The following is a 50629-nucleotide window of genomic DNA, read 5'->3' as shown; positions in this document are numbered from 1 at the left end:
TTACGTGCTTTAGCACGAGCGATAGCGGCCGCAACGGCGGCTTTCTTCGCATCGCCAGCATCAGCAGATTCATCTTGCGCAGGTTTGTCAGCTTCGCCATTGTCTTGCTGCGCCTTACGTGCTTTAGCACGAGCGATAGCGGCCGCAACGGCATCCTTTTTATCTTCTGATGCGCCCTCGACGTGTTGCGATTTCTCGGCTTTGCGTTCGCGGGCTTGACGTTTACGCTCTTCACGCAGTTTTGCCATTTCGCTGTTGTCTGGCTCAGATTTACCTTGTTGTTGGGCGGCAGCTTGCTTAGCTTTCGCTTTGGCAATGGCAGCGGCAACAGCAGGTTTGACCGCTTGACCTTCTTCAGCGTCAGCAGATTTCTGAGCTTTTACGCGAGCAATGGCCGCCGCAATGGCATCATCTTCGCCGCTGTTTTTCATCTCTTTACGACGATCTTCAGCCGCTTTCTTGAAGCGATTTTCACGTTGAGCTTTGTCTCTTTCAAGACGAGCCTTCTTCTCTTCAAAGCGAATTCTGGCGCGTTCGGCCGCTTCAGATTCTTCTTTGCGAGTACGAATTTCGGCTTTAGCTTGGCGGTAATATTGAACCAGAGGTATTTCACTTGGGCAGACAAAAGCACAAGCACCACATTCAATACAATCCTTAATATTTTGCTCTTCACACTTGTCGTACTCTTCCGCCTTGGCGTGCCAGACCAATTGCTGAGGAAGAAGTGAGGCAGGACAAGCTTCCGCACACTGACCACAACGAATACACGCCATCTCATATTGATTTGGTGAAATTTCTTTGCGCGTTGGTGCCAGAATACAGTTCGATGTCTTAGTGATAGGAACCTGTGCATGAGGCAAGGTAAAGCCCATCATCGGTCCACCCATGATCAAGCGTGGCAGCTTCTTATCAGCTTTGTAGCCAAATTCATCTAACAAAGCCTGAACTGGCGTTCCAATCAAAGCCCAGACGTTTCTAGGCTGCTTGAAGGTATCACCAGTTAACGTCACTACACGCTCAACCAATGCATCACCATCACAAACGGCTCGTTTGATAGCCTGAAGTGAACCTACGTTTTGTACCAAGATACCGATATCTGCTGGGATACCACCATTAGGAACTTCTTTATTGGTCAGAATCTTGATTAACTGTTTCTCACCACCAGAAGGGTATTTGGTCGGAATAACACGGATGACAATATCTTTATCTTCGGCGGCTTGCTGAAGGGCCTCAACCGCTTGAGGTTTATTATCCTCAATCCCGATCACGGTCAGTGTTGGCTTTAGAATATGTTCAACAATTTCAATGCCTTTGATGATTTCATCTGCATGCTCACGCATCAGTACATCATCGGCGGTAATGTAAGGTTCACATTCAGCGGCATTGATGATTAAGATTTCAGTACGAGCAAGTCCAGATTGAATTTTCTTAGCCGTTGGGAAACCTGCGCCACCCATGCCGGAAACACCCGCCTGACGGATCTTTTCAATCAGTTCATCTGGCGTTCGCTGAGCGAAATCAGGCCAAGCCTCGCGTTCGTGCCATTGGTCTGTGAAGTCCGGTTCGATAACGATACAAACTTCGCTTAAACCCGACGGATGCGCGGTGGTTCGTGGTTCAATCGCCACCACAGTACCTGAGGTTGGCGCGTGAACAGGTAACATAAAGCTGGAGTCATACTTGGTGAGTGGCTGCCCTTTGAGAACCTTAGCTCCAACCTCAACTGCAAGGTTGCCCGGCTTACCGATATGCTGTTTGATAGGCAGGATAATTTGTGCCGGAACAGATGCGCGACTCAGCGGCAGCGAGACCGATTGAGCTTTGTTTTCCGCTGGGTGCACACCACCAGGGAAGCTCCAAAGTGCACCTGATTTTATTTTTTCGATTAGTGACAACATGCCAGTCCTTAATTCACACTTTTCTGCGCTGGCGCAGAATCGGTAATATCAACAACAGGAATGGCGTCCATCTGCCACTTCCAGCTCGCTGTAGTCGTTTCTACTGGGATCATTTCAATACAGTCAGTTGGGCACGGTGCGACACAAAGGTCACAGCCAGTGCATTCATCCTTAATGACTGTGTGCAGCGCTTTTGTACCGCCGACAATCGCGTCAACAGGGCACGCCTGAATACACTTAGTACAGCCGATACACATATCTTCATGGATAAAGGCGACGGTTTTTACCGCGTTCTCAAGGTCATGAGCAGAGTCTGTCGCTTCCACCCCCATTAAATCAGCCAGTTTTTCTATTGTCGCTTGGCCGCCTGGAGGACATTTGTTGATGTCATCACCATTGGCGATGGCTTCCGCGTAAGGGCGACAGCCAGGGTAACCACACTGACCACACTGGGTTTGAGGAAGAATGCTATCGATTTGATCGACAATAGGATCGGCTTCTACTTTGAAGCGAATCGAAGCAAAACCAAGCACGGCACCAAATACCGCCGCCAGCACAGCAATGGCTATAATCGCGATTAATATTGAGCTCATTACAACTTCACCAAACCTGTAAAGCCCATGAAGGCAAGCGACATCAGTCCTGCGGTAATCATTGCGATCGAGGCACCTTTGAAAGGCATAGGTACATCGGCCGCTGCAATTCGCTCACGCATAGAGGCAAACAAAATCAGAACCAGTGAGAAACCAACCGCAGCACCAAAGCCGTAAATGATCGATTCAATAAAGTTGTGGTTTTCATTGATGTTTAACAGAGCGACACCTAACACTGCACAGTTGGTGGTGATTAGGGGTAAAAAGATACCAAGCAGGCGATAAAGTGTTGGGCTGGTTTTGTGCACCACCATCTCTGTGAACTGCACAACGACTGCAATAACCAGAATGAAACTCATGGTTCTTAGGTATTGAAGATTGAGCGGATCAAGGATGTAGCTCTCCACGAGATACGCACACACTGACGCTAAGGTTAAAACGAACGTAGTCGCTAACCCCATTCCAATTGCTGTTTCTAGCTTTTTCGACACGCCCATGAATGGACATAAACCCAGAAACTTCACCAGTACAAAGTTGTTGACCAGCACAGTGCCAACCAACAACAAAAGATATTCGGTCATAATTATATAGTGTTGAAATTCCGATCCCGACATTATCCTGCTTTGCTCGTCCAATAACAACCAACGAAAGATAAGGTTTTCTATTGTTGAGTAAAAATTATACGGGATATTGAATCATTTGTGGGTAAATTGCTGGCGTAAAGGCAAAAAATCGAGTTTACAGAGTGATTAGGGGAAGGGGGGCCTCTAAGTCGAAACGTTGGTCGTTTTGTTGACTGACTTCTAGCCCAATAATGTGCACCGCCACACGCTTCGAGTCAACGACATGAATACTGAAATGGTTTTTAGCTAAATCATCGATAATGGCAAAATAAGAATAATCAGACATGGTGTCTCCAGCGCGAATAAGTACCACGTAAGCGTGGCAGATCCTCGGGAGGGGGAGTCCATGTCATTCGTTATATTTATCTTCAATTCCATCTTTCGTTTCGGGCTGAATTGGTTATGATAAATCTCAACTCAGTTGTTAGAAGTACGAGGCTAATGTGTTAGAAGAAAAATGGTTAGATATCGATGGTGACCAGCTTTATTGTTTGTCTACAGAACTCAAAGAGTCTCAAGAAACGCTTGTGTTGATTCACGGTTTAGGAGAATCGCATCTCTGTTTTGCGGATGCGTTCGACTGGCTGCCGAATTACAACCTGATAATGTTTGATCTATGTGGTTACGGTTATTCTCCTGCTTCAGTTACCTCCCACTCTACGGAAACTCAAGCAAAGCGCATATTAAAAGCGCTTGAGCAATTAAAGATTCATGATTGTTTTCTTCTTGGACACTCTTGGGGAGGCGATACGTCTACCTTGGTTTGCAAATATGATACGAAAGGTATTGTACGTGGTTTTATTAATGCCGAAGGTGGGGTACACGAAGAAAATATAATTTTGTCCCAGATTATTGCTGAACAATACGCTGAGTTGAGCAGTGATGAGTTTGTTAGGTGGGTGAAAGGTGCAGGCTTTTCACAACGTTTTTCTATGTCTTGGAGTCACGGAGCGGGTATTAAGTATCTGTCATCTGTTAGGCGTTGTGACCCAGTCACCCTAGGTAATACAGCTAGCGAAATTTATGCTCAGCACGCAACACAAGATATGCGTGGGGTCGTTAGTTGGGGGCAAATTTATGAAAACTTGTCGATACCAAAAGTTTATTTTTGGGGGACACAGAGTCTAAGTGGGTGTGAACGCGCTACAAAATTCATATCTACATTAAATAATGTTTCATTCGAAGGGGCTAATCACTGGGTTCAAAATGAACCAGCTAAGTTTTACGAAGAAGTGGATAAATTTATAACTAACGCTCTCAAAATATAATGATCAGTTTAAGAGGGATTCATTTTATGTACATTAAAGCAACGCATTGAATCGAGAGTACCTAACCTGCGGCTCTTGGTCTACTTTGTGATTGTAAAACACGTTAACACCAAGGAGAGTTCGTTGTGTAAGGGCGAAATAGGTCAGGTTGGAGGTTGATAAGCGTTATACCGCCGTGTGAGGGCGGTATTAGCAATCTAAGCGCAGCACTTCTTGTATTTTTTGCCACTACCACAACTACAAGGGTCGTTTCTGTTTGGTTTTTTTTCAAAAACCGTTGTTTTTGCCTTGTTCAGGAGCGTATCTAGCTCGATCGTATTTTCCTCTTGGTTTTCATCTACAGTGATGTTAGCGACAATCGAATGCTCCTGAGTGATGGTCTCGATTTCTTGTTTGCGTAACTCTGTCGGAACAACGATATTGATCGGTGCTTCTTCAGTACCTGCTTTGATGGCACGATTAACGTTGTAGCCTGACAGTACGTGATTTTGTCGAGTTTCGATTCGACCTTTAAAAAACAGCTTAGACATGCAGATACTCTTTACTTGGTATGTAAGAAATTGAGCAGGGATTATACGTATCGTATTAAAATGATAAAGCTGAAATTGGTGAAAATTTAGTGTCGTAGAAAAGCGGTATAGCAATAAACTTGGCACAGTATCGGAGCTATGCTTGCCAATAGGCGACAAGTTTAAATCTGATATTAAGCGGATTTCATAATACTGGAATCGAGTCAACGAATTTGCCCTTCCAATCTGATTTAGAGGAATTAGATTGCTAGAATTGCCAGCCTTGAGAACAAATGAATGTAACCCCTTGTATTTTTGACGTTATGAAATCCAGTAATTTTACAGTGGCGGTCTCTAGTGTAACGGGAACTCAATTCCTAAACCTATCGCCGCAAACTATTCGTCGCATCAAACTCAGCCTATTATTCGCTGCGCTGGTGTTTGGCGCTCTGGTCACTGTACTGGTGATACAACTAACTAATGCTGCAGACTCTCAATATCAAGCGCAGCAGTTGGCAGATAAAACCCAGCGGCTTGAGCAGCAATTGGTTGCTAAAGAGCAACAATTGAAACAACAGCTTCAAGATGCTGAGTCGCTCAAGAAAGAGCTGGTGTATGTCGAGCAGAAACTGAGTGGAATAGAGAAAGCGATGTCACTGCCGGATGAAGAGTTAGAATTACGTGAGCGCGCGGATCTCGCCGCACTCAGCACCGCTGCTCGTCACCAGATATTGCAATTAATTCCCAGCGGTAAGCCAGTCAAAACTGGTTACCTGTCGTCTAAATTTGGCACGCGTACTCATCCAGTGAAAAAGACGCGTTCTATGCACCGTGGTATAGATTATGCCGTCAACATTGGTACGCCAATTTACGCACCTGCTGATGGTGTTGTTGAGTTGACACGCAAGAGTAATCAGGGCTCAGGTAACTTTCTGCGCATCATTCACTCATTTGGTTTTACGTCATCGTATTCCCACTTAAAAGCTTTCAAAGTGAAGCCTGGAGAATACGTTAAAAAAGGCGACCTGATTGGTTTGTCTGGAAATACTGGCCTGTCGACTGGCTACCATCTCCATTATGAGATCCGTATGGTAGGACGCGCCCTTGACCCACTGCCATTTACTCAATGGGATATGAATAACTTTGCCGCGATTTTTGAATCGAATAAGGACATAGAATGGGATTATTTAGTAAACAAAATAGAGAATCGAATCGCCACCTCACACAGACTGTCATCGCTGACGGAGCCGACATCAGCGGAGAACTCAAACTTACTTGTAATATCCAAATAGATGGCCGAGTCACAGGCAGTATTGAGACAGACCAAACCGTGACTATCAGCGCAACTGGTTCGGTTGAAGGTTCAGTGAAAGCGGATCGTTTGGTCGTTAATGGCCATTTTCGTGGCAAAGTGTACACCAAGAGTGTTGAGATACTGGGTGACGGTCGCCTAGAAGGTGAGGTTTCTGCGGGAGAGTTTACGATTCAAAAAGGCGGTGTATTCCTAGGTAACTCGAAAAACGTTACCGCAGAAGAAGTGGTCACCATTGATTCGGTAAAAAAGATTAACACCAGCCAAGCTAGTAAAGACAAACGCAACGATAACAAAGAAGCTGTCGGCCAGTGTGCTTGATTGCGCCAAAAGCAAAAGTTGTTATGGCGCATACCAATACCCCGCAGCGATAATCATGAGTTCATGATATAGATAACGACAAAACAAATAGGTGATGTACTAAGAGGGATGAGTATGTTGGAAAAGGTAATTTCTTGGTTGGAAATGACACTTTTTACCTTTAACGATCAACCCGTGACACTATGGGCTATTCTGGCGGTACCCACTTGGGTTGTGGTCAGCTTATGGGTCTCTAAGTTACTCATAAAAGGCGTTCGCGTAAAACTAACATCATCGGGTAAGGACCCAAATATAGTGCACTTAATCGAGCGAGTGCTCTTTGTTTTCGCACTTGGTGTTATTTTCCTTACCACGTTATCAATGCTGAACATTCCTATCACCGCATTTGCCTTTCTTTCCGGTGCTATAGCGATTGGATTTGGTTTTGGTGCGCAGAATATCATTAACAACTTTATCAGTGGCTGGATATTGATAGGTGAAAAACCGATTCGTATTGGTGACTTTCTGGAGGTTGAAGGGGCAAAAGGAACAGTGGAACAAATTAACACTCGCTCGACACGAATTCGACGTGTTGATGGGGTTCATATGCTGATTCCTAATAGTAAACTGCTTGAAAATACGGTGATTAACTGGACTCTTAGGGATAAATTGGTAAGAGGTTCAGTCATTGTTGGAGTGGCGTACGGAAGTGATGTTCGGTTAGTTGAGAAGTTAATGCGTGATATTACCATCAACCACCCCAAAGTACTTTCAACCCCTGAAGTTGCGGTTTTTTTCCAGGATTTTGGAGACAACGCATTAGTCTTTGAAACGTTTTTCTGGATTAACTCGCAGGTAGAAGGCGGGGTTCGGGCAGTAACCAGCGATATTCGTTTTGAAATTGACGCTATGTTCAAACAGCACGACATAACAATCGCTTACCCACAACGTGATATACATCTAGATGGTGCCCTCACCATCGTTAGAGAGTCGAAAAAAGCCTAAACGGAGTTGACGCCAAAAGAGTTACCATGCTCTTTTGGCGTTTTTTAATCGTATTGATAGCAATGATCGCTATGGTTAATCCGTAGGCTTTGCCATCGTGCTTTAGGTTGTCTACTTGGTGATAAGCAATAAATCACATGGCGGGTTGGCTATCAAAACATCCACGGTGCTACCAGACCAATAGCGAGACAACGCGGTCCGTTTACACGCCCCCATTGCCAAAATAGAAGCGTCGAGTGAGTTTACCGCATTAGGCAAACCTTCTTCTGGGTTCGCTTCAATCAGTCGTAAAGGAAGCTGATAAAACTTATTGAGATTGAGAAATTCTTGTATCGCTAGCTTTTGGTTGGAGAGAATCTCTTTTGAGTAACGATATAGATAAGGTGCGACATACTGACAATAGACGAGGGTGGTACTGGCGTTGAGTCTAGAGCTAATGTCTATACTGCGGTTGATAATCGCTTTATCAATTTCGGCGTTTTTGTCCCCACGATGAAGTGGGTCAATAGCGGTGGCGAGCTTCAATTTCTGTGACCATTTTTTTTCGGTCAGCAGTAGTATGTCGTTACTTTGACTAGAGAGCTTTCTAAGTATCTGTGGTGCCAGTACGCCTTTGGCGTAATCAATAAGAAACAGATCGTTGTATCCCTGACATTGGTGAGTGAGTTGCTTCTCCCAGTTACTGCCCGAAAGTAGTTCGAAATTTACTTCGAGTGAGGCCAGTTCATACTCTGCTCGAATCTCTTCGATTTGCTCTAAGACAGAATCACACCACTGCATAAAGTAATCATCGTAACGAACAGAACTTTCTTCAGAGTGAAGGAGAAAGTCTAGAAAGGTGTGCTCCTCACTGCGCCTGTAGTCTTCAGCGTAGATACGCAAGGACTTGTTGGATGCCAGAGCAAAAAGAACCGCTTTCTTTAACACCCGACGTGATGGTTTGGCACTGACCTTGGTCAATAGGTAGACTGCATTCATTTCAATATCCATTTGCGATTAAATGCGACAATAAGTCTTTGTATAGAAGGGATTTAATCCTGTAACCAAGCTTAGTCAAGTTTTAATTGGCACACCAATAGAAATATTGGTGACCAGCCGATTGATATCATACTTCACCTAGCCTCATGACCTCGACCAATAGCAAAGCATGTTTTCCGCTAACGATAGGGGAAGATATAGAAACGTTTAATATTGGCTTTGATGTGTAAATCGCGGGAACTAAATTAAAAGCTTACGATCTGATCGACTACATTCATTCAAGTTTGTGGTCTCATGTCGAAACCTCGTTACAAAACAACTAACTGGAAACACTACAACAAAGCCCTAATTAATCGTGGTTCACTCACTTTCTGGATTGATGAAGAAGCTATAAGCGAATGGAAGCAAAGCAAACAGAACAAGCGCGGCAGGCCTCGTCAATTCAGCGACCTAACCATTACTACCGCACTGATGGTAAAACGCGTTTTCTCTCTGTCATTGAGAGCGCTGCAAGGTTTTCTAGACTTCGTATTTAAGCTGGCCAATATCCCGCTTGCTTGCCCACACTACACCTGTATAAGCCGTCGAGCTTAAATACCAGAGGCGTGATACAGCATCTGGCCATCGATGTCGAATTGTAGTGGGTAGCTACCAAACGTCATGTTGGCACGTTTACCGTTATGTAGACGTGTATAGTTGAATAGCCATGTCTTTGTACCGTTTGGTTTTACACGTAGACGAAGACCGTTACAATCGAAGAGTGTGTACTCTTTATTTTGTGGTTTAGCGTTAGAGATTTGTTTATCTGTTAAAGATTTAGTCGTTCTTGCCATGATTGGTACACCGTAAATTGGAACATACGGACAATGTACCTATTTGTGTACCTAAACTTCTAAGCCAGTACGAGTCAGGAAAAGACGTTAAGAGAACGCAATCCCTTGAAATAGCTAGGTTTAGATACAAAAAAAGACGTCCTAGGACGTCTTCCTTCTTGAATTTGGCTCCCCCTGCGGGACTCGAACCTGCGACATACGGATTAACAGTCCGCCGTTCTACCAACTGAACTAAGGGGGAATTGCATTTCGCGCTGCGAATGTTAGCGAGCACCTATTCAGGTGTCAACTATCAAACGGCAAAATAAGTGAATTAAAATGTAGAAAAAAGTCTTTACTTTTCTGTAGCCCTTATCCACCAAGGGCTATATTTACTTATCCACCAAAATTGTGGATAAGTGTGTGTGTTAAATTTGAGTAAGTCAGATTTATGCAAGCTTGATGGAATTGATGCTCAGAGAGTATTGGATCTAATGGCTTACTAAATAAGGATTTTTAGAATTTATTCACTTAGATTACCGACGTGAAAATCTCGGCCGTGATTGTGGATTGAATGCAAAAATGACGAAAAATGTGAATAAGCTGTGAGTATTTATTCGGGATTTTAAGAGGGAGATCTCTAGCAGGGCGAAGAATAATATCAGGATTGAAGTGAATGATCTAGCCATAAGGTACGACTTTAAGCAAAACAGCGATTAATTTTATAATCGGCTCTTGAGTCTGTATATATATACAGACACAATAGAAGCCTTCCCTCAGCCAAGGACAGAGATGCGTCATGAGTAAAGTATTTGATTTAGTGTCTGATTATCAGCCTTCTGGTGATCAGCCGACTGCGATCAGCCAGTTGCTAGATGGGCTAGATGCGGGTTTAGCTCACCAAACTTTGCTGGGTGTGACAGGGTCGGGTAAGACATTTACGTTAGCTAATGTTATTGCGACGGCGCAACGTCCCGCTATTTTACTTGCTCCGAATAAAACGTTGGCCGCCCAGTTGTATGGCGAAATGAAATCCTTTTTCCCTAACAATGCTGTTGAGTTCTTTGTCTCTTACTACGATTATTACCAGCCAGAGGCTTACGTTCCAACGACAGATACGTTTATTGAAAAAGATGCTTCCGTCAATGCTCATATTGAGCAGATGCGTCTCTCAGCAACAAAAGCGCTGTTAGAGCGTAAAGATGCCATTATTGTAGCATCAGTCTCTGCGATCTATGGTTTGGGTGATCCTGAGTCTTATCTAAAGATGATGCTTCACATTCGTCGTGGAGACATGATGGATCAGAGGGATATCCTGCGTCGTTTAGCGGAGCTTCAGTACAGTCGTAATGATGTCGCATTTGAGCGAGGTCAGTTTCGAGTCCGTGGGGAAGTGATTGATATTTTTCCGGCAGAATCGGATCAGGACGCAGTGCGTATCGAGATGTTTGATGACGAGATTGACTGTATCAGTGTCTTCGACCCGCTTACTGGGGCGATCAAGCAACGTGACTTAGCGCGATATACCATCTATCCCAAAACCCACTATGTTACGCCGAGAGATCGAATTCTTGATGCCATCGAAGAGATTAAGGTCGAGCTGGAAGGGCGCAAAAAATATTTACTAGAAAATAATAAATTGCTAGAAGAGCAGCGTATTTCCCAGCGTACCCAGTTTGACATTGAGATGATGAATGAGCTTGGATTTTGCTCAGGTATCGAAAACTATTCCCGTTATCTTAGTGGCCGCAAAGAAGGCGAGCCGCCTCCGACGCTCTTTGACTACTTACCTCACGATGGCCTGCTCATCATTGATGAGTCCCATGTGACTGTGCCGCAAATAGGCGCAATGTTTAAAGGTGATCGCTCTAGAAAAGAAACGCTGGTGGAATTTGGCTTTCGTTTACCTTCCGCACTGGACAACCGCCCACTGAAGTTCGAAGAGTTTGAATCTTTGGCTCCCCAAACTATCTTTGTTTCTGCGACTCCTGGTAACTATGAGCTGGAGAAGTCGGATGGCGAAGTGGCCGATCAGGTAGTGCGTCCAACGGGTTTGCTTGATCCCGAGTTGGAGGTTCGTCCGGTTGCAACTCAGGTTGATGATCTTCTCTCAGAAATTCGTATTCGTTCAGCCAAGGATGAACGAGTACTTGTGACGACGTTAACTAAACGTATGGCTGAGGATCTCACAGAGTACCTCACTGAGCATGATGTAAAGGTTCGCTACCTTCACTCAGATATTGATACTGTAGAACGGGTAGAAATCATTCGTGATTTACGTCTTGGTGAGTTTGATGTGCTTGTCGGTATCAACTTATTGCGAGAAGGTCTTGATATGCCTGAAGTCTCTTTAGTGGCGATTTTAGATGCGGATAAAGAAGGCTTCTTACGCTCCGAGCGCTCACTGATTCAGACCATAGGTCGTGCAGCGCGAAATGTTGCTGGCAAAGCGATTTTGTATGCGGATCGGATCACTAAATCGATGGAAAAGGCGATGGATGAGACCAACCGTCGTCGAGAGAAGCAGCAAGAGTACAACCAGAAAATGGGTATTGAGCCTCAAGCGCTTAAGCGTAATGTCAAAGACATTATGGAACTGGGTGATATTGCTAAGAGCAAGAAGCAGCGAGTGAGCAAAACCGTGCCGTTGTCTAAAGTGGCTGAGTCCTCACAAAGCTACGATGTAATGACACCTCAGCAGCTTGATAAAGAGATCGCGAAGCTTGAAGCACAGATGTATCAACATGCTCAAGATCTGGAGTTTGAACTGGCGGCGGAGAAGCGTGATCAGATAGATCGGTTAAGACAAAAGTTTATTACTAACAGCTAATTGGTTGGTGCAGGACTAAAAAAAATAGCCAATAGAAATCGTTAATCTATTGGCTGTAATTTGTGAATATAAAATTCACTAACAACGTCAGTTGGCTAGGTGACCCGTTAGGGTCATTGAAATTGATAGCATATAGTGTGCCAAAATTTTTGCGGTCATAATGAGCCATATTTCACTCAAATAGGTCATTTTTGGGTATTTGAATTGCAAATTGCAAAGCGCAATGCAATGATTGTACAAGATGCAAACAAACCATGGCTAGGTTATGCAACATAATACTCAAACACAAAAATCAAAATATCTGCTTATGGTAGAGGATACGGCTTCCGTCGCCGCACTCTACCGCTCATATCTTACTCCACTTCAGATCGACATCAACATCGTCGGCACTGGGCGTGATGCTATCGAAAGTCTCAACTTTCGAACCCCTGATTTGATCCTTCTTGACCTACGTTTGCCTGATATGACGGGCATGGATGTACTTCATGCGGTCAAAGAGAAGAACCCAGATGTTCCAGTTATCTTTATGACTGCACACGGTTCAATTGATACTGCGGTTGAAGCAATGCGCCATGGCGCTCAGGATTTTTTGATTAAGCCCTGTGAAGCGGACCGTTTGCGTGTCACCGTGAACAATGCTTTACGTAAAGCGAATAAGTTAAAGAACGAAGGTGACAGTCTTTCAAGCCAAGGTTATCAAGGTTTTATTGGCAGTAGCCAAACCATGCAAGCGGTCTATCGAACCATAGATTCCGCAGCGGCGAGTAAGGCGAGCATCTTTATTACTGGCGAAAGTGGCACCGGTAAAGAAGTGTGTGCAGAAGCGATTCACGCGACAAGCAAACGTGGGGATAAACCTTTTATAGCGATTAACTGTGCTGCAATTCCGAAAGATCTGATTGAAAGTGAGTTGTTTGGTCATGTTAAAGGGGCATTTACTGGTGCTGCGACTGACCGACAAGGTGCGGCTGAGTTGGCAGATGGAGGTACGCTATTCCTCGATGAGTTGTGTGAGATGGATCTAGAGTTGCAAACGAAACTGTTGAGATTCATCCAGACAGGTACCTTCCAAAAGGTCGGATCTTCTAAGATGAAAAGTGTCGATGTACGTTTTGTATGCGCAACGAACCGCGACCCTTGGAAAGAGGTGGAGGAAGGGCGTTTTCGCGAAGACTTGTACTACCGCCTCTACGTTATCCCACTTCATCTACCTCCTTTGAGAGAACGTGGTGATGATATCATTGAGATTGCGTACTCTCTATTGGGCTTTATGTCTAAGGAAGAGGGGAAAGATTTTGTCCGGTTAGCACCGGATGTTGTTGAACGTTTTGCTCGCTACGAATGGCCTGGTAACGTGCGTCAGTTACAGAACGTATTGCGCAACGTTGTAGTGCTCAACAACGGCAGGGAAATATTGTTAGAGATGTTGCCACCACCGTTGAATAAGCCTGCGACCAATGAGATTAGAGTCCCATTAGCGCAAAGCGAAACGGTCTCGGTACAAGATATCTTCCCTCTATGGTTAACCGAGAAAAATGCGATAGAGCAAGCCATTAAAGCGTGTGATGGCAATATTCCCAAAGCCGCTGGTTATTTAGATGTCAGTCCGTCGACTATCTACCGTAAGCTACAGGCTTGGAACGCGAAGGAAGTGCAATAGTGGATATTTTGAACCAAAGTAAGATTGACAGGCTGGCGAGTGAGATTGGCCCTGAAAACGTGCCAGTGTTGCTAGAGATATTTTTGAACGAGCTTGCTATGTATATTGAGACCTTATCTCAACAAGAAGGAGAAGGGCAGCAGGCGTATCTCAAGGAAATCAGCCACGCTTTAAAGAGCAGCGCCGCAAGTTTTGGGGCAGAAGCGTTGTGTGCTTACTCGATTGAACTTGATGCGCGAGGAAAGACGGGCGCGACGCTTGAGCTTGCTGATCACAAAGACAAAATGCTATCTCTGCTCAATCAAACTGAGCAGAGATACCAACAATTACTCACACAGTAAGTACTCTATTGCTTGCTGGAGTTTGCTTCGATCATGGCGCCAATCACGGTTTGGTGATGCTAACGGCGTCGTGACGCAGTTCCACTCTTCAAGTTCTGGATGAGGCTCTTCACCCAGCACTACGTCAATTCGTCGACCTTGGCATGAGCGCTCACACCATTCGAGCTTCTCTTGAAGTGTCATTTTTCCTGCAGGGCCGTGTTCGGCAGAGAGGTTTTCTACGAAGACCAATTTTGCCTTACGGTTATTGGCAATAGCACGACCAATCTCCGGCAGCAGTAATGGCGGCATGATACTGGTCAAAAAGCTACCTGGGCCGAGAATAATAGCATCGGCCTGTTCTAGTGCGATAACACCTTCTTTTGTGGCGGGCACTTCGGGTTCCAAATCCAGCCTGAGAAGTTTATCCGGCATCTCGTCAACACTGGTTTCTCCGGTCACCCAGCGACCGTTCGGTGCCAATGCCTTTAGATCTGAAGGATGTTCCGACATAGGAATGATATTCACATCGACTTTCAGCATATTGCGTATAAGATTTGTGGCGTCTAATGGACGAACGGAAAGGTTGTCAAGTGCCGTTAGCATCAGGTTGCCGAGATTATGGCCATCGAGTTCGCCCGCGCCTTTAAATCGATATTCAAACATCATTGAACTGATGGAAGGATCGGTAATCAACTGGTTGATACAGTTACGTGTATCTCCCCAAGCTATTCCTCCCTGACAATGGCGGATCCGTCCTGTCGAACCACCATTATCTGTGGTTGCAACGATACCCGTGGCGTTGCTGCCAAAATCTTTTAGCGCCGCAAGCATGCGACCAAGGCCATGGCCTCCACCGACTGCGACGACTTTCTTGCTAGCGTAAACTGTCATGCTGAGCTTCTATTTTATTCATAACCAACTACAATTTAGATTATTGCATTAACATCAAATACTCAATAATAGGTAATTTGGGCTCTAAGCATGATTTTTTCGTTTAGAGGGTAGAATCACGTACAATTATTAAGTATTTTAATGTAAAGCTACTACCCAATATAGGGGTAGTTGCCATAACTCCGAGCTCACAAAGCTAAGTTCATACTGAATAAGCGTTTTGAGCCAGTGACGCGTTGTCACAAGGGCATAATTGGAAATGATTATGCCTCCCGTGTTTGGAAAGGTGTTCCGTGGCGCAACAATTCGAAGATAGATTTCATCGCAAGTTTTACTACTTGCGTCTTTCTGTTACAGATGTCTGTAACTTTAAATGCACATACTGCCTGCCTGATGGTTATCAACCTTCCGGGCAAAAAAACTCGTCTTTTCTAGCCTTACCAGAGATTAAGCGTGTCGTACGCGCGTTTGCTGATTGTGGCACGTCAAAAGTTCGTATCACTGGTGGTGAGCCGAGCTTACGCAAAGATTTCACCGACATAATTCATACCATCGCCTCGACTGACGGTATTCAAAAAGTTGCAACTACGACCAATGGCTATCGTATGGAGAAGCAGGTCGCTGAGTGGAAGCAAGCTGGTCTTACTCACGTCAATGTGAGTGTTGATAGCTTAGATCCTCGCATGTTTCATCAGATCACCGGTGAGAACAAGTTCACTCAGGTTATGGCAGGAATTGATCGTGCGTTTGAAGTGGGCTACGAGCAGGTCAAAGTAAATGTTGTGTTGATGAAAGATCTCAATGCTCACGAGTTACCTGCCTTTCTAAACTGGATTAAAGACAGACCGATTCAATTACGTTTTATCGAATTAATGAAAACCGGTGAAATGGATGAATTATTTAAGCGCCACCATGTTTCAGGCGTTGCGATTCGTAATCAACTGATTGCAAATGGTTGGTTACTTAAAGTCCGTGATAAAAACGACGGTCCGGCGCAAGTCTTTGTCCACCCTGATTACCAAGGCGAAATCGGCTTGATTATGCCGTATGAAAAAGACTTCTGTGAAAGCTGTAATCGTTTGCGAGTATCGGCAACGGGTAAGCTTCACTTGTGCCTATTTGGTGATCATGGCATCGAGTTACGCGACTTACTTCAGCAAGATACGCAAGAAACCGAGCTAATTGAACGAATCCAAGCACAGCTGCAAACCAAGTCGGTCAGCCACTTCCTTCACGATGGAAATTCAGGTATGACCCCGCACTTGGCCTCAATTGGCGGCTAATACACGTCAACAAACATATAACGCACTTCAGTGACAGCAGGGTGCGAACATTACTTTGAAAAATAAAGGTGAACAAATGGGTCACGCAGAAAGCAAATTCCAACCAGCAAACATCGCAGTTTTAACCGTTTCGGATACTCGTACTGAAGAAAACGATACGTCAGGCGGCTTCTTAGTTGAAAACGCTAAAGAAGCAGGTCATAACGTGGTTGATAAGCAGATTGTTATCGATGATATGTACAAAATCCGCGCTATCGTTTCACAGTGGATTGCGGATGAAAATGTTCAAGCGATTATGATTACTGGTGGTACAGGCTTTACTTCTCGTGACAGTACGCCAGAAGCACTGAAGCCATTATTCGACAAAGAAGTTGAAGGTTTTGGTGAATTGTTCCGTATGGTTTCATACGAAGAGATTGGCACGTCAACCATTCAATCACGCGCGATCGCCGGTTTTGCTAACCACACGGTTATTTTTGCGATGCCTGGTTCGACAGGCGCTTGCCGCACGGGTTGGACTAAGATCATCAAGCAGCAGCTAGACGCTAGCCACCGTCCTTGTAACTTTATGCCTCACCTATCGGTATAATTTTTGGAGCGAACAATGAGCGAGTTGACTCATATTAACGCTTCCGGTGAAGCAAACATGGTTGATGTATCGGCTAAGGCAGAAACAGTGCGTGAAGCTCGTGCAGAAGCTTTTGTCCACATGGCCGCTGAAACTCTAGAGCTGATTGTCTCTGGTCAGCATCATAAAGGTGATGTATTTGCTACGGCGCGAATCGCAGGGATTCAAGCCGCGAAGAAAACGTGGGATCTGATTCCACTGTGCCACCCTCTATTGCTTTCTAAGGTTGAAGTACAGCTAGAAGCGATTGAAGCAGAAAATATGGTACGAATTGAATCTGTATGTAAGTTGTCAGGCAAAACTGGCGTTGAGATGGAAGCGTTGACTGCTGCATCGGTCGCGGCACTGACTATTTACGACATGTGTAAAGCGGTACAGAAAGACATGGTCATTGGACAGGTTCGCTTGCTGGAAAAAACAGGTGGCAAATCGGGTCACTTTAAGGTGGAACAATGATTAAAGTTCTTTTTTTTGCACAGACGCGTGAACTTGTTGGCAAGGATGAACTCGAGCTAGAGGGTGACTTTGCTACTGTTGAAGCTATTCGCGCGCATCTCGTTCAGCAAGAAGGTAAGTGGGACTTAGCTCTGGAGCCGGGTAAACTGCTGGCCGCGGTTAATCAATCGATTGTACCTTTGGATCATCCGATTCAATCTGGTGACGAAGTGGCGTTCTTCCCGCCAGTTACTGGGGGATAAACATGGACAGTCGTGTATCGGTTCAGTTTGAAGATTTTTCTCTCAGTGATGAATATCAGGCGTTATCGGATGGTACTTCAGCAGGTGCTGTGGTGACGTTTGTTGGTAAGGTTCGTGATATAAACCTTGGCGATAATGTTACTGGCTTATCGCTCGAGCATTATCCTGGTATGACTGAAAAGGCACTAGGTGAAATCTGTGATGAAGCAGAGCGACGTTGGCCACTTTTAAATATCCGAGTCATTCACCGTGTTGGAGATTTGGATATCGGTGATCAAATCGTGTTTGTTGGTGTGTCGAGCGCGCACCGTGGCGCGGCCTTCGATGCGTGTGAGTTTGTGATGGATTATCTTAAAACCAAAGCCCCCTTTTGGAAAAAAGAACGCACCACAGATACCACGCGTTGGGTCGAGTCAAGAGACTCTGACGCCAAAGCTGCTGAACGCTGGCAGCAGAAATAGTGACAGAGCGAGTTGCGAGAATGAAAGCTTCCTTAGGGAAGCTTTTTTATTGTTTATTACAACAGCGAAAGAGTCTCTCTGGCAAGATCTGAAACTGTGGTTGTTGGATTAAATATTTTCTAGTCATAGCATGTCATTTGCAGGGCATTTGATAGGCGGATGGCGAGCGAATACGGATGTTCAGAAGCATTGTAAGTGGTGGCGTGAGGTTTAATAGACGTAGCCTATTGCAAAAATTGTTGATTTCCATTTAGTAAAATCAAGAAATTAGACAACAATTACAATATACAGCAAAGCTTGCACGCAAGGAGACACAGATGGAATCATTAAAAGTAAAAGACTACATGACCCTGCAAGCGGTAACCTTTACCCCAGAGATGTCATTGACGGCCGCTCTCGACAAGGTAATGAATTCACGCTATCTAGGTGGTCCAGTTATTAACGAGCAGAAAGAGGTCATCGGTTTTCTTTCTGGGCAAGATCTACTCGATAAACTCATTAATGTGAGTTACTACTGTCAGGACAGTCACATTGTTGCAGATTGTATGCATCGCGAAGTGCTATCCGTTACGTCTGATACATCGATTATTGAGTTGGCAGAGATGATGAAGGTAGGGCGTCCGAAAGTCTATCCTGTCATTGACGCGGGTAAACTGGTCGGCATCATTACGCGACGAGATGTGCTCAGAGCGATAGGCAAAAATATTGAGGATTGCTTTAAACATCCTGTATAACAGTTAGAACATGAAAATAATAAGAGGTGCCACGAGCACCTCTTATTATTTTCATCAAGCTCAAAAGGGAAGCGTATGTCCGATCAGAGTGCTAAGTTTGTTCAGGGGTCAACCATGCGTCACATACTCGTGATGTCGGGGCCGGCGCAGGCGTCCGTTTTCGCTCAATTTACTGTGCTGTTTTTCTCAATCTTGGTAAAGCAACGTTGGGGACGCTGCCCTTTGTCCACTTAGGGGCAATGTGGTTTGGCGCGCTGGGCGTGTCTTGAACATGCGACCTCTGATCCCGCTATTACCAGTGTGAACAGTCAACCTTTCTGTAGTCATGATGCTGTGCTCATTGATGATGTTGCCGCAACCACAGATGTTACACAACAAAATCGAGAAAAAGGTTGACCTTGGAGCTAGCTCTAAGGTTTACACTTCGAGTGTACAGTGAACGGAGATAAACATATGTGCACAAAACACAAAGCATGCCAATCAACCAAAATGGCACCAGTTCCAAGCCAATCTGGTTCTTGCGCTAGCCCAAATATTTCGTCAATTAAAATGGCCGGTGTCGAAACTACAGAAGCGGGCTGTTGCAGCTCGAACAGTTGTAGCAGCGGCTCAGACCCTAGTGAAGATGAGGGTGAGCCCAGTCTTTCGACACGTTTTACTCAAAGCTGGATAATTGAAGGGATGGACTGTCCATCTTGCGCAAGAAAAATTGAGACCGCAGTAAACCGAGTAAGTGGTGTTGCTGAAGCCAAGGTACTGTTTGCGACCGAAAAGCTCATCATTAAAACCGATAGCGCTAGTGTCATTCAGTTAGTTGAGCAAGCCGTCATTGATAGCGGATTTACATTTTCTAGCGCTAGCACGCGTGAAGACAAAAAACGTTCACAGGGCTGGAAGTCGGTATTTATTCAGAACAGTCAAATCATTGCGATAGCCTCTGCTATGGCGGTCGCAGCACTCATCAGCCCCTCATTTCCGCTCATCAGTGAGTGGATGTTTATCTTCACCTGTCTTGCAGGTCTTTATCCAATCAGTAAAAAGGCGATCGCCCTTGCTCGTTCGGGTACCCCTTTCGCTATTGAAACCCTGATGAGCGTTGCGGCACTTGGTGCTCTCTATTTGGGGGAGACTATCGAAGCGGCGATGGTATTACTCTTGTTTCTCATTGGCGAGCGGTTAGAAGCGTTTGCTGCCTCAAGGGCACGAAGTGGTGTGCAGGCATTGATGGAGCTAGTTCCTGAAAATGCAATCCAAATCATCGATGGTAAACGTGTTGAGGTATCAGCAAGTCAGTTGCTTCCTGGCGATGTGATTGAAGTGTCACCCGGTTCCCGTCTTCCTGCTGATGGCAAGTTACTGGCAGAGGTCGCTAGCTTCGATGAAAGTGCTTTAACAGGCGAATCTGTGCCTGTTGAACGATACCAAGATGAATCTGTCATGGCTGGCGCGGTTGTCGTGGATAAAGTTGTTCGACTGACCATTACCTCCAAACAGGGTGAAAACGCTATTGATCGTATTCTCCACCTCATCGAAGAGGCGGAATCGCGTAAAGCACCATTAGAACGTTTCTTGGATAAGTTCAGTCGTTGGTATACCCCTTTGATGATGTTGGTGTCACTACTTGTCATCATCACGCCTCCGCTTCTGTTTGCTCAACCTTGGGAAACTTGGGTCTATCGAGGTTTGGCATTACTGCTTATTGCCTGTCCCTGTGCTTTGGTTATATCTACACCGGCAGCGATTACGTCTGGGCTTGCGGCGGCAGCAAGGCGTGGGGCGTTGATCAAAGGTGGGGCAGCCTTAGAGCAGCTTGGAAAAATCGACACAGTCGCCTTCGATAAAACGGGTACCTTAACCAAAGGTAAACCAGAAGTGACCGATCTTATTGCCTTTGGTGAATGGACCGAAATGACCTTAATGGAGAAAATTGCTGCTATTGAAGTCGGCTCAAGTCATCCATTGGCGGTGTCTCTAGTGAACAAAGCCAAACTCATGGGCATTGACATTCCTGAAGCCAAAGATAAGCAAGCTTTGGTTGGCAGTGGTGTTCGAGGTGTCGTTGATAATGTTGAATATCAGGTTACAGCACCAAGTAAAGTGACTCTTCCACTTAGTGAAAATTGGCTGACGCAGATTGAAGGGTTAGAGCAGCAAGGTAAAACCGTTGTGGTCGCGATTGAAAATCAAGCAAGAGTAATGGGGGTAATTGCGTGGCAAGATACCTTGCGAGATGATTCGGCACAAGCGGTTAAAGCGTTACAAAAATTGGGTGTTCGCTCTATCATGTTGACGGGTGACAACCCTCGCAGTGCACGGGCTATTAGCTCAATGATCGGTATTGACTACCAGGCTGGTCTGCTGCCACAAGATAAGGTGAGTTACGTTGAACAGCTATCGGCGGTCGATAATGTCGCTATGGTTGGAGACGGTATTAACGATGCTCCTGCGATGAAAGCGTCAAGTATTGGTATTGCCATGGGGGGTGGTACTGATGTAGCACTAGAAACGGCCGATGCAGCTTTGACTCATAACCGCTTGACTGAGCTTGCTGGAATGATTGAGTTATCGAGATCAACGTTAGGCATAATTCGTCAAAATATCGCTTTGGCACTCGGTTTGAAAGGTGTCTTCCTTATTACCAGCTTGCTCGGCTTAACGGGTTTGTGGGTGGCGGTACTGGCTGATAGTGGCGCGACAGCGATAGTGACACTCAATGCGTTGCGACTGTTAAAGTTTAAGTCCCAACTCGATTAGTGGATAGAACAATAAATAGCCCTTACATTTATGATGTAAGGGCTATTTTTTATGCAACTGACAAATTGGATTTGCTAAAAATTGTGATCGAAAACGATTTTGTTTGCAATGTTCATTTTTGTTGCGATCATTGTTGTGATCGGTGTCACTATAAAGCTCTTGGTAGTTGGTTACAGTATGTTCTGTACCCGATGAATTTATAGAGCGAATGGTAAAATTTAATCAACCAAATTTCGCCACAATAAGGAGTCCCCTATGTCTCAAGCTGTATTCCACCTTGGTGTTACTGAATCTGATCTCGCTGGCGCAACATTAGCGATCATTCCTGGTGACCCAGCACGCGTTCAAAAAATTGCAGAAGAAATGGAGAACCCAGTTTTCCTTGCTAGCCACCGTGAATACACACTTTACCGTGCTGAGCTTGATGGCAAGCCTGTTGTCGTATGTTCAACTGGTATTGGTGGCCCTTCTACTTCTATTGCAGTTGAAGAATTAGCGCAACTTGGCGTTCGTACCTTCCTACGCGTAGGCACGACTGGTGCAATTCAACCACACGTTAACGTGGGTGACATGATTGTCTCTACAGGTTCTGTTCGTCTTGATGGTGCAAGTTTGCACTTTGCTCCAATGGAATTTCCAGCGGTAGCAGACTTTGAAGTTGCGACAGCAATGAAAGCAGCGGTTGAAGAAAGTGGCGCTACGGTTCATATGGGCGTAACGGCATCAAGCGACACATTCTACCCAGGCCAAGAGCGTTACGATACTTTCTCTGGTCGTGTTGTTAAGCGCTTCCAAGGCTCTATGAAAGAGTGGCAAGAGATGGGCGTTCTCAACTTTGAAATGGAATCTGCAACACTTCTTACTATGTGTGCAAGTTCTGGTCTTAAAGCTGGCTGTGTAGCGGGTGTAATCATCAACCGTACTCAGAAAGAAATCCCGGATCATTCAACTCTAAAAGAGACAGAAGCTCGTTCAATCAAAGTGGTAGTTGAAGCTGCACGTAAGATGCTGTAAAGATTACAGTGACTGAATAGATAAGGCCCTGCGTTGATACGCAGGGCCTTTTTATTTATTTCGGATTATCGGTTACGCGCCGGATTTGTTTGTTTTTAACCAAGCAAGCGAGCTTGCTCGGTTGCTTCTTCATTGAGCAGAATGGTTTGTGCACGCTTGAAGAAGTTAAAGTCAGTTGCTGTGGCACTCGTGTAAGCGCCCATCATGCGGCTGACAATTAAGTCACCATTGCTCAGTTTTGGCAGCATGATGTTTTCCGCAATCACATCAATGCTATCGCATGTAGGGCCAGCAAGAATACTCGGTAGCCACTCTCCATCCTGTTTTATCGTCGTGAGAGGGTATTTAGCATCATCAAACATCAAACCACTGAATGAACCGTAGATACCATCATCTAGGTAGTACCAAATCTGTCCATCACGCTCTGCTTGTCCCATCACTGATGCAACACCCGTCATCGCTTGAGCAACAATAAAGCGCCCTGGTTCGGCAATAACCTGAACCGTTTCTGGTAGCTGGTTTAAAGCCGCATTGATCGGCTGGCAAAACAGTTCAATCGGCATTACCTGAGTGTTATAACTCACAGGGAATCCGCCACCGATGTCAAGAGTACTTAACGCAGGTAAACCATGCTCAACAACTTGCTCCATGAGGTGCTTACAGGTGTCGATTGCGTCAACGTATTTCTGTGGATTCATGGTTTGTGACCCAACGTGGAACGAGAGCCCCTTAATACGAATATTCCACTCTTGAGCTTGCGCAATTAGCTCTAGCGCTTGTTGAGGAGTACAGCCAAACTTCTTCGAAAGATCCGCGAATGCTTCTGAGTTACGAAAGCTCAGGCGCACGAGCAATTCCACTTCGTCACGGTAGGCGATGAATTTTTCTAACTCGTTAATGTTGTCGACAACAAAAACACGGCAACCATACGCCAGTGCGTCACGAATATCACGGTCACGCTTGATTGGGTGAGTATGGATAGTACGCTCTGCTGGTACACCTTGCTCTGCCACTAGGTCAACTTCACCACTGGTTGCTAAGTCAAAACTGGCTCCTTCAGCCAATAGTGTCTGTACAACAGCTGGGTGTGGCAGTGGCTTAAGCGCAAAATGCAAAGTGACATTAGGTAGTGCGTTGCTTAGGGCACGATATTGTTGGCGAACAATATCACAATCTAGCAGCAGCAGTGGTGCGCCAAATTGCTCTACCGAGGATTGAATAAGTTGAGATTCTGGTGCAGATAGAGCACCAGCAGAATAAGATTGAAAATCTAAAACAGAGTGAGCAGCAGCCATAGCCAGTCTCCAACAAGTTATAGGCATGTTTCAATGTGATGACAAAGAAACATGGAGCGTCAAAAAATGCGCAAAGCGCAGTCAAAGTCACTCTTGGATAGTTGCTCTATCGCCTTGCCACAAATCTGCTGTGATGTACTCGGATTGGCTATCATCAAGAAGCAAAGTGATAGTAAAAGCATCAATCTTTGCAATCAATAGCTGGATGAACAAAAGAAAGTGAATAATTTTTGTTGTTACGACAGGGAATGTTTGTTTTGCAAGCAACTCTTCTCCACAAATGCTCTCCAAAAAGGGTACTCCCTCCACTAATGGGCACTAATGGCGATAAGTTCGATGTGGTCCATAAGACGATATGGGATACCATTAATCTGTTTATTGGCCTTACGACAAGTCTTGAGGCGTCTGTCCTCTCAAGAAATACTCAAGAAATAGAAATGGGTAGCGTGCTTGCTACCCATTGTTGAGTGTCGTGTTGACGGCTTAGCACTTGGCGTTAACTAAATGCGATTTTAGGTAACGGCAGATAGAGACTTTCAGTCATGTCAGACAACATTTGGTCATACACTTGCGAGATAACCAAGGATATGTCAGTGGTTAGTTGGTACAGCTCGTCACTGGTCATCTCTAGTGCATCATTGGCATTGAGTTCTGTCAGTGTGTGCATTGCCTTGGAGCTCAACGGTGACGCAACAGAAAGTGGGCTAATCAATGAAAGTTGGCTCAGTTTGCGTCGAGTTTTATCGCAGTAGTATTTCACTCGCATCATACCTTCAGGGTGGTCAAGATCCTGAATTGATATTCTTAGTTGGGTGAGCGTCTCCATACTATCGAGTACCTGCTGCCAGTTCATATGATATTCGTCACTAATGTCTTCTCGGCCAGATTCAATCAGCCATGCAATCGCGATTTCATCCATTAAAAACATACAGTGGCGAATGGTTTTGCCGTGAATAATCTGATTCCGTGCCACTGTTCGGTGTTGCCACTCTTGGTGCAGAGATTTGAGCTTTAATTGCAGAATTCGATACATTGGCTTGTTTTCGAACTGGGCTGTAGCGATAAGTGTATTGGAGTGGTCCATCATCGAATCGAAAATGCCCGCCAGTGTGTTTTGTTGGCGCTCAAAATCTTGGCTAGTCAATGCTTGATGTGTGATGGCTCTATGTTGTCGGCTAAGCAGCAACAGTTGGCGCAGCAGAACTAAAATCTCGAATTTTCGTTCAAGACCGGAATGACGTTTCTTTGAATGGTGAAATAGGGTTGCAAGAATCGCCAGGGACAAGATTAGTGAAAAAAGCACAAACATAACTTACTCCTTGTTAATGTTTACCTACAAAGTGGTAGAGCAGATATGGTGCCAATTCTAATTTTCTTAAAATTCAATCACTTAAATTTTGTTGTTGAATTATTTTGAACCGATTTGGTGCATAAAGCACTGATAATGTGAGGGACATAAAAAAGCCCCACTCGATGAGTAGGGCTCTGAGTTAGACGATTTATTCAGTTTACATGACGCGCATGCCAGGCTGAGCGCCTTCGTGTGGTTCAAGGATCCACAATTCGCTGCCACCAGGGCCAGCGGCTAGGATCATACCTTCAGACATACCAAACTTCATTTTGCGAGGTTTTAGGTTTGCTACCATTACGGTTAGCTTACCTTCCAGTTCTTCAGGTTTGTAAGCCGATTTAATGCCCGAGAAAACCTGACGAGTTTCACCGCCGATATCAAGCTGGAACTTGAGTAGCTTGTCTGCTTTTGGCACTTCTTCACATGAGATAATACGTGCGATACGCATATCCACTGCAGCGAAAGCGTCAAATTCAATCTCGTCAGCGATTGGATCTTTGTCGAGTTCTGTTTGGCTAGCTTGGTTCTTTTCAGCTTCTGCTTTCTCTTTCGCTGCTACTTCAGCGGCAGCATCTTGCTTAGACGCTTCAACCATATCTTCAACTTTTTTAGGATCGATGCGGTTGAATAGTGCCTTGAACTTCGTGATTTCATGAGCGGTCAGTGGCGTCGCAATGCCATCCCAAGTCAGTTCTTCGTTCAGGAATGCTTCAGTGCGCGCAGCAAGTTCTGGCATCACTGGCTTGAGGTATGTCATCAGTACGCGGAATAGGTTAATACCGACAGAACAGATGTCTTGTAGCTCTTGGTCTTTACCTTCTTCTTTCGCCACTACCCACGGTGCTTTCTCGTCAACATACTGGTTCGCTTTATCTGCTAGTGCGGTGATTTCACGAATAGCACGACCAAACTCACGAGTTTCGTAAAGTTCTGCGATACGATCTGCCGCCGCCGCAAACTCGTTGTATAGCTCAGGTTCAGCGAAGTTTGCCGATAGCTTGCCTTCAAAACGTTTAGAAATGAAGCCAGCGTTACGAGAAGCAAGGTTCACAATCTTATTAACTACGTCAGCATTAACGCGTTGAGTGAAGTCTTCAAGGTTAAGATCCAGATCGTCGATACGGCTGTTGAGTTTCGCTGCATAGTAGTAACGCAGACATTCAGGATCTAGGTGCTCTAGGTAAGTCGCTGCCTTGATGAATGTGCCTTTCGACTTAGACATTTTTGCACCGTTAACCGTTACGTAGCCGTGTACGAATACGTTATTTGGTTTACGGAAACCACTGCCTTCTAGCATTGCTGGCCAGAATAGAGAGTGGAAATACACGATGTCTTTACCGATGAAGTGGTATAGCTCGGTCGTGCTGTCTTTTTTCCAGTACTCATCGAAGTCTAGGTCGTCACGTTTGTTACATAGATTCTTGAATGAAGCCATGTAGCCAACAGGCGCGTCTAGCCAAACATAGAAGAATTTGTCTTTCTCACCTGGGATCTCGAAGCCAAAGTAAGGCGCATCACGCGAGATATCCCATTGTTGAAGACCAGATTCGAACCACTCTTGCATCTTGTTTGCAGTTTCAGCTTGTAGCGAACCAGAGCGAGTCCACTCTTGTAGCATGCTTTCAAACTGAGGTAGGTCGAAGAAGAAGTGTTCAGAATCTTTCATTACAGGTGTTGCACCAGATACTGCTGATTTAGGATCAATCAGTTCAGTAGGGCTGTATGTCTCACCACAGTTGTCACAGTTGTCGCCGTATTGATCTTCTGATTTACACTTAGGGCAAGTACCTTTCACGAAACGGTCTGGAAGGAACATCTCTTTTTCAGGATCGAAAAGCTGAGAGATAGTACGGCTAGAGATAAAGCCATTTTTTTTCAGTTCCAGATAGATGTGAGATGCAAGCTCACGGTTCTCTTCTGAATGAGTGCTGTGGTAGTTATCAAAGCTAATATCGAAGCCAGCGAAGTCTTTTTGGTGCTCTTCACTTACTGCAGCGATCATCTCTTCTGGCGTCATACCCATCTGTTGTGCTTTTAGCATGATTGGCGTGCCGTGAGCATCGTCAGCACAGATGAAGTTTACAGTGTTGCCGCGTAGGCGTTGGTAGCGAACCCAGATGTCAGCTTGAATGTGCTCAAGCATGTGACCTAGGTGAATCGAACCGTTAGCGTACGGAAGGGCACAAGTGACCAGCAGTTTCCTTGGATCAAGAGTTCTTGGATCGTTTGCCATACTTAATATTCGCTTCTTAGGATGTATAAAAAAATAGAGAGTAATACTACCTTATCCAACCAGTGACTCCAAGGTACCAGTTACAGGAATACCCTAGTTTTTTCATGGTTCAGTCTAGGCTGACAGAGTGTTACGATTAGATGCATAAGGAGGACCTATGCGTCAATTCAGTTCAAAGCAAGATTTTTGTGATTGGTTAAACCAATTTGAGCATTCAAGCTTAGCGCCACAGTGGGCGTCAGTAGCCAAGATCGTTAGTGTCGAAGCGGCGGGCTTTAAGATAGAAATTCCTTTTGCAGCTAACGGTTTAGTTGAGGAGCTGACTGACTGGATAGCGGCTGCTCAATCGAAAGGTGAGGTGGCGTCGTTTTCGTATGACATTCTTGTTGCACCAAAAGCCCTTGAAACACACGTGGCCTCACAGGTGAAAGGGGTAAAAAATGTTATTGCTGTTACGTCAGCAAAAGGTGGAGTAGGTAAATCGACGACATCGGTAAACCTTGCACTTGCGCTGTCAAAATCTGGTGCAAAGGTCGGATTGCTTGATGCAGACATCTATGGCCCATCGGTTCCTCTTATGCTAGGGCAGACAGAGGCTCAGCCAGAAGTTAGAGATGGCAAGTGGATGCAGCCGATTGTTGCCCATGGTATTTACACACATTCAATCGGTTACTTGGTTTCAAAAGATGAAGCGGCTATTTGGCGTGGCCCTATGGCGGCGAAAGCGTTGGCTCAACTTCTCAATGAAACCGAATGGCCTGAGCTAGATTACTTAGTTATCGATATGCCGCCAGGTACGGGGGATATCCAGTTAACGCTTGCCCAGCAAGTCCCAGTCACGGGGGCGGTTATCGTCACGACACCGCAAGACCTAGCGTTGGCCGATGCGCGTAAAGGTGCAGCCATGTTTCAAAAAGTAGACGTTCCTGTGGTTGGCATTGTCGAAAACATGAGTTACCACATCTGTAGTCACTGTGGCGAAAAAGAGCACATCTTTGGTGCTGGTGGTGCAGAAAAAATGTCCAATGAGTATGGCTTAGACTTGTTAGCTCAAATCCCTCTACACATTCAAATGCGAGAAGATATCGACCGAGGCGAGCCGACAGTCGCTGCTCGACCTGAGTCTGAGCATGGAAGACAATATCTCACTTTGGCGGAAGCAGTAAGCTCGAGATTGTACTGGCAGGGCAAAGCAAAACCCGATTCAATACTGTTTACCATGGTCGAATAATCGGTAGTGTGGTCAAAAAAAGAGCGTTCATTTAGCGCTCTTTTTAATTCTTATTCCGTGTAATCGATTGCGCTGAAAACTTTTATTCCATTTACGTAAATCGGCTTAATAGCGACTGGCAACTCACCTCTTAACTCCCTATAATCAGGCGGTTTATCTAAATTTGTCCTAATACACAGAGCTCGGTTCGATGAGCACTGCTAGTATTAGCATATGACACCAATCTAATTCATCGGGTGCAAGAATAATGTCTGATAATAATCAATGCGTCATCGTCGGTATTGCTGGCGCGTCTGCTTCTGGAAAAAGTTTAATCGCTAGCACTATCTACAACGAATTACGTGCGAAAGTGGGCGATCATCAAATTGGTGTGATTACGGAAGATTGCTATTACAACGACCAAGGCCATCTGAGTATGGATGAGCGTGTAAAAACCAACTATGACCACCCAAGCGCACTCGATCATGATCTGCTGTGCCAACACCTAGAGCAGTTAGTTAAGGGACAAGCAGTAGAAGTACCTGAGTACAGCTACACTAAGCACACCCGTACAGAAAACACCACAACAATGACGCCTAAGAAAGTCATTATCCTTGAAGGTATCCTTCTTCTGACCGATCCTCGTCTACGTGACCTGATGCACGCGACGGTATTTATGGATACGCCGTTGGATATCTGTCTGCTACGTCGTGTAAAACGTGATGTAGAAGAGCGCGGCCGCACAATGGATTCAGTGCTTAAACAGTACCAAGAAACCGTTCGTCCAATGTTTATGCAGTTTATCGAGCCATCAAAGCAATATGCAGACATTATTGTACCTCGTGGCGGTAAAAACCGTATCGCGATTGATGTGCTAAAAGCTCACATTGCAAAACTTTTGAAAGCTTAATACCGAATAAACGCTTAAGACTTTATTTTTTATGAGATAAGTGGCACTTTTAGTGCCACTTTCTTTTTATGGTCGTCTGATATTCTGCCACGATCATTTATACTTGGAGCTTGCCTCTTTTTTTTGGTGTGCTCACCAAGCAAGGATACTGCTGATGAAGAAACTATTACTAATAATAGCCATCCCTGTAATTGCTATTCTTGGTGCGATTATCGCGTTGGTTACCCTCGTTAACCCCAACCAATTTAAACCACTAATTGTCGAACAAGCCAAAACTCAAACTGGGTTAGATCTGGTCATCGACGGTGACATTAGCTGGCAGTTTTTCCCATCGATTGGCTTTGAGCTAGGTCAGACTGAATTGCGTAACCCGCAAGGTTTTGAGCAGCTGAATATGTTTAAAGTCGATACGGTAGGGATTGATGTCTCTGTCATGCCTTTGTTTAACAAACAGCTCGAAATTGGCAACATCACACTGGATGGTGCTGCGTTCTCATTAGAAACGCTAAAAGATGGTACGCGAAATATTGATGCTCTTACTCAGGCACAAAACGCTCAGGCAGATACCGCCACTTCAGCGCCGACAACTGATGTTGCTTCTGAACCAGCCGAGCAGAGCTCAGAAACCCCAAGTTCCGCGCCGGCTTGGAGTATCAATGTAGCGGGTGTCACAATCTCTAACGCTTCGGTTGATGTTCAGGATAAACAGGCAGGCTCGTTTACTAAACTTTACGATGTATCACTAAATCTGTCTGAATTTGCCGCAGAAAAATGGACCACAGTCGAGTTTGCTGCCAAAGGTGAAAACAATCAGCAGAAGTTCAGTGCTAAAGGTGATGCTGAATTCAAACTGGCTACAGGTTTCACGCAATACGCTCTGCGCAATATAAATCTCGAGGCAAGCATGAGTGATCCTGCCACTCGCATTGATAGTGTTAAGCTCGGCCTAGAGACGTTCGAGTTTGATAAAGCCAATGCGTTAACCTACTCAGTCATAGGTAATGCGGCTGGCCTTGATATTGATATGAAAGGTTCTGCTTCGTTAACTGTTGATCAGGCGATTACCAAAGTATTAATGAACAAATTGATACTAGATGCACAATTCAAAGGCGAGACTTTGCCACAATCGCCGATGAAAGTGGATATGGCATCAGACCTATCGTTTGACCTAGTTAAAAGTCACCTAAGCTTTGTACTAGAGAAATTAACTGCCAACGCACTGCAATTTGACGGCAAAGCGGATGTGACGCTCGTGGAGATTCCAAAAATTCGTTTTGCGTTGCACAGCCCTAATATTGATTTAGATGAGTTTTTAGGCCTTCATCAGCCAGCTGAAGAGCAGAAACAAGCTTCTTCTCCAGCACAAAAATCTGAACAGAAACCATCTGAAATATCGCCTAAGAAACCTGTTGAAGAGGTTGAACCTGATTTAACGGCATTAAAAACGTTGGATATAGAAGGTGATATTAGTATCGACAAATTCAAAGCGAGTAATGCCAAAATGCAGAATGTTAAAGCAAGCTTCTCTGTGAATCGTGGTGTTGCTGAACTGACTTCGTTTACGTCCAATTTGTATGAGGGCTCAATTAGTGCAACTGCACGTTTAGATGCACGTAAATCACCAGCCAGCTATACGGCTATAAAACGCATCAAAGGTGTTAAAGTGCTGCCTTTACTGAAGGATGTAGCTAACAATGAGACCTTAGAAGGGACGGGTAACATTGATGTTGACGTAAAAGGTACTAGCCTGACGCCAACTGGCATTAAGAAGAACTTAGTCGGCAATGTGGTGATTAACTTCGAAGATGGTGCAGTTAATGGTATTAACGTCGCTCAGTTAATTCGTGAGAACTATGCAAAGATCAAAGGCGAAAAAGTTGAGTCCGTTGATCAAGTGCAAAAAACTGACTTCAGTGCGATGAAAGCAACACTTAAGCTTAACAAGGGCAATGTGTCGACTAACGATTTGACCATGCAATCACCATTGCTGCGCATTCGTGGTACAGGCAGTGCCAATTACCTCAATGAAACGGTTGATTTTACCGTCAGTACATCGATTGTTGGCTCTTTAGAAGGGCAAGGTGGCAAGGACATTGATGAACTCAAAGACGTTACCATTCCTATCAATATATCTGGTCACTGGTCTGAGCCTAAGTTCAAGCTCGTGTTCGATGATGTGCTGAAACAGAAAGCGGAAAAAGAAATTGATCGTGGTCTGAAAAAGCTCGATGAGAAATTAGGTGACAAAATCAAAGATGAAAAAACCAAGGAAGCGGTTAACAGCTTAATTAAAGGCTTGTTTAACTAACACCTGGCATTTTGTTATATAAAAAAAGGGCTTCTAATTTATTAGAAGCCCTTTTTTACAATTGTAAGGTTATTCTGGTCAGGTTGTTGGCTTGGTGTTCTAACCTAAGTCAATTAAATTAGAATGCCACGCATATCTCATCAATGTTATCTTTATCATAAAGTTGTCCTCGCAACAGTACCCGTGATATTACAACGAAGACATGAGTACATTCATCCTCGTATCTATTGAGAGTGCCATTACTTGTCGTGAATAAACTTAAATAATAACAATCTAATAGAGCTATTTTTGCTTGTGGTCGCATTGTTTGGAATAAATCTCTGTGGGAATGAAATCCTTTTGGGATAGGTTCTAAGTGATAGTTCCTACATTGATTTCGGTATTATCCTACAGATTCGTTCGTTTATTGTTGTTATCATGTTAAGTAATTCAACCGTGTTTAATAAGGCGTACATGTGTACGAATATTTGGTGTAATAAATGAGAAGTTTCTTTCGTGGATTAGGTATAAAAAGTAAGTTAAATATTTCTTTTGTCGCTATATTAATTTCATTTTCTTCATTATATATCCTTAAGCAAGGACAAATGAACGACGAGATAGTCACTTTGTCTGAGATTTCTCACTCAGCACTCACCTCCATAAATGCAATTAATGACAACGAAATACAGCCAACCTATGAGATCTGGTTATTATTTCTTAAAGCATCAACGCGTAAGGAGCTTGAGAGTGAGTTTTTAAAGTCATTGGCTGAATGGCACCAAAACCTTGAAAAGGGCTTCATTGATGATGGTAAGGCAACCACCGCTGCTCGAAAAAACAAGTTTAATAATTACTATGAACATGTAAAAGAGCTGGTAAACTATAAGAGGAAATACTCGACGGATAGTGACGAGCTTGACTTGTACTTGCAAAAATCTGATATGTTGGCATTGGAACTGATTACATCACTTGCAGATTTTTCTGATGAGATGAATGCCAGTATTAGAAATGAATTTAAACAATCAAAGCAAGATGTAAAGGAACTTACCATTGATAGCTATATAGAAATATCTATCATATTTATTGTCGCTTTGATTTTCTCTTGGTATATTTCAAATGGTCTGTCCAAATCTATTAATAACATTGTTTTAGCTTTGCAAAAAATGGCAAGTGGAGATTTTACTGTTGTTAGTTTGTATGAAGGTAACAATGAAATAGGCCTTTTGTCGAAGTCTATTAATCAGCTATCAGAATCCGTTTCTAAAATTATCAAAACGATGAATTCGAATGGTCTTAATGTGGCTTCATCTGCGACTGAGCTATCATCGGTGATGCAACAATCAAAAGATAATGCGATACAAGAGCGAGAGCAGTTTAATCAAATTAGCGTTTCAATTACGGAGTTGTCTTGTACCGCTAAAGAGGTAAATAGCAACGCATCTCTTGCAGAGGAAGCATCGAAAAAAGCGCAGCAACATATTTCACTGGGTCGAAGCCGAGTTGATTGCTCTCAAGAAATTGGATTGAAGATCTCAGGTTCTATTCATGGCTCTGCCCAAGTGATGATGGCGCTGAAGGAACATTCGAGCAATATTGGTCAAGTAGTAGAAGTCATCAATGGTATTTCAGAACAAACGAACTTGCTGGCTCTCAATGCAGCGATAGAGGCAGCTCGAGCCGGAGAGCAAGGAAGAGGTTTTGCTGTTGTAGCAGATGAAGTGAGAAGCTTAGCGGTTAGAACACAAGAATCAACATCAGAGATTCAGAGTGTTATTGGGGCGCTTCAAGATCAAGCTGAAACGGTCTATAGACAGATTCAAGATAATTTAGAGTTGCTAAAAGAGAGTGAAGACATTTCCCAGCAAGTTTTGAATGCTTTTATGGATATCGACTCCTCTGTGCAAAAAATTTCTGAACAAAATACGCTAGTCTCGGCGGCTTCGTCAGAGCAGGTGCAGGTGACGGAATCTATTTCAGAGAACATTACGCTTCTATCTGGGCTCGTAACAGATAACAGCGAAAGCATTGAACATTGTTTTGAAGCTTCTGACGAACTTGCTCGTTTATCTGAGGATCAAAAGGAGCTATTAGGTCGTTTCATTGTCGAGTAGCTTTGTATTTCAAGCACCTAGAGTCTTACATCTAGGTGCTTGTCTAGGTTACCAGTCGACGCCTTTGAGGGCTTTTACACCTGACTCAAAAGCATGTTTGACGTTTTTCACTTCGGATACCGTATCTGCAAGCTCGATCAATGTACGATGAGCGGCGCGTCCTGTGATCACTACAGATTGCATCTTAGGACGGTTAGTCAGTGCGTCGACAACCTCATCTAAGTCTATGTAGCCGTAACTAACCATGTAGGTCAGTTCGTCAAACAGGATAACGTTGATCGACTCATCTTTAAGCATTCGTTTACACTCCTGCCAGACGATTTGCGCTGCTTCTGTATCGGCTGCTTTATTCTGTGTTTCCCATGTAAAGCCAGTAGCCATTACTTGGAACTCAACGCCGAGCTTTTCAAGAAGATTACGCTCACCATTGTCCCATGTCCCTTTAATAAACTGAGCAACGGAACATTTGAGGCCATGGCCTACTGCTCGTGCAATCGTACCAAATCCAGAAGTGGATTTTCCTTTGCCATTGCCAGTAATCACCAACAACAAGCCTTTCTCTTCCTGAGCTGCCGCGACTTTCGCATCGACCTCTTGTTTTACTTTTTGTTGCCTTGCTTTGTGACGTGCTTCTTTGTTGCTCTCAGAGACCATGGTTATTCCTTTTTTATTAAGTCACTTTGTGGATATGATAACCGATTCAAGTTGATGCAAACACCTACCAGTTTTATGGACAACTAATAGCTAGCGAGGAGGCTAGGTCGATGGCGAAGAGAATACTCGTCGTATGTATGGGAAACATATGTCGTTCACCAACTGGTGAAGCTATATTGAGAGCTAAGGCAAGCCAGCGAGGTATTGACGTTGAAGTTGATTCCGCAGGTACAATTGGTTATCACCAAGGCAATCCACCAGATGCGCGTTCCAAAGAGGCGGGAGAGAAACGCGGCTATTCATTTAAAGGCATTCGCTCAAGGAAAATTGTTAGCAGTGATTTTGAAGCTTTTGACCTCATTCTTGCTGCAGATAGAGACAATAAAGCGGATCTTATTTCCCAGTGTCCGGCCCATTTTCAGTACAAGATTCGACTATTTTTAAGCTATACCAATTCAAGCTACGATGAAATTCCCGATCCATACTATGGCGGTGATAGCGGATTTGAGTTGGTGTTAGATCTCATTGAAGAAGCGTCTGAGAAAATTCTAGATTCTCTATAAACAACTGTCGCTCACCATTTTCAATACTTAGTGGTGAGCACTCTAAGCAGCCATCACACGACCACTAAAGTAGTCATTAGAGACAATATATTCTGTGTTCCGAATCAACTCATCTTGTACTTCCGCCCAATGGGTATCGTCATGCTCAAGAGCAGGTACAACACCAGCAACTCGAATATTAAATGGCGTTAGTTCACGAGCCCAGCTTTGGGTGAAGCCAACGACCATCGAGGTGGCATTGTCAAAACCTGATAAATCCTGATATTCCGGATGTGCAATGACATTAACAATCACGCCATTTTTCTTCTCTTGTCGCATGCGTTCTGCGGTTGCTTGACCAAAACTGAACATGGTTGCTGCCATTAGGGAGAGCTTTTGGGTAAACAATGCACTGGCTTGTTGATCAAAAATGTGTGGCATGGCTTCTGCCGTCAATGCATTAATTAACACATCTGGTGAGCGTTTGACGGAGCTATCCATAAAACCGAACAGGTCTTGAATTGAGCTTAGTGAATGATCTTGAATCGTGAACTGGAATACATTGTCGGAGATCTCACTGCACAGACGATAGGTCTGTTTTAATTGTGGATTGTTTACATCACACAAAACCACGGTCGCCCCAAGCGAGGTGAAGTGATACGCAAGAGTACTCCCGATCTGAGAACCTGCTGATGTGATTAAAACGACAGCTTTTTTTATATCCATTGGCTTCCCCCCATAAGCAATGTACGCGCAAAAAGGTGTCCACATATCATGGTAGATTAACTGTGACTTAGTTGTGAATAAGGTCAAATAACCTTAGTGAGATGGAAGGTTATTTACGATTCTTTGGCACTATTCACACATTGGTGGGATCTTGCTAGTGGAGTAGCACATTTAAGACAAAAAACTGTGAAGTAGAATGATGGTGCTAAGCTTGTGCTTGAATTTGGAAAGTACGCTGAGCTTTGATTAATTGGTTATAAAGATCGATAGGCATCAAAGACTTAGGTTCTTTTTCACTGAGCAGCCTTCGCTGATGACCCGACAGGTTATGGTAGACCTCTTCTGGCAAGTCATGAGTCTCTTCTGGCAGATAGGTCAGAGCGTCAGGTTTTAAGTAATGACACAGTTTTGCACTCGGTAAACCGGAGCTATGAAAGAGAGATGCTTGCTGGGCAGAAAGTTCATAGGAGCTTTGATCTGAACGCAATTGTTGTGGGCCTTGCAACTCGAAGCGTTTGCGTAACGCTTGCTCACTGGTGTCCACTTGGTCAATTTTTTCCGTCGGCGTGTTGTCGCGAACGTCATCAGAGAACATTGACAGAATTAGCGCAAAGTCTGCACGACGACCTTCGTGTACGGCATGGTTGATCCCATTACCGAACTGAAGTTCGTTGATAATTGCTGCTTTGTCTAAAGTATGAATCTGCATAATGCCTCTCGAGTGTTGCTTTTATAGCGACTTAGCTTCGAAAAACTTTAGGAAAATCATAGTGAGAAAAGCAAAAAAGCCAGCGAAATGCTGGCTTTTAATATGACTAAATTTTAATCCTAGGGAAGATGGATTATTTTGCTAGGTTCTCTGCAACGAAGTCCCAGTTAACCAGTGCCCAGAAACCGTTCATGTAGTCTGGACGTAGGTTACGGTAATCGATGTAGTAAGCGTGTTCCCATAGGTCAACAGTTAGAAGTGGTGTTGTGCCTTCTTCTGTTAGAGGAGTCGCTGCATTAGATGTGTTTACGATCTCTAGAGAGCCGTCTGCTTTCTTAACAAGCCAAGTCCAAGAAGAACCGAAGTTGTTGATAGCAGAATCTGTGAATTTTGCTTTGAACTCTTCGAAAGAACCGAATGCAGCGTTGATTGCATCTGCAACTGCACCTGTTGGTTCACCACCTGCGTTAGGCGCTAGACAGTGCCAGTAGAAAGTGTGGTTCCAGATTTGAGCTGCGTTGTTGAAAACACCGCCAGTAGAAGTCTTAACGATTTCTTCTAGAGTTTTGCCTTCAAACTCAGTGCCTGGGATTAGGCCGTTAAGCTTTACAACGTAAGTGTTGTGGTGCTTACCGTGGTGGAAATCTAGAGTTTCTGCTGAGATGTGTGGTTCTAGTGCGTCTTTCGCGTAAGGAAGAGCTGGTAGTTCAAATGCCATTGCTCAATTCTCCATTGATGAGAAAGGGTTGCCCCTCTCGATTGCTTCCAGTGTTATTTATTAGTCATGGTCAGTGAATCACCAACCATGATCAATTTGCTGACTTGCGCTCTAGTTTAGCAAGTTTTTACTTTATTAAAAGCGCAGGGTGACATTTTCTATATGAAATTTCTTTATTAGTTAAGCTCAGCAAGTCTCAAAAGCATAACCTTGTAAATAACCATAGATAATATAGGCTTTTTATTCTGCGCTAATGGTTTAGAATGTCCAGAATATTTGCAGTAACTCCATTAAGAGGAAGCAATGGAAACTATCGATAAAATTAAACAGCAAATCGCAGAAAACTCTATCCTTCTATACATGAAGGGTTCTCCTAAACTACCTAGCTGCGGTTTCTCTTCACAAGCGGCACAAGCGCTGATGGCTTGTGGCGAGAAGTTTGCGTACGTAGACATTCTTCAAAACCCTGATATCCGTGCAGAGCTACCAGCTTACGCACAGTGGCCAACTTTCCCTCAACTATGGATTGAAGGCGAGCTTATCGGTGGTTGTGACATTATCATTGAAATGTTCCAGAAAGGTGAACTTCAGCCTCTAGTAAAAGAAGCGGCTGAGCGTGCAGCGTCTGACGAAGAATAATACTGTTTAAATTTACAGTTTTTCTTGATTTATAAGGGCCACATTCGATAATGTGGCCCTTATTGTTTTTAGCTAGTCCTACTTTATGTCACGTCTGTTTATCGCTGAAAAACCCAGCCTAGGTCGCGCGATTGCTGCGGCACTGCCGGGCCCTAAAAAAAACGAGCAAGGATTTATTCGCTGTGGTAGCGGTGATGTGGTGACTTGGTGCATCGGTCACTTGCTTGAACAGGTAGAGCCTGATGCGTATGACGAACGCTATAAAAAATGGAATCTGGCAGATCTTCCGATTGTGCCGGAACAGTGGCAATTAAGACCACGAAAGTCTGCCAGCAAACAGTTAACCGTCGTCCGAAAATTGCTTAAAGAATCGAGTCAGATAATCCACGCTGGCGACCCAGATCGAGAAGGGCAACTGCTGGTGGACGAGGTTCTCGATTATTGCAAAGTAAGCAAATCGAAGAAGGATGCGACCCAACGTCTGTTGATCAGCGACCTCAACTTACCTGCAGTGAAACGCGCTTTGAACCAAATGCGCAGTAATCGTGACTTTATTCCACTGTCAATCTCCGCATTAGCTCGCTCCCGTGCAGACTGGCTTTACGGTATGAATATGTCTCGAGCGTATACCTTGCTTGGTCAAAAGGCTGGCTATCAGGGGGTACTGTCTGTCGGTCGAGTGCAGACGCCGGTACTTGGACTGGTTGTACGTCGTGACGAAGAGATCGAGAACTTCATCCCTCGTGACTACTTCACATTGCACGCACTGATTCCCTCCCAAGATGGCTCGCATCCGTTTGATATCCGAGCGCGTTGGAAGCCAAGTGAAGCGTGTAAACCGTGGCAAGATGAAGAAGGGCGGGTATTAAACCGCAAGTTGGTCGAAAATGTTGCTCAGCGAATAGCGAATCAACCAGCCAAAGTGGTTGAGTCTGAGCAGAAACAGACCAAGCAATCAGCGCCACTGCCATATTCGCTTTCAGCACTACAAATTGACGCAGCAAAACGTTTTGGTATGAGTGCTCAGCAGGTTCTGGATACCTGTCAATCGCTGTACGAAAAACACAAGTTGATTACCTATCCCCGCTCTGACTGCCGTTACTTGCCGCTTGAGCACTATGGTCAAGCTAGTAGTGTTTGTGACGCTGTCGCTAACAATGCCAAGGAGCTTGGTGAGGCGGTAAATGGTGCGAACCTTAGCCTTAAATCAAAAGCGTGGAATGATAAAAAAGTCGACGCTCACCATGCGATTATTCCGACGCCAAAGAAAGCCTCACACAATGCGCTTTCTGCGAACGAGATGAAGATCTATCAACAGATCGCAAGACAATATCTAATGCAGTTTTACCCAGCGGCAGTCTACGCCGAAGCGAAATTGGTGTTTGATATTGTTGGAGGAACCTTTATTGCTAAAGGTCGTCAGTTGGTGTCCGTTGGCTGGAAAGAGTTGCTGGGCAAAGTGGATGATGAAGATTCTGGGGTAGATACGGTTCCAGCACTGCCTGAAGGTAGTGTACTCACTTGCCGTGAGGGTGAAATTAAAGATCGCCAAACTGAGCCGCCGAAGCACTTTACGGAAGCGACGCTGCTACAAGCCATGACGGGTATTGCCCGTTTTGTCGCAGATAAAGAGCTAAAGAAGATTCTTAAAGAAACCGACGGCTTAGGCACAGAAGCCACACGTGCAGGGATTCTTGATACGCTGTTTAAGCGCCAGTTACTGCAACGACAGGGTAAGTCGATTCTCAGTACGCCAGCGGGTCGTGGTTTGATCCACGCGTTGCCGAGTGACTCTACATTCCCAGACATGACGGCAAACTGGGAGCACCAGTTGCAAGGTATGGCTGATCGCAATCAGGCATATCTGCCGTTTATGCAGGCGCTACAGCAACGAATTGATGACCTGATTGCTCAAGTTCGTAGTGGTGACGTTCCGCAATCTCTACGTCACTTACCGCAAGTAGAGCGCCCTGCCTACAAACGTAAAAACGCTCGATATCGCAAAAAACCTGCGACGAAAACGGCGCCTAAGTCCGGTTAGCCGAGCTGACGACCACAGCGTTTAAAGAGCTGCTGCCAGTAGTCAACGTGGCGGCGTATGGCTAACCGAAAAGCTTGATGGTTTTGCGCTAACGGATAAACATAATTGTGAATATCGGGTTGAGGAGCAAACAGAGTCAAGTTTGCGGACAGGTTCTGATAATAGCGGTCGAGCTGAGCCATATAAGGTTGGACTTTGGCGACATACTGCTGTTCGAAGACATTGTTTAAGTACTGGTATTTTGTAGTATTGCGGTTGGGCTGGCAGAGAACACTATGATCATATTCGGTAAGCTGCAGCGTGACCAGATTGAGCTTACTGGTCGCCATGACAAGAGAGTAGTTTAGATTGCCAACGATGTTATTTTTCTCCAGTGTTTCTTGAACGTCGATGGTTTTCTCTTCGGATTGATGGAAGGCGAGATTGAGTCTAGTTAGCGCTTCATTGACCTCAGATACCGTTTGACCAAGATTAGCCTCTAACCACTGACTTCCTTGTAACTGTTTTTGCATCGCTTCACTAGTAAAGAGCAAGTTCCACTGATGCAATGCCAACTGTGCGCGTTTGTGTGCCCCTATCTCTGCCAGCACTTGCTGTAATTCTGGATCAAGTTGCGGACTATTAATACAACGTGACAAGCCATCCAATAGTGCATTTTGATAATCGTAGTTGCGAAACTCATCAGCGACTTTACCCAGTACGGAGTTTCGCTCAGCAATCAAGTTAAATAAGCCACACTGACGCAGTTGATAGCTATCGAGCAGCCCAATAGATATCGAGGGTATCTCAATATATAGGTCGCGCTTGCGAGGTAGATTGACATAGTCTTCCAATGTGCTCTCCACTTGGGGCGCATTTTGAACCCGTACCACCCGAGTAAGATAGTCATCGAAGAAAACGCTTGGGCGGTCAGATTGACAGGCGGTCAGAATCCAACAAGCCACGACTACCAACCCCAATGCCGACTTTGTCATTCTAATGCACCTTTGCTTGAGCGGTGTGAGACATATCGCTGTTTACGGTCTGCATATAGTCTGCCGGCGTTAAACCGAACTTAGATCTAAATCGTTGCGTAAAACGTTGTTCAGATTGATAGCCACACATATAAGCGAGTTGGAGGACACTCCAGTTTCTTGTTTGCATTAAATTGAGTGCGTGATTGAGCCTCACTTCGGTAAGCACATCGCGATATTGGGTGCCTTCTTTTTTGAGTCGGCGCATAAAGGTCGCTCGACTAATCGCAAAGTGACTAGCGACTTCTTCTAATGGGTGAGTGTCACTCGGAGATTGGGCAAGATAACGAGTCAGTTGCTGGCTAAACGAGGTTTGTTCGCTACTAAACAGGCAGTGAAGCGCTCCTCGCTCAGCTAACTGCTGATAAAGTGGAGCCAGCCAAAGACGCTGCGTGGCGTGACTCATTGTTTTTAAGTCGAGAGTAAAAAGAACATTTAGCGTCTGTTCAATCGCTTTATCGTTTTTGATCCAAGATTGTTGAAGCCTATTGGCATTGTCGTTGCTGAGTTGAATCAAACTTTGTGGGGCAGGGTGGTGAAAACTGAATACCCGAGATAGAAAAGCCCCTTTATCTGGAAGATTCTCAAAGCTAAATCGAGAAGATGCCTCGCACAGCAATAAGGTTGACGAGGCAAGATCTACTGTCCCTTGATTAATGAACAGCCTTTTACTGCCAGATAATATTTGAATCAGGCTAGGAGAGTGAATTGTCACATTACGGAGCTTTTGGAGCTGCTGTGCTCGAAACGTTGTCACTTGATAGAGGTGAGTCATCACATCTCCTTTTCGATTAGCGAGTGTATGTGGCTGTCAGTGTCGCTTTGTCTAAAGCCATACTATTAAGAGTAAATCCTACTACGGCAGCAGGTGTGTCTTTGTTGAGCCCTAGTTCAGCTTTAGGCAGAGCCCAAACGGTAAATTGGTATCGATGCATGCCGTCAGAGATCGGAGGACAGGCACCACCAAATCCAACCGAACCATAATCTATACGAACTTCTTTCCCACCTAGCTCACTGATGTTCGCTGCTCTTGGCAGTTGAGTTGTTTCTAGTGGAATATCAATGGCAATCCAATGCCAAAAACCGCTGCCTGTTGGGGCATCTGGATCGTAAGCGGTGATAGCGAAACTTTTGGTACCTTGAGGAATCTCTTTCCAACTCAATTGTGGTGAGAGGTTACCTCCATCGCATCCCCAGCCGGCATACTCAAAGGTTTTCGCCATTGGATGACCTTCCTGAATATCGCTACTGGTGAGCTGAAATGCACTCGCGGCGCCCGAAAAAGCGATGCTGGTGGCTGAAAGTAACGCCAAGCCAAGTGTGTGCTTACTCATTTTCATATTAACCTTCCTTATCTCTGATGTTTAAAGTGTTTTTGACCACTACAGATTAGAGGAAGCGCAAGATAGTAACTAAACAATAAGTATCATCATAATCTAAAATGTGATTAATTTTGATACTTATAGTGATTTGATAAGCTCTGTAAGCAACCTGAAGCTGAGCTTCGCCAGATTGACGACTATAACTCAAGCTGGATGCATTGATAGTCGTTGTTAACCTATGCTCTCACGCGCAGCTAGCGTTAACGGTAAATCGATTTTGTTGATTGGCGGACAATCAACAAAATCGGCGGTAAACGCACCTCGTGCTTGTTGCCATTCAATAGATTGAGAATCGACTCTGCGCAGACTACACCAGTTTCCTCGACTATTTGACCACTGAAGTCGATGAGTAGCCTTGCAACCAAATAACCAACTGATAACATGAGCCGTAATCTTTGCTCAAATCGAACCAATATGATCCCTCTGATTTATCACTCGCTTTATTCACAATTAGCTCTACCTGCTGGGCATCGTTACCCTATCAACAAGTACCGCTTATTGTTTGAAGCCATTGAAGAACAAAGAGGGAAAGATCCTCAATGGCTCCGCAGTCTGCACTATGTTGAGCCTCAGCCATTATCGCAGCAGCAAGTCAGTCAGTGTCACTGCCCCGACTACATTGATTCATTGATAACCGGAAAGCTTGGCGTCACTAAAATGCGCCGAATTGGTTTTCCCTGGAGTGAGCAGTTGATCAATCGGACTTTAATGTCGGCTGGTGGAACCTGTGAAACCGTTCGGCAGGCATACAATAACGGGGTCGCGATTCATCTCAGTGGTGGCTATCATCATGCACATTACGATTTTGGCAGTGGCTTCTGCCTAATTAATGATCTCGTGCTTGCCGCCAAGCAAGGGCTAGATATAGAAGGTGTCGATAAGATTTTAATCGTTGATAGTGATGTTCACCACGGAGACGGTACAGCGACCTTATGCGATGGAGATACGCGGATTATTACCCTCTCTTTTCATTGTGATAAGAATTTTCCCGCGCGTAAGCCCGATTCGGATTTAGATGTTGCCCTGCCAAGAGGTGCTGATGATAAAGAATTTCTTACGGCATTTACTTCCGTTGTTGAGATGGCGATCAATCTTCATCAACCTGATGTCATTCTTTATGACGCAGGTGTCGATATTCATCAGGATGATGAGCTAGGCTATTTAAATGTAACGAGTGAAGCGATCTACGCTCGTGATCAGTTTATGTTTGAGTTAGCGAAACAGAAGCAGATCCCCATCGCTTGTGTGGTTGGGGGCGGCTATCGAAGTGAGCATCAAGAATTGGTTCCAATCCACATGCAACTGATTCGTGCGGCGATAAACACTTATGGACGTTAATAAGGAGCACTCATGGAGCATCGCATCCGAGCGGCAGGGCTATTGATAAAAGATGGTGCAATGTTGCTGCTAAAAGTGAAAGACTTTAGTGGTGAATATTGGATTCCGCCAGGTGGGGGAATGGAAGCTTGTGACCAGAGCTCCAAGGCCTGTGTGGTGCGAGAGTTTAAAGAAGAGGCAGGAATAGAGGTCGAGGTCGGAGAGCTTATCTGCGTCAGGGAGTTTTTAGAGACACACACCAATCGTTATCATGCAGAGTTTTTCTATCTTATCGACAGCTACCTTGGCGTTCCGCATACAGGAAACCTGCGTGGTCTTAATGATGAAAGGTATATTCAGTCCGTAGAATGGGTTCCGATTCCCGAGTTAGCTGACTTACGCATCTATCCCAAAGAGCTAAAAAACAAGGTGCTGGATTTGATTGAATCAGGACTGTTTTCCACCCATCTAGGTAGCTACGTCCAAGGTCAGTATGAAAACATCAATCAACTATAGAACGGTGATTTGCAACTCTAAGCCACCGACTTCAGTAGGTAGCTGTTGTTTGGATGTCTATTGAGTCTCATTAAGTACATCTGTGCTACCTTTCTGTGCAAGATGATTTCTGAGGCTATAGATATGAAAAAACCGCTGTAAAAACAGCGGTTTAATCTTTGAAAGTGGCGGAGAGATAGGGATTTGAACCCTAGATACGCTATTAACGTATGCCGGTTTTCAAGACCGGTGCTTTCAACCACTCAGCCATCTCTCCGTTGTTGAAGCGAATAATATAGAGGTTCACAAATCTTGTAAACCCCTAATTTTATTGTTTGCTTTAATATTGAGCGGTTGAAAGTAAAAAGGTGGTTAAGCGAGTGTTTTTTATACTTTAGGTTGCTTTGAGGCAATAAAAAAGAGAGCCGAAGCTCTCTTTTTTTTAGGTGTATGGTCGGACTGAGAGGATTTGAACCTCCGACCCCCGACACCCCATGACGGTGCGCTACCAAGCTGCGCTACAGTCCGATGCCCATAATCTAATCTTAATTACGCTGTGGGTCAATCCTATAACGCTATGATTTAGTTGCTTTTTGCGTAAAAACGCTGCAATTCAGTCAAGCCTTGCATCAGAACCGGCAAAGTTGGGTTCTCGTCTTTTAGACGTTGGTAATTCTCGTCATAGAGTTTGTAGTTGCCAAACTTATCAATGACTGTGGTGTCTTTGGTGGTAATTAAGGCTAAATCGCGCGAATCGCCTGCCAAGATCCATCTGCGTTTGCGTTCGTCAAACAGATTACGACCACTACTGAAATCACTTGGGTTCGACGATACGCCGAGTAAGTCTTGAAGCAGAGTGACCGACATATCAAGGTGGCTTGTTCTATGCTGATATTCAGCGGCAACTTTACCTGGCCAGTGAATGATCATTGGAACCTGTAACTGGTAACGACTGTAGTTTGAGTTTGAACCCCAGCTATTGGTTTTCGTCTCGTTAAACTCTGTAGCGTGGTTAGAGGTAATGATGATCACGGTTGAATCACTGAGCTCAAGCGTATTGATTTCTTTGAGCAGCTGAGCGATCTCTAGGTCAGCCGTTGCCACCGATTTTTTATAGCCAGCGATCAATTTGTTTGCTGCTGACTGAGCTTCACCGCTGTCGTATGCGTTAAAGTTATCGACGGTCGTCAGTTCAATGTAACTAAACCAAGGTTTATTGCCTTGTTGTTTTGCCCAATCTGCCCAAGCTTGGATCGCTAGCGAGTCTGGTGATTGAGTGTCGTTAAAGGCAATACCAGTAAAGTTCATACCGCGGAAAACCGTTTCACCGTAAAGAGGTTCATCAAAGTTATCGCCGCTAAACAGACCGAATTGATACTGCTTTTCGATAAGAGTGTCTATAAGGATAGGCTTAGAGCCCTGTGCCTTAATGCTGCTTGAGTAGCTGCTAGGTAATCCATAGAACAGACCGAAGGTACCAAATGAGTCATTACTTGAGCTGTAATGGTTGGTAAAGTTCTGGTTCTGTTGCGCGAACTGATAAGCCGCAGGCATCGTTTCTTGCGTCAGTACGTCGGAGCGTAGGTTATTGACGCTAACAACCAAAACGTTAAGTGGGTTTACACGACGGTCAAACTCAATTTTTTCCAGTGGATAGCGTACTAGCTCGTTGCTATCTTGGCTTTGTTCTAAGCGCAATAAATACTCTTCGCGGTCAAGCAGCCCGTGTCTTTCCATGAATGACTTCGCGGTCATCGGGTAGGAGAGAGGGAAGTTCGCGCGCTGAGCTGTGATTGGGTTATAAAAATACGCGTCAGCCCAGACATAAATCAGATGGCTTGAGATAAAGCTTACAAAAAACAGTGCCGCGATCGGACGGCCAACATGTTTGTGCGACAACTTGCGTTGCTTACGCCACACCCATTCAGATAAGGCAAGCTGCAATAAGAATATCAGTGGCAGGACGATAAATAAGTGCTGCAAGTCTACGGTTAGCGTTGAGCCTTCATCGCTAAATAGCACTTCCCATACCACAGGAGTCAAGTGCAAATTGATGGTTTGGTAGGCTTGCGTGTCGACCAGCAGTACAGTTAAACCGACTGTTGCAAAACAGACCGCCAGTAAGCGGAACAGCTTACGTGACGGAATGATAAAGGTCAGCGGAAATAGAACAAGTAGGTATAAGGCAAAGACAAGGAAACCAAAGTGACCAACCCACGATACTGCTAGGTAGAATTGTCCTAGTAGTGTTTCAGGCCACGGAGATTGAGTGATATAACGGGTTCCGATCAGCATTGCTGCGATGATGTTGAAAAAGGCAAACCAGTGCCCCCAACCCACTAACCGCGATACGCGTTCGCCGTATGTATTTCCGTTATCAACCATGTAAGTGTTCTATTATCCGTTATTGTTCTTAGTGTTTTTTAGTTTCTACAGAAGAAACAAGCGCTTCTGCGAATTTTTCAGCAATTGCTTTGCGTTGTGAAGCAGCAATATCGTGATTTAAGACATTGGTAGCGATATTACCCGCAATCATTAATGCAAGCTCTGGGCCAGCAGAATGTTTTTCAAGTACTGCGGCGATCTCCGTTAGGATTCGTTCAACTTGTTCGTCGCTGTATTTAGATGTAATCGGCATAAAGACTCTTATGATGATAGTAAAGCGGCTTATGATAACCTACAATGCCACGCAACTGAAACCTACGCAGCGATAAATTTCATCATGAGTCTTCATCTTTCAAACGTTATTCTTCATCAACTGCAAAAAAACGATGCCGATGAACTGGTTGTTAACTTTCGAACCGAGTCTCTCGCTAACGATTCTTCTACCGAAAATCTAGTGGCTGAACTGCATCGAGTGTTCAATTCAAAAGCAGGCAAAGGCTTCGGCAGCTTTAAATCAGACAGCGATTTTCAGGTCTGGTTGCAAGAATTACGTCAAGGAAATCAAAATTTTTATGATTTCTCCCAGCTCAGTGCCAACCGTCTGAAGGATGAGCTATCTAAATACCCATTTGCTGATGAAGGCATTTTGGTTATTGCTGAATATCAGTCACTGGCTACTGACTACCTTTTTGTGGCGATTATTCCTTCTAACCAGAGTTTGAAGGTTACGGAAGGGTTGGACATCAGCGCAACAGATTATCTTGATTTATCAAAAATGGATATTGCCGCACGAATCGATTTGACCAGTTTTGAGACGGACAAAGATTCCAACCGTTACCTCGCTTACATCAAAGGACGCGTTGGACGTAAGGTTGCGGATTTCTTCCTTGATTTTCTGCAAGCAGAAGTGGGTCTAGACGCCAAAGTACAAAACCAAGTATTGATGCAAGCGGTCGAAGATTTCTGTGCGGATTCTAAGCTCGAAAAAGAGGAAGTGATCAGCTACAAGAAACAGGTGGCAGATTACTGTAATGAACAAATCAAATCTGGCGATGAAGTTCAGGTGAGAGAATTATCTGGCGAGTTACCTCCATCACAAGATGGCACCAGTTTCTTGGACTACACACAAGAGCAGGGATATCAGTTGGAAGAGAGCTTTCCTGGTGATCGTGCCGCCGTACGCAAACTCACCAAATACGTTGGTGCTGGTGGTGGTTTGAATGTCAGCTTCGATAGTTTGTTACTTGGTGAACGCATTTTCTACGATCCAGAAACAGACACGCTAACCATCAAAGGCACACCACCAAATCTACGTGATCAACTGACTCGAAATAGATAATTGGTATAAGAATTGGACTGACTGCAATATTTTGCCAGTTAGTCCTCCACTTCCTCTATATAGTGTATATTCTTGTATTAAAGGGAAATAATCTATTTAGGCGGGAGCATGGAAGGTAAGGCGCTTAAAATCGGGTGGTTGTTACTGTGTGTGTGGGTCGCTTGCATTGCAGTACTCGCAAACAGTTATCGCTCGATCAATGCGACGAAAGAGCAAATCTATGAGCTCGGCAGCAGTATTCAAGACTTGCGAGAGACTTTCTCGTTTGACACGCCTTATCGCGTCCATATGGCGGACTCGCAATCACTCGATCTACAGCTTATCTATGCTCTTCGATTACAAATCGATGCGCATTATCAGAAAAGTTGGTACCTACCAGATGTCAATCAGTTACTTTTTACTACCGACCGATTTATAGAGCAAACACAGATCTACTTGGATAACAATTTAGATCTGCTGACCCTTGTCGAGCAGGTTCGCCTTAAACGTGAACGATACTCAAATGATGCCGAATTATCGCTGCTCTACTACCGAATCAGTGCCAATGTTCTAGAAGCGATTTTCAGCGACCGGAAATCGAGTCCTAAAATCTACCGAGAATTAGACCAAATCTACTCGTTGTCTGCCCAGTTACCAAAGGACGCACGACGGGATTTGCAACAAGTCTTAGCCCAGATTTCGTTGGTTTTAGGGGGGTACGCGCAAGGGCAGTACATCGTCGATAAACTGATGACGCACGATGTCTATGCTCAAATTGATATTCAAAGAATGGCCTACGATCAATTGTTGATGAAGCATATTTGGTTGGGGTTATTGATTACTTTGACTTTTATGCTGGCAGTATTACTGATGCTCCCCCTTGCTTATCGTCATACTCGTCAGGCGGTGTCTCAGCAGGGAGAGGAGTCAGAGCAAGAGGTCGAAGCCTCCACTGCCATCGAAGTTGTTCCGGATGATACGCCAGTAAGAAAAAACACCTTTCACAATGCATCAGATGAGCCTGAGATTAACTTTGAAAAAATGCTTGAATCGTTGAACAACGATATGGAATCGGTGTGCATGTTGTTGGAAGTGTTCATCGTGGACCACCATAAAGACGGTGAGCAGATTACGCTATTGTTGACAGATTCCCCTGAAGAAGCGCAAAGAAAAGCCCATAGTCTCAAGGGGGTGGGCGGCAATCTCGGCGCGACTAAACTACGTCAAGCAGCCGGTAAAGTAGAGGTGGCAATCAAAGACGATATTACTCTGGTGCCAGATTTACTAGATGAGCTGACTTGGCGTCTGGAAAGAGCGATCTCAGAAGCCAGACTTTTCTTAAAAGAGCATAATAATCAGTGAAATTGACGGTATACTGACTTTCAATCGATAAACTATCGAGCTTGTTTTTATTCGCTCAATCTGAGGTTTAGTTAATGCGTCGCTCTTCCGTCATTTGGTTGTTTTTACTGTTATTGCCATTGAGTGGCTGTTCCCTGCTAGAAGTTAAACTGGATAGTCAAACGACGCCGTTAACGCAGCAAGAACTTAATATGAGGCTGCTCACTCGTGAATACACCCAGCAGTTTTTTTCTCAGGTTGAACAAGCAGCGGATACTATCGCTGCCAATTATCAGCCTCAAGACAAGGTTAACCAATCTTATGTTTTGCTATGGAAGATCAACGCTGAAGAAGGGTTACAACGTTCAGCGTATCAAGTTTCTCCAACCGCAGCTCTGATCGATAGCTGGGTCTTCACGGAGCAGATGAATCAATTCTTTAACTCTGGTGCGGGTAGTGAGCTATTTGTCACATCCGATGCCAAGCAAGTCTCGCAAAGGCTATCTCAAGAAATCGATAACTTAGCCCACTCTTTGCTAAAGGGAAGTCGCTATAACACGACTAAAACATTTGTGGCTGAGTTTGCCGCTAAGCACCCATTTGAAGACTTAAGTTTTATTAGAACTCCCGCATATCGTGCTTGGTTAGAAGCAAACCAAATCAGTGAAAGTGAAGCTGTTTCGACGTTGGGTACCATGCCTGAGGCGCTTGGTGATGTGTCGGACCGATTGAGTCTTGTCTCTGAGCAGACGCCAAAGATAATGACTTGGAAAGCGCAATTGATCGCGATGAACAGCAGTATTAGTGGTGAGCAGTTAACGGCGACGCTACAAAGTTTGCAGGCCACTTCTGAATCTTTTCAGGACTTTGTAGAAAACAACCCAGAGTATATGGAGAATCTTGCCAAACAGATGGCGATTCAGTTGCAGCCGCTGGTTAATGATATCGATGTTCGTACCGCGGCGCGCCTCGACCAATTGAGTCTTGAACGTCAGGCGCTAGAGGAGATGGTCGCTCGAGAGCGTGCAGAGATTGCTTTGATCGTCAGTGCAGAGAGAGAGAAATTTACTCAGGATCTCGATAAGGTGTCACAAGACGTGCTGACACTAGCGATGGACAAGTTGGTGGAACTGATTAAGAGTACCATTATCTATTTTGTCTTGTTTATCGTCGCGATATTCTTCGCACCTCTAGGGCTAGGTTACTTGCTTGGTAAACGAAGTGCGGTGAAGAAGAGTGCTTAGATGAGTTTCTAAGAACGAAAATGCAAAATAAGCGCCTCAGATTAGGCAGCTCCTATCACTTAACGTGTTCGCAACGCACTGGATAGCAAACCATACTGTTGCGAACGACCCCTCTGTAGCAGTGGGGTATTTTC

Annotated in this window: 48 protein-coding genes, 3 tRNA genes, 4 pseudogenes and 1 riboswitch; of the genes and pseudogenes, 30 read left to right on the top strand and 25 right to left on the bottom strand. The window is 44.6% G+C overall.

Annotated elements, in window-relative coordinates:
• The 4 genes from rsxC to ACQEXT_RS18350 all read right to left on the bottom strand — a co-directional run.
• Window positions 1-1898 (bottom strand): electron transport complex subunit RsxC (gene rsxC, locus ACQEXT_RS18365; RefSeq protein WP_426953138.1); only part of this gene is annotated, 1898 nt, incomplete at its 3' end.
• An 8-nt stretch (window positions 1899-1906) separates the two neighbouring features.
• A complete protein-coding gene (gene rsxB / locus ACQEXT_RS18360; protein ID WP_138973624.1) occupies window positions 1907-2491 on the bottom strand; it encodes an electron transport complex subunit RsxB in 585 nt (194 codons plus the stop codon).
• Complete coding sequence (gene rsxA, locus ACQEXT_RS18355; protein WP_006878603.1) at window positions 2491-3072, bottom strand: electron transport complex subunit RsxA; 582 nt, start codon at window positions 3070-3072, stop codon at window positions 2491-2493. The genes rsxB and rsxA overlap by 1 nt, the downstream gene beginning before the upstream one ends.
• 157 nt (window positions 3073-3229) lie before the next feature.
• The gene (locus ACQEXT_RS18350; RefSeq protein ID WP_426953137.1) at window positions 3230-3400 is read right to left on the bottom strand and encodes a hypothetical protein; all 171 of its coding nucleotides are present in this window, start codon (window positions 3398-3400) and stop codon (window positions 3230-3232) included.
• Between the two features lie 157 nt (window positions 3401-3557).
• Between ACQEXT_RS18350 and ACQEXT_RS18345 the strand changes: the two genes are divergently transcribed.
• The gene (locus ACQEXT_RS18345) at window positions 3558-4382 is read left to right on the top strand and encodes an alpha/beta fold hydrolase (RefSeq protein WP_426953136.1); all 825 of its coding nucleotides are present in this window, start codon (window positions 3558-3560) and stop codon (window positions 4380-4382) included.
• Between the two features lie 197 nt (window positions 4383-4579).
• Here ACQEXT_RS18345 and ACQEXT_RS18340 read toward each other — a convergent pair whose 3' ends face one another.
• A complete protein-coding gene (locus ACQEXT_RS18340) occupies window positions 4580-4912 on the bottom strand; it encodes a PBPRA1643 family SWIM/SEC-C metal-binding motif protein (protein WP_426953135.1) in 333 nt (110 codons plus the stop codon).
• A 272-nt stretch (window positions 4913-5184) separates the two neighbouring features.
• On the opposite strand from ACQEXT_RS18340, the gene ACQEXT_RS18335 reads away from it, so the two are divergent.
• From ACQEXT_RS18335 to ACQEXT_RS18325, 3 genes are all read left to right on the top strand, one after another.
• Complete coding sequence (locus ACQEXT_RS18335; RefSeq protein WP_426953134.1) at window positions 5185-6183, top strand: M23 family metallopeptidase; 999 nt, start codon at window positions 5185-5187, stop codon at window positions 6181-6183.
• Entirely contained in the window at window positions 6069-6524 is a 456-nt protein-coding gene (locus ACQEXT_RS18330) for a bactofilin family protein (protein WP_138973620.1), read from the top strand. Before ACQEXT_RS18335 ends, ACQEXT_RS18330 begins: the two co-directional genes overlap by 115 nt.
• A gap of 114 nt (window positions 6525-6638) precedes the next feature.
• Complete coding sequence (locus ACQEXT_RS18325) at window positions 6639-7508, top strand: mechanosensitive ion channel family protein (protein WP_426953133.1); 870 nt, start codon at window positions 6639-6641, stop codon at window positions 7506-7508.
• Between the two features lie 111 nt (window positions 7509-7619).
• Here ACQEXT_RS18325 and ACQEXT_RS18320 read toward each other — a convergent pair whose 3' ends face one another.
• A complete protein-coding gene (locus ACQEXT_RS18320) occupies window positions 7620-8486 on the bottom strand; it encodes a universal stress protein (RefSeq protein ID WP_426953132.1) in 867 nt (288 codons plus the stop codon).
• A 294-nt stretch (window positions 8487-8780) separates the two neighbouring features.
• On the opposite strand from ACQEXT_RS18320, the pseudogene ACQEXT_RS18315 reads away from it, so the two are divergent.
• Window positions 8781-9115, top strand: a pseudogene (locus ACQEXT_RS18315) (transposase); the annotation flags it as partial.
• 12 nt (window positions 9116-9127) lie between these two features.
• On the opposite strand, the pseudogene ACQEXT_RS18310 reads toward ACQEXT_RS18315, so the two are convergent.
• A pseudogene (locus ACQEXT_RS18310) lies at window positions 9128-9319 on the bottom strand (Arm DNA-binding domain-containing protein); the annotation flags it as partial.
• Window positions 9320-9484: 165 nt separating this feature from the next.
• Window positions 9485-9560 (bottom strand) — tRNA-Asn (locus ACQEXT_RS18305).
• A gap of 537 nt (window positions 9561-10097) precedes the next feature.
• Here ACQEXT_RS18305 and uvrB point away from each other — a divergent pair.
• The 3 genes from uvrB to luxU all read left to right on the top strand — a co-directional run bounded on the left by uvrB (window position 10098) and on the right by luxU (window position 14129).
• On the top strand, window positions 10098-12128 hold the full coding sequence (gene uvrB / locus ACQEXT_RS18300; protein WP_426953131.1) for an excinuclease ABC subunit UvrB: 2031 nt from the start codon (window positions 10098-10100) through the stop codon (window positions 12126-12128).
• A 265-nt stretch (window positions 12129-12393) separates the two neighbouring features.
• The gene (gene luxO, locus ACQEXT_RS18295; protein WP_331417370.1) at window positions 12394-13788 is read left to right on the top strand and encodes a quorum-sensing sigma-54 dependent transcriptional regulator LuxO; all 1395 of its coding nucleotides are present in this window, start codon (window positions 12394-12396) and stop codon (window positions 13786-13788) included.
• Window positions 13788-14129: a quorum-sensing phosphorelay protein LuxU gene (gene luxU, locus ACQEXT_RS18290; protein ID WP_331417371.1), complete on the top strand. Its 342-nt coding sequence runs from the start codon at window positions 13788-13790 to the stop codon at window positions 14127-14129. The genes luxO and luxU overlap by 1 nt, the downstream gene beginning before the upstream one ends.
• On the opposite strand, the gene ACQEXT_RS18285 is transcribed toward luxU, so the two are convergent.
• Window positions 14115-15002: a YvcK family protein gene (locus tag ACQEXT_RS18285; protein ID WP_138973607.1), complete on the bottom strand. Its 888-nt coding sequence runs from the start codon at window positions 15000-15002 to the stop codon at window positions 14115-14117. The two genes, luxU and ACQEXT_RS18285, sit on opposite strands and share 15 nt — an antisense overlap.
• Before the next feature lie 168 nt (window positions 15003-15170).
• Window positions 15171-15307, top strand: a riboswitch (molybdenum cofactor riboswitch).
• On the opposite strand from ACQEXT_RS18285, the gene moaA reads away from it, so the two are divergent.
• From moaA to udp, 10 genes and pseudogenes are all read left to right on the top strand, one after another.
• Window positions 15296-16285, top strand: coding sequence for a GTP 3',8-cyclase MoaA (gene moaA / locus ACQEXT_RS18280; protein WP_426953130.1), 990 nt, complete (start codon window positions 15296-15298; stop codon window positions 16283-16285). (Overlaps the previous riboswitch by 12 nt.)
• 76 nt (window positions 16286-16361) lie before the next feature.
• Window positions 16362-16874 (top strand): molybdenum cofactor biosynthesis protein B, encoded by a 513-nt coding sequence (moaB, locus tag ACQEXT_RS18275; RefSeq protein ID WP_138973605.1) that lies wholly within the window; start codon window positions 16362-16364, stop codon window positions 16872-16874.
• A gap of 15 nt (window positions 16875-16889) precedes the next feature.
• A complete protein-coding gene (gene moaC / locus ACQEXT_RS18270; protein WP_331427593.1) occupies window positions 16890-17369 on the top strand; it encodes a cyclic pyranopterin monophosphate synthase MoaC in 480 nt (159 codons plus the stop codon).
• Entirely contained in the window at window positions 17366-17611 is a 246-nt protein-coding gene (gene moaD / locus ACQEXT_RS18265) for a molybdopterin synthase sulfur carrier subunit (protein ID WP_138973603.1), read from the top strand. The genes moaC and moaD overlap by 4 nt, the downstream gene beginning before the upstream one ends.
• Window positions 17612-17613: 2 nt before the next feature.
• Window positions 17614-18072, top strand: a complete 459-nt coding sequence (gene moaE, locus ACQEXT_RS18260) for a molybdopterin synthase catalytic subunit MoaE (RefSeq protein WP_138973602.1) — start codon at window positions 17614-17616, stop codon at window positions 18070-18072.
• Between the two features lie 317 nt (window positions 18073-18389).
• Window positions 18390-18806, top strand: a complete 417-nt coding sequence (locus tag ACQEXT_RS18255; RefSeq protein ID WP_138973601.1) for a CBS domain-containing protein — start codon at window positions 18390-18392, stop codon at window positions 18804-18806.
• Window positions 18807-18881: 75 nt separating this feature from the next.
• The gene (locus tag ACQEXT_RS18250; RefSeq protein WP_426953140.1) at window positions 18882-19040 is read left to right on the top strand and encodes a hypothetical protein; all 159 of its coding nucleotides are present in this window, start codon (window positions 18882-18884) and stop codon (window positions 19038-19040) included.
• Window positions 18992-19202: pseudogene (locus ACQEXT_RS18245) on the top strand (MATE family efflux transporter); the annotation flags it as partial. The gene ACQEXT_RS18250 and the pseudogene ACQEXT_RS18245, both read left to right, overlap by 49 nt.
• Before the next feature lie 57 nt (window positions 19203-19259).
• On the top strand, window positions 19260-21560 hold the full coding sequence (locus ACQEXT_RS18240; RefSeq protein WP_426953129.1) for a zinc/cadmium/mercury/lead-transporting ATPase: 2301 nt from the start codon (window positions 19260-19262) through the stop codon (window positions 21558-21560).
• 255 nt (window positions 21561-21815) lie between these two features.
• Window positions 21816-22574 (top strand): uridine phosphorylase, encoded by a 759-nt coding sequence (udp, locus tag ACQEXT_RS18235; RefSeq protein ID WP_045953819.1) that lies wholly within the window; start codon window positions 21816-21818, stop codon window positions 22572-22574.
• Window positions 22575-22669: 95 nt separating this feature from the next.
• Here the strand turns inward: udp and ACQEXT_RS18230 are convergent, their stop codons facing one another.
• From ACQEXT_RS18230 to metG, 4 genes are all read right to left on the bottom strand, one after another.
• Complete coding sequence (locus tag ACQEXT_RS18230) at window positions 22670-23869, bottom strand: type III PLP-dependent enzyme (RefSeq protein ID WP_426953128.1); 1200 nt, start codon at window positions 23867-23869, stop codon at window positions 22670-22672.
• A gap of 87 nt (window positions 23870-23956) precedes the next feature.
• Window positions 23957-24160, bottom strand: a complete 204-nt coding sequence (locus ACQEXT_RS18225; RefSeq protein ID WP_331417379.1) for a hypothetical protein — start codon at window positions 24158-24160, stop codon at window positions 23957-23959.
• Between the two features lie 205 nt (window positions 24161-24365).
• Window positions 24366-25178, bottom strand: a complete 813-nt coding sequence (locus ACQEXT_RS18220) for a hypothetical protein (protein ID WP_426953127.1) — start codon at window positions 25176-25178, stop codon at window positions 24366-24368.
• Between the two features lie 199 nt (window positions 25179-25377).
• Entirely contained in the window at window positions 25378-27453 is a 2076-nt protein-coding gene (metG, locus tag ACQEXT_RS18215; protein WP_138973596.1) for a methionine--tRNA ligase, read from the bottom strand.
• 157 nt (window positions 27454-27610) lie between these two features.
• Here metG and apbC point away from each other — a divergent pair, with 157 nt between their 5' ends.
• The 4 genes from apbC to ACQEXT_RS18195 all read left to right on the top strand — a co-directional run bounded on the left by apbC (window position 27611) and on the right by ACQEXT_RS18195 (window position 33971).
• A complete protein-coding gene (gene apbC / locus ACQEXT_RS18210) occupies window positions 27611-28684 on the top strand; it encodes an iron-sulfur cluster carrier protein ApbC (RefSeq protein WP_138973595.1) in 1074 nt (357 codons plus the stop codon).
• A 247-nt stretch (window positions 28685-28931) separates the two neighbouring features.
• A complete protein-coding gene (udk, locus tag ACQEXT_RS18205; protein WP_331417382.1) occupies window positions 28932-29573 on the top strand; it encodes a uridine kinase in 642 nt (213 codons plus the stop codon).
• A gap of 154 nt (window positions 29574-29727) precedes the next feature.
• The gene (locus ACQEXT_RS18200; RefSeq protein WP_426953126.1) at window positions 29728-31881 is read left to right on the top strand and encodes an AsmA family protein; all 2154 of its coding nucleotides are present in this window, start codon (window positions 29728-29730) and stop codon (window positions 31879-31881) included.
• 479 nt (window positions 31882-32360) lie between these two features.
• The gene (locus ACQEXT_RS18195) at window positions 32361-33971 is read left to right on the top strand and encodes a methyl-accepting chemotaxis protein (protein ID WP_426953125.1); all 1611 of its coding nucleotides are present in this window, start codon (window positions 32361-32363) and stop codon (window positions 33969-33971) included.
• 48 nt (window positions 33972-34019) lie between these two features.
• Here the strand turns inward: ACQEXT_RS18195 and cobO are convergent, their stop codons facing one another.
• Complete coding sequence (gene cobO / locus ACQEXT_RS18190; protein WP_138973591.1) at window positions 34020-34625, bottom strand: cob(I)yrinic acid a,c-diamide adenosyltransferase; 606 nt, start codon at window positions 34623-34625, stop codon at window positions 34020-34022.
• A 110-nt stretch (window positions 34626-34735) separates the two neighbouring features.
• On the opposite strand from cobO, the gene ACQEXT_RS18185 reads away from it, so the two are divergent.
• Window positions 34736-35188 carry a low molecular weight protein-tyrosine-phosphatase gene (locus ACQEXT_RS18185; protein ID WP_331417386.1) on the top strand — a complete coding sequence of 151 codons (453 nt, stop codon included), beginning with the start codon at window positions 34736-34738 and terminating at the stop codon, window positions 35186-35188.
• Window positions 35189-35230: 42 nt separating this feature from the next.
• On the opposite strand, the gene ACQEXT_RS18180 is transcribed toward ACQEXT_RS18185, so the two are convergent.
• The 3 genes from ACQEXT_RS18180 to sodB form a co-directional block, all read right to left on the bottom strand.
• Complete coding sequence (locus ACQEXT_RS18180; protein WP_426953124.1) at window positions 35231-35893, bottom strand: SDR family oxidoreductase; 663 nt, start codon at window positions 35891-35893, stop codon at window positions 35231-35233.
• 205 nt (window positions 35894-36098) lie between these two features.
• Entirely contained in the window at window positions 36099-36602 is a 504-nt protein-coding gene (locus ACQEXT_RS18175; protein WP_138973589.1) for a VC2046/SO_2500 family protein, read from the bottom strand.
• Window positions 36603-36735: 133 nt separating this feature from the next.
• Complete coding sequence (gene sodB, locus ACQEXT_RS18170) at window positions 36736-37320, bottom strand: superoxide dismutase [Fe] (protein ID WP_069446954.1); 585 nt, start codon at window positions 37318-37320, stop codon at window positions 36736-36738.
• Between the two features lie 303 nt (window positions 37321-37623).
• On the opposite strand from sodB, the gene ACQEXT_RS18165 reads away from it, so the two are divergent.
• Both ACQEXT_RS18165 and ACQEXT_RS18160 read left to right on the top strand, forming a co-directional pair.
• On the top strand, window positions 37624-37959 hold the full coding sequence (locus ACQEXT_RS18165) for a Grx4 family monothiol glutaredoxin (protein ID WP_138973587.1): 336 nt from the start codon (window positions 37624-37626) through the stop codon (window positions 37957-37959).
• Between the two features lie 85 nt (window positions 37960-38044).
• Window positions 38045-40000, top strand: a complete 1956-nt coding sequence (locus ACQEXT_RS18160; RefSeq protein WP_426953123.1) for a DNA topoisomerase III — start codon at window positions 38045-38047, stop codon at window positions 39998-40000.
• On the opposite strand, the gene ACQEXT_RS18155 is transcribed toward ACQEXT_RS18160, so the two are convergent.
• The 4 genes and pseudogenes from ACQEXT_RS18155 to ACQEXT_RS18140 form a co-directional block, all read right to left on the bottom strand.
• Entirely contained in the window at window positions 39997-40974 is a 978-nt protein-coding gene (locus tag ACQEXT_RS18155) for a DUF3080 domain-containing protein (protein ID WP_426953122.1), read from the bottom strand. The genes ACQEXT_RS18160 and ACQEXT_RS18155 overlap by 4 nt on opposite strands.
• A 1-nt stretch (window position 40975) precedes the next feature.
• Window positions 40976-41788, bottom strand: a complete 813-nt coding sequence (locus ACQEXT_RS18150; RefSeq protein WP_331417392.1) for a helix-turn-helix transcriptional regulator — start codon at window positions 41786-41788, stop codon at window positions 40976-40978.
• 16 nt (window positions 41789-41804) lie between these two features.
• Window positions 41805-42347, bottom strand: coding sequence for a YbhB/YbcL family Raf kinase inhibitor-like protein (locus ACQEXT_RS18145; RefSeq protein ID WP_426953139.1), 543 nt, complete (start codon window positions 42345-42347; stop codon window positions 41805-41807).
• Between the two features lie 248 nt (window positions 42348-42595).
• Window positions 42596-42727: pseudogene (locus tag ACQEXT_RS18140) on the bottom strand (LacI family transcriptional regulator); the annotation flags it as partial.
• A gap of 82 nt (window positions 42728-42809) precedes the next feature.
• On the opposite strand from ACQEXT_RS18140, the gene ACQEXT_RS18135 reads away from it, so the two are divergent.
• Together ACQEXT_RS18135 and ACQEXT_RS18130 are read left to right on the top strand one after the other, a co-directional pair.
• On the top strand, window positions 42810-43733 hold the full coding sequence (locus ACQEXT_RS18135) for a histone deacetylase family protein (protein WP_426953121.1): 924 nt from the start codon (window positions 42810-42812) through the stop codon (window positions 43731-43733).
• A gap of 12 nt (window positions 43734-43745) precedes the next feature.
• A complete protein-coding gene (locus ACQEXT_RS18130) occupies window positions 43746-44228 on the top strand; it encodes an NUDIX domain-containing protein (RefSeq protein ID WP_269376098.1) in 483 nt (160 codons plus the stop codon).
• 165 nt (window positions 44229-44393) lie between these two features.
• On the opposite strand, the gene ACQEXT_RS18125 is transcribed toward ACQEXT_RS18130, so the two are convergent.
• The 4 genes from ACQEXT_RS18125 to ACQEXT_RS18110 all read right to left on the bottom strand — a co-directional run bounded on the left by ACQEXT_RS18125 (window position 44394) and on the right by ACQEXT_RS18110 (window position 46845).
• Window positions 44394-44484 (bottom strand) — tRNA-Ser (locus tag ACQEXT_RS18125).
• Window positions 44485-44658: 174 nt separating this feature from the next.
• Window positions 44659-44735, bottom strand: a tRNA-Pro gene (locus ACQEXT_RS18120).
• Window positions 44736-44789: 54 nt separating this feature from the next.
• The gene (locus ACQEXT_RS18115) at window positions 44790-46592 is read right to left on the bottom strand and encodes a DUF3413 domain-containing protein (RefSeq protein ID WP_426953120.1); all 1803 of its coding nucleotides are present in this window, start codon (window positions 46590-46592) and stop codon (window positions 44790-44792) included.
• A gap of 28 nt (window positions 46593-46620) precedes the next feature.
• The gene (locus tag ACQEXT_RS18110) at window positions 46621-46845 is read right to left on the bottom strand and encodes a YejL family protein (RefSeq protein ID WP_138973579.1); all 225 of its coding nucleotides are present in this window, start codon (window positions 46843-46845) and stop codon (window positions 46621-46623) included.
• Between the two features lie 84 nt (window positions 46846-46929).
• On the opposite strand from ACQEXT_RS18110, the gene yejK reads away from it, so the two are divergent.
• The 3 genes from yejK to ACQEXT_RS18095 all read left to right on the top strand — a co-directional run bounded on the left by yejK (window position 46930) and on the right by ACQEXT_RS18095 (window position 50495).
• Complete coding sequence (yejK, locus tag ACQEXT_RS18105; RefSeq protein WP_138973578.1) at window positions 46930-47931, top strand: nucleoid-associated protein YejK; 1002 nt, start codon at window positions 46930-46932, stop codon at window positions 47929-47931.
• 108 nt (window positions 47932-48039) lie between these two features.
• On the top strand, window positions 48040-49272 hold the full coding sequence (locus ACQEXT_RS18100) for an Hpt domain-containing protein (RefSeq protein ID WP_331417396.1): 1233 nt from the start codon (window positions 48040-48042) through the stop codon (window positions 49270-49272).
• 74 nt (window positions 49273-49346) lie between these two features.
• Entirely contained in the window at window positions 49347-50495 is a 1149-nt protein-coding gene (locus ACQEXT_RS18095) for a chemotaxis protein (RefSeq protein ID WP_426953119.1), read from the top strand.
• The last annotated feature ends 134 nt before the right edge of the window (window positions 50496-50629 follow it).

It is taken from the genome of Vibrio sp. TRT 29B02 (assembly GCF_050113655.1).
GTDB lineage: Bacteria > Pseudomonadota > Gammaproteobacteria > Enterobacterales > Vibrionaceae > Vibrio.
Note: the sequence above shows the minus strand (reverse complement) of the source record. Positions and strands in the feature narration are given on the sequence as shown.

What these genes read in the sequence shown, in the direction of transcription:
- rsxB (WP_138973624.1), bottom strand. Translation starts at nt 2,491, where the DNA reads ATGAGCTCAATATTAATCGCGATTATAGCCATTGCTGTGCTGGCGGCG.
- rsxA (WP_006878603.1), bottom strand. Translation starts at nt 3,072, where the DNA reads ATGACCGAATATCTTTTGTTGTTGGTTGGCACTGTGCTGGTCAACAAC.
- ACQEXT_RS18350 (WP_426953137.1), bottom strand. Translation starts at nt 3,400, where the DNA reads ATGTCTGATTATTCTTATTTTGCCATTATCGATGATTTAGCTAAAAAC.
- ACQEXT_RS18340 (WP_426953135.1), bottom strand. Translation starts at nt 4,912, where the DNA reads ATGTCTAAGCTGTTTTTTAAAGGTCGAATCGAAACTCGACAAAATCAC.
- ACQEXT_RS18335 (WP_426953134.1), top strand. Translation starts at nt 5,185, where the DNA reads ATGAATGTAACCCCTTGTATTTTTGACGTTATGAAATCCAGTAATTTT.
- ACQEXT_RS18330 (WP_138973620.1), top strand. Translation starts at nt 6,069, where the DNA reads ATGGGATTATTTAGTAAACAAAATAGAGAATCGAATCGCCACCTCACA.
- ACQEXT_RS18325 (WP_426953133.1), top strand. Translation starts at nt 6,639, where the DNA reads ATGTTGGAAAAGGTAATTTCTTGGTTGGAAATGACACTTTTTACCTTT.
- ACQEXT_RS18320 (WP_426953132.1), bottom strand. Translation starts at nt 8,486, where the DNA reads ATGAATGCAGTCTACCTATTGACCAAGGTCAGTGCCAAACCATCACGT.
- uvrB (WP_426953131.1), top strand. Translation starts at nt 10,098, where the DNA reads ATGAGTAAAGTATTTGATTTAGTGTCTGATTATCAGCCTTCTGGTGAT.
- luxO (WP_331417370.1), top strand. Translation starts at nt 12,394, where the DNA reads ATGCAACATAATACTCAAACACAAAAATCAAAATATCTGCTTATGGTA.
- ACQEXT_RS18285 (WP_138973607.1), bottom strand. Translation starts at nt 15,002, where the DNA reads ATGACAGTTTACGCTAGCAAGAAAGTCGTCGCAGTCGGTGGAGGCCAT.
- moaB (WP_138973605.1), top strand. Translation starts at nt 16,362, where the DNA reads ATGGGTCACGCAGAAAGCAAATTCCAACCAGCAAACATCGCAGTTTTA.
- moaC (WP_331427593.1), top strand. Translation starts at nt 16,890, where the DNA reads ATGAGCGAGTTGACTCATATTAACGCTTCCGGTGAAGCAAACATGGTT.
- moaD (WP_138973603.1), top strand. Translation starts at nt 17,366, where the DNA reads ATGATTAAAGTTCTTTTTTTTGCACAGACGCGTGAACTTGTTGGCAAG.
- moaE (WP_138973602.1), top strand. Translation starts at nt 17,614, where the DNA reads ATGGACAGTCGTGTATCGGTTCAGTTTGAAGATTTTTCTCTCAGTGAT.
- ACQEXT_RS18255 (WP_138973601.1), top strand. Translation starts at nt 18,390, where the DNA reads ATGGAATCATTAAAAGTAAAAGACTACATGACCCTGCAAGCGGTAACC.
- ACQEXT_RS18250 (WP_426953140.1), top strand. Translation starts at nt 18,882, where the DNA reads ATGTCCGATCAGAGTGCTAAGTTTGTTCAGGGGTCAACCATGCGTCAC.
- ACQEXT_RS18240 (WP_426953129.1), top strand. Translation starts at nt 19,260, where the DNA reads ATGTGCACAAAACACAAAGCATGCCAATCAACCAAAATGGCACCAGTT.
- udp (WP_045953819.1), top strand. Translation starts at nt 21,816, where the DNA reads ATGTCTCAAGCTGTATTCCACCTTGGTGTTACTGAATCTGATCTCGCT.
- ACQEXT_RS18230 (WP_426953128.1), bottom strand. Translation starts at nt 23,869, where the DNA reads ATGGCTGCTGCTCACTCTGTTTTAGATTTTCAATCTTATTCTGCTGGT.
- ACQEXT_RS18220 (WP_426953127.1), bottom strand. Translation starts at nt 25,178, where the DNA reads ATGTTTGTGCTTTTTTCACTAATCTTGTCCCTGGCGATTCTTGCAACC.
- metG (WP_138973596.1), bottom strand. Translation starts at nt 27,453, where the DNA reads ATGGCAAACGATCCAAGAACTCTTGATCCAAGGAAACTGCTGGTCACT.
- apbC (WP_138973595.1), top strand. Translation starts at nt 27,611, where the DNA reads ATGCGTCAATTCAGTTCAAAGCAAGATTTTTGTGATTGGTTAAACCAA.
- udk (WP_331417382.1), top strand. Translation starts at nt 28,932, where the DNA reads ATGTCTGATAATAATCAATGCGTCATCGTCGGTATTGCTGGCGCGTCT.
- ACQEXT_RS18200 (WP_426953126.1), top strand. Translation starts at nt 29,728, where the DNA reads ATGAAGAAACTATTACTAATAATAGCCATCCCTGTAATTGCTATTCTT.
- ACQEXT_RS18195 (WP_426953125.1), top strand. Translation starts at nt 32,361, where the DNA reads ATGAGAAGTTTCTTTCGTGGATTAGGTATAAAAAGTAAGTTAAATATT.
- cobO (WP_138973591.1), bottom strand. Translation starts at nt 34,625, where the DNA reads ATGGTCTCTGAGAGCAACAAAGAAGCACGTCACAAAGCAAGGCAACAA.
- ACQEXT_RS18185 (WP_331417386.1), top strand. Translation starts at nt 34,736, where the DNA reads ATGGCGAAGAGAATACTCGTCGTATGTATGGGAAACATATGTCGTTCA.
- ACQEXT_RS18180 (WP_426953124.1), bottom strand. Translation starts at nt 35,893, where the DNA reads ATGGATATAAAAAAAGCTGTCGTTTTAATCACATCAGCAGGTTCTCAG.
- ACQEXT_RS18175 (WP_138973589.1), bottom strand. Translation starts at nt 36,602, where the DNA reads ATGCAGATTCATACTTTAGACAAAGCAGCAATTATCAACGAACTTCAG.
- sodB (WP_069446954.1), bottom strand. Translation starts at nt 37,320, where the DNA reads ATGGCATTTGAACTACCAGCTCTTCCTTACGCGAAAGACGCACTAGAA.
- ACQEXT_RS18165 (WP_138973587.1), top strand. Translation starts at nt 37,624, where the DNA reads ATGGAAACTATCGATAAAATTAAACAGCAAATCGCAGAAAACTCTATC.
- ACQEXT_RS18160 (WP_426953123.1), top strand. Translation starts at nt 38,045, where the DNA reads ATGTCACGTCTGTTTATCGCTGAAAAACCCAGCCTAGGTCGCGCGATT.
- ACQEXT_RS18155 (WP_426953122.1), bottom strand. Translation starts at nt 40,974, where the DNA reads ATGACAAAGTCGGCATTGGGGTTGGTAGTCGTGGCTTGTTGGATTCTG.
- ACQEXT_RS18150 (WP_331417392.1), bottom strand. Translation starts at nt 41,788, where the DNA reads ATGACTCACCTCTATCAAGTGACAACGTTTCGAGCACAGCAGCTCCAA.
- ACQEXT_RS18145 (WP_426953139.1), bottom strand. Translation starts at nt 42,347, where the DNA reads ATGAGTAAGCACACACTTGGCTTGGCGTTACTTTCAGCCACCAGCATC.
- ACQEXT_RS18135 (WP_426953121.1), top strand. Translation starts at nt 42,810, where the DNA reads ATGATCCCTCTGATTTATCACTCGCTTTATTCACAATTAGCTCTACCT.
- ACQEXT_RS18130 (WP_269376098.1), top strand. Translation starts at nt 43,746, where the DNA reads ATGGAGCATCGCATCCGAGCGGCAGGGCTATTGATAAAAGATGGTGCA.
- ACQEXT_RS18115 (WP_426953120.1), bottom strand. Translation starts at nt 46,592, where the DNA reads ATGGTTGATAACGGAAATACATACGGCGAACGCGTATCGCGGTTAGTG.
- ACQEXT_RS18110 (WP_138973579.1), bottom strand. Translation starts at nt 46,845, where the DNA reads ATGCCGATTACATCTAAATACAGCGACGAACAAGTTGAACGAATCCTA.
- yejK (WP_138973578.1), top strand. Translation starts at nt 46,930, where the DNA reads ATGAGTCTTCATCTTTCAAACGTTATTCTTCATCAACTGCAAAAAAAC.
- ACQEXT_RS18100 (WP_331417396.1), top strand. Translation starts at nt 48,040, where the DNA reads ATGGAAGGTAAGGCGCTTAAAATCGGGTGGTTGTTACTGTGTGTGTGG.
- ACQEXT_RS18095 (WP_426953119.1), top strand. Translation starts at nt 49,347, where the DNA reads ATGCGTCGCTCTTCCGTCATTTGGTTGTTTTTACTGTTATTGCCATTG.